The sequence below is a fragment of the Kribbella sp. NPDC051952 genome, from assembly GCF_040680855.1.
In the GTDB taxonomy this organism is placed as follows: Bacteria; Actinomycetota; Actinomycetes; order Propionibacteriales; family Kribbellaceae; genus Kribbella.
This window is the reverse complement of record NZ_JBFAXQ010000008.1, coordinates 113817-171487: the sequence shown is the minus strand read 5'-3', so window position 1 is coordinate 171487 and position 57671 is coordinate 113817. Positions and strand designations below refer to the sequence as shown.

The window sequence follows — 57671 nt, the reverse complement described above, 5'->3', positions numbered from 1 at the left end:
GCGCAACGTCGTACGGCGCCTGCAACTCGGTCCACAACCGGAGCGCCGTCCGGGCCTGCGGCAGCGCCCGCTCGGGATCGCCACGCTCCAGCGACACCGAAGCCAGACAGTACGCCGCCGCCGCGCGCAACCCCGCACACCCGAACCCGGCCGCGATCCCGGCCAACTCGTCAGCGACCGTCTCGGCGTCGTCGACAGCCCCACCGGCCAGCAGGATCTCGACCGCTGCCGCCAGCAGACGTGATCGGTACACCGGCCCGATCGTCTCGGCCAGCAAGCGCCGTACCGCCCCCACCGCAGCGGACGTGCGGCCGCGCGCGAACAACAGCAGCGCACGGCCTGGCTGCGGCTCGTACCCGAACCCCGCGGACTCGTCGTACGTACGCTCGGCCGCCGCATAGTCGCCCCGGATCCGCAGGATGTCGCCACGTTCGCTCAACGCCAGCCCTGCCGCCGCTTGTGCACCCGACGACGCGTAGCGCCGGCACGCGTCGTCGTACTCCTGCAGCGCCCCTTCATAGGCTCCGTGCAACCGCAGGATCTGACCTCGATGTACGGCGCACTGGCCGGTGAACGGGACGAGGTCTGGTTGGGTGTCGCACCATCGGGTCAGCGCCGCCGTCCACGCCGACGCACGGGAGAAGTCCTGGACCTCTTGGCAGCCCTCGATCATCGCGCAGTACACGTTGCCCGCGAAGATCGGCGAGAGTTCGCCGGCGGCGACGCCGACCATCGCCTCGTCGAGGAGGGCGAGGCCTTCCGGCACGCGACCGGCGTACATCAGCATCCGGCCCTGGCAGACCAGGCCCTGGGCGAGCAGGTCGGCGTCGCCGAACTTGCGGCCCACCTCGGTGATCTCGGCGCCGAGGCGTAGGGCGCCGGCGACGTCGCCCTGGTCGAGGCGGCGGTAGAAGTCGTGGACGAGCAGGTACCCGCGCTCGACCACGTCGCCCTGGTCGGCGAGCAACCGTTCGGCCCGGGCGGCCCAGCCGAGGCCGATGGCGACCTCGCCGCGGGTGTTCAGCACCAGCGCCAGCCAGAACGCGAGCCGGACCGCACCGAGCACGTTGCTATCGGCAACTTCTTTCCGGTAGGCGCGTTGCAGCGCCCGGATGCAAGCGTCGTCGTCGCCGACCAGGTACGCCGCGGTCGCCAGCGTGAGCAGATCGGTAGGCCCGAGATCGGTGGCCGAGGACAGCCGGTCGTACGCCGTCGCCCAGTCCCGCCGGTCGAAGGCCGCCCGAGCCCGTTCCAGATCCTCGACTATGCCCATCGCCTGTCCTCTCTCGCGAGGATGCGCCCCGGGATCAGGCGGCGGCAAGCCTCCGGTCCGTCCGGGCCCGGGCCGCGATGCGTCTGGCCAGGTACGCGGCATCACGGCCGACGCCGGTCAGGATCATCGAACTGAAGGCGTACTGGAAGCACAGACCGCAGAAGAACAGGCCCGGTGCGTCCGGCACGACGCCCCGCAGCTCCCGAGGCCAGCCGTCCACGCCGATGACCGGCGCCTTGATCCAGTCGAACTCCTGCCGGAATCCGGTGCACCACAAGACGTTCGTCACCTCCAGCACCCGGCCGTCACCCAGCACCGGCTTGCCGCCCCGGACTCCGGTGACCCGGTCGTGGACCCGCTCGACCCCTCGCGCGAGCAGGTCCGCACGCTTGACGCGGATCATCGGACCACCGTGGAACCGTCCGTGCTTCATCACGACGTCGGCCTTCGGCATCCGGCGGGTGAGCAGATGCCGGCCGGCGAACAGGAACAGCGGCCAGAAGAGCCGTTCACCTGGCCGGCCCGGCCGGACCGGGAGCTGGCCGGGGTCGGAGCCGGACAGGACGGTCGGATGGGTGCTCGCGACTTCGTACGCGATGTCTGTGCCGGAGTGCGATCCGCCGACGACCAGTACCGGCCCCGGCTTCAGCTGTCCCGGTCGGCGGTACTCGCTGGAGTGCAGTTGCCGGATCGCGGGGTCGAGGTCGACGGCGAAGTCCGGCAGGTTCGGGGTCCGCCCGAACGTGCCGGTCGCCACAACCACGTTGTCGGCTTCGAGGCGCTCGTCGCCGATCACCACGACCCAGTGGTCGTCCTGGCGCTCCAACCGGTCCACCCGGGTGTTGCGCCGGATCGGCAGGTCGAAGTGGGCGGCATACGACTCGAGGTAGTCGGCGACCTCGTCCTTGCCCGGGTACGACCAGCGGTCGCCGGGGAACGGCAGTCCGGGCAGGCCGTCGTACTTGGCCGGCGTGTAGAGCCGCAGGGTGTCCCACTGCGCGCGCCACTGGTCGCCGACCCGCGCGTTGCCGTCCAGGATGACGAAGGACTGGCCGAGTTTGCGCAGGTGGTATCCGGTGGACAGGCCGGCCTGGCCGGCACCGATGACGATGGTGTTCATGCCACCGACGCTAGGGATCCCGGGCGGCCGGGCGCGTCGGACGGAATGCGCAACCTGCCCGGGGACCGGCTACGAGGTTTGTCGTACGTCGGTCGCGTAGACGCCGTCGAGGGTGAGGTCTTCGGCGAAGTGGCAGCGGGGGAGCGTGGCCGGTTCCTCGCGCGCGCAGATGTCCTCGGCGTACCGGCAGCGAGGCTGGAAGCGGCAACCGGCGAACGCCTCGTCCGGCGCGGGCACCTCACCGGCTGGGAGTACGTCGTCACGCCGCCGCAACCGTGGATCCGGGCGCGGGACCGAGCGCAGTAGGGCCTCGGTGTACGGGTGGCGTGGCTGCTCGAAGAGGTCCTCGGTCTCGGCCTCCTCGACGATCCGGCCGAGGTACATCACGGCGACCCGGTCGCACAGGTGCTGGATCACCGACAGGTCGTGCGAGATGAAGACGTAGGTGAGATCGAGCTCCTCCTGCAGGTCCTCGAGCAGGTTGAGGATCTGGCTGCGTACCGACACGTCCAGCGCGCTGACCGCCTCGTCCGCGACCACCAGCCGCGGTTGCGTGACCAGTGCCCGGGCGATCCCGATCCGCTGCCGTTCACCGCCCGAGAACGCGTGCGGGTACCGGCGCATGAGCTCGGGCCGCAGCCCGCAGCGGCGCAGGGTGTCGGCGACGCGGTCGGCCACCTCGCTGCCGCGGGCGAGACCGTTGACGACCAGCGGTTCGCCGACGATCTGCTGCACCGTCATCCGGGGATTCAGCGACGAGTTCGGATCCTGGAAGACCGTGCGGATCTCGGTCCGGAGTGGCCGGAGTTGTGCGCGGGACAGAGCGGCGAGGTCGACCTCGGTGCCGTCGTCGCGGCGGTAGAGGATCCGCCCGTGGCTGGGCTTGTGGGCGCGCAGGATGCAGCGACCGAGTGTGGTCTTCCCACACCCGGACTCGCCGACCAGGCCGAGCGTCTCGCCCTTCCGGACGGACAGGTTTACCTCGTCCACCGCGCGTACGGTCGTCCGGTTCCGCCGGCCGAACAGGCCCGCTCCACCGGTGAACTGCATCGAGACGCCCTCGATCCGCAGAATGTCCTCAGCCGGCATCGGCCTGCACCTCCTTCTGAACCATCGTCAGCAGCTCATGCCCGTCCCGGATGCTCTCTGCCGTCGGGTAGTGCACGCAGCGGACCTCACGGGAGGACCCGGAAACCAGCGGTGGATTCGCGGCGTCGCACTCGCCGGGTACGACGTGATCGCAGCGGGTCCGGTACGGACAGCCGCTCGGCCGTTGCTGCGGATGAGGTACCTGACCGCGGATTGTCGGCAATCGACGCCGGGCCCGTCGCTCGATCCGTGGGACAGACCGGAGCAGCGCTCGCGTGTAGGGATGCCGTGGATCGTGGAACAGCGAATCGACATCGCATTCTTCGACCACGTTGCCGAGGTACATCACCGCGACCCGGTCGGCCAGTTCGGCGACGACGCCGAGGTCGTGGGTGATGAACAGGATCGCCATCCCGCGCTCCTCCTGCAGCCCACGCAGCAGCCGCAGGATCTGGGCCTGCGTGGTCACGTCGAGGGCCGTGGTCGGCTCGTCGGCGATCAGCAGCTGCGGCCGGCAGGCCAGCGCCATCGCGATCATCGCGCGCTGCCGCATCCCGCCGGAAAGCTGGAACGAGTACGCGTCGATGCGTCGTTCCGGCTGCGGGATACCAACGCTGCGCAGTTCACCGATCGCCCGCTCCCGCGCCTCCCGTTTGTCCAGCCCTTCGTGCAGCATCAGCGTCTCGGTCAGCTGCCGGCCGATGGTGTGCACCGGGCTCAGGGCAACCATCGGCTCCTGGAAGACCATGCCGATCTCCTTGCCGCGGATCTGCCGCAGCTCGGGACCGGTGGGGTCCAGCGCGGCGAGATCGACGACGCCGGCGGCCGAGCGGAACTGGATGCTACCGGCAACGATCCGGCCGGGCCGGTCGACCAGGCGCAGGATCGAGCGGGCGGTGACGCTCTTGCCGCAGCCGGACTCGCCGACCACGCAGACGGTCTGCCCCGGCTCGATCCGCAGGCTGACGTCGTCGACGGCCTTGACCACGCCGTCGGCGGTCTCGAAATGCGTGCTGAGGTCCCTGATCTCCAGCAGCGGTTCTGCCTCGTTCATAGGCCTCCTCAGGATTCGTACGGGTCCGCGGCGTCCCGCAGCCCATCGCCGACGAAGTTGAGCGCCAGTACGGCGATGACCACCGCGGCGGCCGACGACAACAGCCAGGGCGCCGCGGACAGGACCCGGATGCTCTGCGCGTCACCGAGCAGCACGCCCCAGCTGACGGCCGGTGCCTGCAGCCCGAGCCCGAGGAACGAGAGTGCGGTCTCGCCAAGGATCATCCCCGGTACGGCGAGAGTCAGCGAGGCAATGATGTGGCTGGTGAAGGCCGGCAGCATGTGCCGTCCGACCACCCGGTACCAGCGCGCTCCGTCCAACTCGGCCGCGAGTACGAAGTCCTCGTCCCGGATCTGCAGGAACCGGCTGCGGATCACCCGGGCCAGGCCGGTCCAGCCGATCAGCGAGAGGATCAGCGTGATCGCGAAGTACGTCTTCACCGCACTCCAGCCCGGTGGTACGGCGGCGGCCAGGCCGAGCCACAGCGGCAAGGTGGGGATCGACATGAAGAACTCGATCACCCGCTGGACGATCCCGTCGGTCAGACCGCCGAAGTACCCGGAGATGCCGCCGAGCAACAGTCCGAGTACGAGCGCCGCCGTGACGCCGATCAGGCCGACCGACATCGAGATCCGGGTGCCGTAGATCAGCCGGGAGAACTGGTCCCGGCCCTGCTCGTCGGTGCCGAGCAGATGGAACGGAGCGCCGTGCTTGCTTGCTCCGACCAGGTGCCGGTCCCACGAGATCAGGCCCCACAGCTTGTACTCATCGCCTTTCGGGAACAGCCGAACGCCGTACCGCTGGGACTTGTCGACGGTGTAGTCGCGCAACAGGGTCTCGGGGTTGGGCGTACCCGTGTAGCCGTTGACGAAGACGTGGGGGCTCGAGGTCAGCGAGATCTTCACCAGCTGCGGTGGAGCGAACGCGCGATCGGCTGCGTAGGTGTCCTGGCCCTGTGGTGCGACGAACTCGCAGAACGCCGCGGTGAGGTAGATGAACCCGACGATCCACAGGGAGATCACGGCCAGCCGGTTCCGCTTGAACCGGCGCCAGATCAGGGTCCGCTGCGATGCGAGGGCCAGGGCCGGCTCGGCCTCTGCGTTGACCGGGGTGGCCGGTCGCTCGACGAGCTCGGCGGTCAGGTCGGTGCCGCTCATGTCCGGCCTCCGACGTAACCGACCCGGACCCGTGGATCGACGGCGGCCAGCAGCAGGTCGGAGATCAGCGTGCCGATCACCGTCAGGATGCAGGCGATCAGGATGATCCCGCCGGCCAGGTACATGTCCTGGCTCTTCAGGGCGTTCAGCAGCAGCGGCCCGGTGGTCTCCAGGCCGAGCACGGTCGCGACCAGCACCTCGCCGTCGAAGAGGGCGGGGATGGTCCAGCCGATCGTCGCGATGAACGGGTTGAGTGCGACCCGGGTCGGGTAGCGCAGCAGCAGGCGGCGCTCGGTGAGACCACGCGCCCGGGCCGCGGTGACGTACGGCTTGTGCAGCTCGTCGAGCAGGTTCGCCCGGAGCACTCGGACCGTGCCGGCGATGCCGCCGGAGGCGAGCACGAGGACCGGCAGCCAGAGGTGGCCGAGCAGGTCGAGCAGCTTGCCGAGGTTCCAGACCGCGCCGTCGAACTCGGGCGAGAAGATGCCCGACACGGTCCGCCCGAGCAGCGCGAACTGCAGGTAGACCGCGACCAGGGCGAGCATGAACCCGGGGATCGCCAGGCCGAGGAAGCTGAGCGTGGTGATGACGTAGTCGAGCTTTGAGTACCGCCTGGCGGCCGAGTACACGCCGGCCGCCAGGGCGATGCTCCAGCCGAAGATCCAGGTCACCAGGCCGAGCCCCAACGTCAGCGGGAGCCGCTCGGCCAGCAAGGTGGAGACCGGTTTGTTGTACATGAACGACGTACCGAAGTCGCCGTGCAGGACGATGTTGGTGATCCAGTGCCAGTACTGCGCCAGCGGCGAGGCGTCGAGGGCGTACTGCTGCCGCAACGCTGCCAGCTGGTCGGCCCCGAGTGTCTGCCCCTGCTGCTGCAGCTTGGCGACGACCGTGGTGAGGTAGTCGCCCGGCGGCAGCTGGATGATCAGGAACGACACGAACGAGATCAGTACGACGGTGGGCAGCATCGCCAGCAGGCGACGCAACAGGTAGCCGGCCATAAGATCCCTTCGGTGGTCAGGAGTGCTTCTCCGGGGTGTCGAAGTACATCTGCTCCGGCGCGGAGGCGTTCTCGTAGTGGGTGCGGAAGCTGGCGATCGCGTCCGGCCGGACGTTGCGCAGGTCGCCGGCCGCGACCAGCGGCTGGAACGGGGTCGCCACGGTACCGATGATCCAGACGTTCTTGTCGTGCAGCCGCAGGATCTGCCGGCCGAGGTCGAGCCGCTTCGCGTCGTCGGCGGTGATCAGCAACTCGTCGTACGTCGTCTGCAGCTTGCGGATGTCCCCGGTCGGCTCGAGGGCGAACTTGTCCTTCGGGTTGCCGTACCAGTTGCCGTACTTCGGGGCCCAGTACGTCAGCCCGTTGGTCGGGATGTACCAGAGCGAGTCGATGTCCCACAGGATCGTGGCCGGCGGGTAGGCGACCAGGTCGTAGTCGCCGTGCGGGATCTCCTCGTACCAGAGATCCAGCGACATCGGCTTGGCGACCAGGTCGATGCCGACGGCCTTGAAGTAGCGGCGCGCGTACTCGAGCACGGTGATCGACGCGATGCCGACGCCGACCTCGAAGCAGCGGCCGACGAGTTGCATCTTCTTGCCGTCGGGACGCAGCCGCATGCCGTCCGGGCCGCGCTTGGTCAGCCCGGCCGCGTCGAGGCGTTTGTTGGCCTCGGCAACGTCGTACTCGATGAAGGTCTGGCCCATCCCGTCTTCCCAGTACTCGTCCTCGGGTTGGGCGCAGGGATGGCGGACGAAACCCTGCCCGGCGAGCAGCGCGTCGTTCATCTCCTTGCGGTTGATCGCGTGGGACAGGCCGGCCCGGAAGTCGAGCTTCTGGAACAGGGCGCGCAGGACCGGATCGGGGTGGCTCTGGTTGAGGTTGATCGAGGTGTTCGGCTCGGCGACCCACCGGTTGACCTTGTAGCCCTTGGACTCCTGGTTCTGGATCAGCAGCGGCAGTTGCTCGGCCTGGATGTCGGTCACCTGGAGGTCGATCTGGCCGTTCGCGGCGCGCAGGCCGAGGGTCTCGGCCGGCATCACGGTGAACTGCTGGCTGTCGATGTACGGGAGCTGCCGGCCCTGCTCGTCGACCTTCCAGTAGTACGGGTTCCGCTCGAGCTTCGCCGTCACACCCGAACCCTGCAGCGGTGCGACCAGCTTCCACGGCCCTAGGACCGGGACGTCGGCGTTCTTCCAGATGTTGCGGCGGGCCTTGAAGAAGTCGGCCCAGCTCGGCGCCGGGTTCTTCTTCATCGCGGCCTGGAGCTGGGCCGGCGTGGCGAAGTCCTTGTGGAACTGTTTGAGGTAGTGCGCCGGCAGCAGGAGGGCCGAGCTCGAGTCGAAGCCGGTCAGACCCATGAAGCACAGGTAGCGCAGCAGGATGCCGTGCGGTACCTGGAACTCCATCCGGAGCGTGTGGTCGTCCACCTTGACGAACTTGCCGGGTTTGCCACCCGGGCTCAGCCAGCCCGGGAAGACCGGGTTGAGTTCCTTGTTCAGGAACGACTTCTCGTAGGCGAACATCAGGTCGTCGGCGCTGAACGGCTGCCCGTCGGACCACTTCAGGCCCTCGCGCAGGTGGAAGACGTAGACCTTGCCGTCCTCGAGCACCTCCCACTTCTCGGCCAGGCCGGGCCCGACCTTGGCGGGGGTGGTGGGGGTCCACTCGACCAGGCCGGCGAACTCGACGTACTGGTTCTGGCTCGCGTTGCGGTCGATCAGGCCGCGTTGCAGGACACCGCCGTACTTGCCGGGACCCTGGATGGGTTTGAGCACCATCGGGTTCTTCGGCAACCGCTGCTCCAGCGGTGGCAGCTTGCCGTCCTTGATCAGTTTCGCCAGCGCCGGTGACTCCTTGGCCCCGGCGTCGGCCCCGGCGCCGGTGCTGCTCGCCGACTTCTTCGCGTCGGTGGAGAACACCGAGCAACCCGCCACCGCGGCGGCCGACAGGGACAGCCCGGTGACCCGGAGGAACGCCCGTCGGCTCAGAGGATCAGACATCGCTCCTACCTCCCTCCCCGGTGTCCGGGGACCCATTCGCCGGTCGCGACCACCACGCCGGGCGATACCCCGGAGATTGGCACGAATCGCATGACACTTCAAGATCTGAGGTATACCTTCGTGATACCGTATATACAGGTAGCCGAAGACGGCTTCGGACGGATCCAAGCGCTACACTCCAGGCACTCCGGGCATTCCAGCCATCAGGAGCAGCAGCCAGGCCGAGGTCGGAGGTCACAGATGGTCAGCAGCGAGACAGCCGGGGACCGGTCGCCGTCGCCCGCGGTCGCCCGGGCGCTGACCGTGCTGGAGACGCTGGTCGAGTCCGACGAGGAGCTCACCCTCACCGCGCTGGCGAAGAAGGCGAAGATCCCGCTGGCGACCTGTGCGTCGATCGTCTACACCCTCGAGCAGCGTGACTACGCCTCCCGCCGGGTCGTCGGCCGCAGTCACTTCTGGCGACCGACCCTGCGGTTGTACGGGCTGGCCACGCAGCTGATCCGCAAGGTCGACCTGTCGTCGGTCGCGGCCCGCGAGATGCGCGAGCTGGCCGACCGGCTCGGCATGCCGGTGCACATCGGAGTCCTGACCGGTTCCTCGGTGGTGTACGTCGCCAAGGCCGCGATGCCGGGGTTCGTCCAGTTCGACACCTACCCGGGCAAGGTCGCGCACTACAACCTGACCGCGTTGGGCCGGGCAATCGCGGCGTACCTGCCGGACGACGAGCTGAAGCCGCTGCTGGACCGGCTGGAGCAGGGCGTCGGCCCGAAGGCGAAGCCGGCCGACGAGGAGACCTTCCGCGCCGAGCTCGCGAAGGTGCACAAGCAGGGCTACGCGGTCGAGGACCAGGAAGAGCAGGCCGATATCGCCTGCGTCGCGGCGCCGTTCTTCGCCGCGGGTGGCCACGTCGCCGGCGCGGTCGGCGTGACGTCGTTCGCCCGCGATCTGACCCGCGACAAGCGCAAGCAGGCCCAGAGCGGCCTGATCCAGCTCGGCGGCATCATCTCCGAGCGCCTGGGCGCGACGCACCTTCCGTAACGCCGTACGGTTCCTGTTTCGTCGGTCGGTGGGGTTGCCTGCCCTCGTCCGACGGGCCTAGGCTTTTGCGATATCGGAGAACTGTTTTCGGTATTCTGAAAATCACCCAGGCAAGGAGTGGTTCCGATGGGCTCGCACCGTCCGTACCCCGTCCCCGCCGGAGGCATCAAGGCGACCCTCACCGGTGGCAACACGGTCGGCGCCTACCTTCGCGAGCGCGAGCCGCGCGCGGACGGCTACCGCCACCTCGACACCCCGGCCCTGATCCGCAGGCTCACCGAGCTGGGGGCCAACACCTACCTGTACTGCATCTGGGACTCGGCGACCGATTTCGACGACCTGCGCGACGAGTTCCTGCCCGCCGCCGCGGCCGCCGGTATCGACGTGATGCCGTACATCGTGCCGCCGAGCGAGACCTCCGACCACGGCCGGGCTTCGCGGCCGTACCGGCTGGACTACGTCGGCTGGGCGAAGGCGTTCGCCGAACTCGCGGTGAAGTACCCGAACTTCCGCGCCTGGGCGATCGACGACTTCGAGGTCGGCGAGAACGCCAAGCTGTTCACCCCGGAGTACATGCGGGAGTTCGTCGACGCTGCCGCCGCGATCAGCCCGGAGCTGCGGTTCTACACCTGCGCGTACTTCGGCAAGGCCACCGACGCGGAGTTCCTGGACAAGTACGCGCCGTTCGTGGACGGGATCATCTATCCGTTCCTGGACGGCAGCCACGAGAACACCACGGTCGCGGACTCGCTCGGCGCCTGCCTGGACGAGATCCTCACCTACACCGAGCCGCGCGGGCTGGACCTGATCCCGCTGATCTACACCGGCCGCTTCCTCGACGCGCCGCTGCCACCGACGGCGGACTACTGTACGGCGACCCTCACCACCTCGGCGGAGTACGTCGCGGCCGGCAAGATCCCCGGCGTGATCTCGTACGGCACCCAGCTGGACGACGCACCGACGCCGACCGCGGACAACAAGGCGATGTACGGCAACGGCAGGCTCGCCCTGCTCGCGCCCCGGTCGAAGGTCGCGGAGGGGTCGACCGCCTCGGCCTCACAACGTCTCCCCGTCGACCCGCGATCGGCCCGGTACGTCGTGTCCTTCTGGTACCACCGGTGGTTCCTGGCGCCGGGTATCGAGTCCGGGACCTACCAGCTGGAGATGCTGATCGACGACACCGTCGTGTGGACGATGGATTTGCACGAGCAGCGCTGGCCCGTGTGGACCAATGGCGACGGGATGGAAGGTCCCGTCGACGTCACCGAACACGTTGCCGGACGCAACGAGGTGGACCTGACCTTCCGGCTCCGGGTGCTGCGTGACGTTGCGGGGCGCTACATCGACGTCGGCGTGGACCACGTCGAGACGATCGGTCTCGCCGTACGCAATGGTGGGTTCGAGGAGAACGGGGACTGGACGCTGGAGACCACTGGTCCACTCCTGTCTGTCCTGGACCATTACGTGCCCGACCAGCCGGCACGTATCTTCTCGGCCATCTCGCGCTGTTACGCACGCACGTAGTCCCTGTGAGGAGAGAGGCGATGTCATGGCCGAGCACCTGAAGACAGGCTGGCCGCAGCGGGTCGAGCGGCAGCAGGAGGTGATGGACACCGTCAGCCGGATCCTGTCCGAGGTCGAGCACGAGAGGCTGCCGGCGATCCGGCGATGGTCGCAGCAGCTGGACGGCTGGGACCCCGAGGCGTTCGTCGTCCCGGCGGACCGGATCAAGGCCGCGGCGGAGACTGTGAACGACGAGCTCGCGGCGCACCTGGAGTTCGCCCGATCCCAGGTCGAGGGGTTCGCCAGGTTGCAGCGCGAGACGATGACCGACCTCGAGGTCGAGACGATGCCCGGCGTCGTACTCGGGCACCGGCACGTCCCGGTCGCCAAGGTCGGCTCGTATTCGCCCGGCGGCCGTTACCCGCTGATCGCGTCGTCGATCATGACCGTCACCGTGCCGAAGGTGGCCGGCGTCGACACCGTCGTGGCCGTCGCGCCGCCGCGGGACGGGCAGGGCATCTACGGCCCGCAGCTTTACACGATGAACCTGGCCGGCGCGGACGTGATCGTCTGTCTCGGCGGCGTCCAGGCCTTCGCGGCGATGGCCTTCGGGATCGAGGACGTGGCACCCGTCGACCTGGTGGTCGGTGCCGGGAACGCGTACGTCGCCGAGGCGAAGCGGCAGCTGTTCGGCACGGTCGGGATCGACCTGCTGGCCGGTCCGACCGAGGTCGCGGTGATCGCGGACGAGTCGGCCGACCCGCGGCTGGTGGCGGCCGACCTGCTCGGTCAGGCCGAGCACGGCTTCAACAGCCCGGCCCTGCTCGTCACCACCTCCCGCGATTTCGGTACGGCGGTCATCGCCGAGGTAGACCGCTGGCTAGCAGGGGACTGGCCGACGGTTGAGGTCGCCGGAGGCGCCTGGCGGGAGCACGGGACTGTCGTGGTCTGCGAGTCGCGCGAGGAGGCCGTCCAGGTCTCGGATGCGTACTCGCCGGAGCACCTCGAGGTGCAGACGGCCGACGACGACTGGTACGCCGCCAACCTGCGCAACTACGGCTCGTTGTTCATCGGGCCTGAGGCAACGGTCGCGTTCTCGGACAAGTCGATCGGGACCAACCACGTACTGCCGACCGGACGGGCCGGCCGGTACACCGGCGGCCTGTGGGTCGGGAAGTTCCTGAAGACGGTCACGTACCAGCGCCTGACCGCTGCGGGCGCGAGTTCGATCGCACCCTCCACGGCCGCGATCGCCGACGCCGAGCTGATGTTCGGTCACGCGCTGACCGCGCGGCTCCGGATGGACTGAGCCACCGACGACAGAGCCCCCACCGGATCCGTCCGGCGGGGGCTCTGTCGCGTGTCAGCCCAGGTGTGGCAGCAGGTCGGCGAACTCGACCAGCAGCCGGTCCACCATCCTGATCTCCTCGCTGTCCAGCCGGTGCGCGGGCTCGCGGCAGTACGCGCTGTCGAACAGGCCACGGCGTACCGAGATCAGCTTCTCGGCCGCGATGATCCGCTCGGTGTCGAGCATCCAGTAGGAGATGTACGGCAACAACCGGCGGTGCAGGTCGACCCCGGCCTCCTCGTCGTCACCGGTGAGGTTGCGCCAGATCTCGACGTACACCTCGGTCATCGAGCAACCGGGCTGGGTGCCGACCGCACCGCGCCGGACCGCGTCCGGGAGCTGGACCCCGGCGTACCCCTCGACTGAGGCGAGTGACGGCGTACCGGCGGCCAGCTCGGCGATCAGCGGGCCGGGCGGGCTGGACTCAACCTTCACCAGGCGGAGGTTGGGGTGGTCGGTGACGATGTCGCGCAGCAGGCCAGCGTCGAGGCTCGTGCCGGTCTCGGAAGGCGCGTACTGGAGCACCAGCGGGACCGGCTCGATCGCGGTCAGTACGGCGCGGACGTGCTGCACCAGGGAGCCCCGCGACGGTGAGAGGAAGTGTGGTGGGAGCAGGTTGATCAGGTCCGCCCCGGCATCGACCCACTCGCGCGCCCGGCGGGCCGCCAATTGGGTCGCATGATCCTGTACGGCGACGACCGCGGCGACATCATCGCGATCCCGGGTGTGGCTGAGCAGGATCTCGGTGAGCCTGCGCCGCTCGTCCTCGGACAGCTTGTGGAACTCGGAGGCGAAGCCCGGGAACATCATGCTGGTGACGCCGGTCGACAGTACGAACCGGACGACCCGCTCGAAGCCGGCGTAGTCGACCTCGCCGTCGGCGGTGAACGGCACCTCCAACACGGGCGAGACCCCCCGCACCAACGCCGACGCATCTGTGGGCCGATCGGCCTCGATCTCGGTGGTGGCCATCATCATCCTCCCTGTAGGTCACCGGCCGCCGGTGCGAGCAGCCGGGCGAGATTGCCGCCGAACACGGCCGACTTCTGCTCGGGGTCGACCGGCCAGTCCCGGATCCGGTCCACCTCGGCCACCGGCACCGTGTACGGCGAGTCGGTCGAGAACACGAGCCGTTCCGCCCCGATCCCCGGCTCGGCCAGGAATCCACTCAGAACCGTGTCCCACGGTGCGTACGACGTGTCGCCGTACAGGTTCGGCGCGTGCAGCAAGGCCGGTATCGCGTCGATCCAGAAATCGGTGGCGCCGCTCTTGCCCATCAGCACAGGCAGTTCGGGCCGGCGCCGGGCCAGGCTGGCCAAGGGCAGTGGCAGCGCGTTGGCCGGCGTACCGGTCCGGACGTAGACGAACCAGCCCGCGTTCGCGGCGAAGTCGAGCAGTGGATCGAGGAGTCCGTCGAGCAGGTCGAATCCCTGCAGGACCGAGTCGACCGCGAGCGCGACCGCACCGGCATCGCGAGCCCGGTCGAGTTCGTCGATCGCGGCTCGGCCGCGCCACGGGTTCGCGACGGCGTACGCGAGCAGGCGTCTGTCCGATGCCGCGGCCGCTTCGGTGGTGGCCGTGTTGCCTTCGCGGTTGTCGTAGGCGATGCAGCGTTCGGACGGTGCGACCAGGGACCGATCGATGCCCAGGGCATCCATCGTGGCGAGCAGGTCGGCCGGCTTCAGGCTGACCTCGCGGCCGTCGCCGATCCGGCAGTGGGCGTCGATGATCATGCGGGCACCTCCAGGCCCAGGGCGCCGAGTGCGTCGGCGTGGACGATGCCGTCGATGACGTCGTCGGGGACACGCGGGAACTTCGTCCCCTCGACCATGTCGTTGACGGTGTGGAGCCCGGCGATCGCCTCGCCGGTGTTGGCGATCGGGAAGTCGGACCCGAGCAGCAGCTTGCCCTCCGCGCCCCACTCGACCGCGTTGATCAGCGACTGGTACAGCACCCACGGACGCAGGTAGATCGACGACACATCGGCGTACACATGGGGGTGTTTGCGGATCGTCACGACGGTCTCGCGGCTCCACGGATGGCCCATGTGCGCCATCACGATCCGGAGTTCGGGGTAGCGCAGGGCGATCTCGTCGGTGACCAGGGGATAGGTGTAGCGCAGCGGCGCGTGCCGCATCGGGGAGGCGCCGGAGTGGAACAGGATCGGCAACCCGTGCCGCTGGCAGTAGTCGTAGAAGGCGAACGCGGGCTCGCCGAGCGGATCGAAGTTCTGGTAGTTCGGGCCGAGTTTGACGCCGACCAGCCCGAGTTCGCGGCTACGGTCGGCCTCCTCGAGTGCGCCGGGCAGCGTCGGGTTCACCGACATGAAGCCGATCCGCTTCGCCGGGTTGTCCCGCACGAACTCCGCGGTCGCGTCGTTGCAGCGCTCCGGCGGGTACGGCAGGCCGGTGAGTTCGAGCGGATTGTCGACAGCGATATTGAAGACAATCGAGACGTCCGCGGCGGCCATCGCCTGGTCGTAGTCGGCCCACGAGTTCGTGGTCACCACCGGCCGGTCGTTGCGCCAGTTGTCGTACACCTGCCGCTCCGCCGCGGGCACCTCGTCGCGGTGCGTGGGCGTGTGCGCGTGGACATCGACGATCATCGGAACTCCCGCAACAGGTCGTCTCGCAAGGTCACTCCCAGCCCTGGTTCGCCGCTCAGCCGGACCCGCCGTCCGTCGCTGTCCAGCGGCTTCGCCAGCACGTCCTCGGTGTAGTAGTGGGCGCCGATGATGTCGCTCGGGTACGCCGACAACCGGGGCAGCGCGGCGGCGACGTGCAACTGGGCGGCGGCGCCGATGCCCAGCTCACCGTTCGACCCGATCAGTACGTCGAGGCCGTGCGCGGCGGCCACGTGGGCCATCCGGACGGCGCGCCCCGGGCCGGCGGACTTGCCGACGTACAGGCTGACCACGTCGGCGGCCTGCTGGTGAACCACGTCGACGAGATCGTGCAGGTCGAACACGGACTCGTCGGCGATCACCGGCAGGCCGAGACGTCTGAGCTCTCGGGCGCCTCGGAGGTCACGGGGATCCAGGGGCTGCTCGACGAAGTCCACGCGCTGGTCGGACAGCTCGGGGATCGCGCGTGTTGCGTCGGCGCGGGACCAGCCGCCGTTCGCATCGGTGCCGAGGAACGCGTCGCCGACAAGCTCGCGTGCTCTCCGCACTCGGTGGAGGTCGCCTTCGAGTCCGAGGCCGACCTTCACCTTGAAGGCGCCGAAGCCCGCGGACGTCGCTGCCGTATACGCGCGTTCGAGCTCCGCGTCGTCGCCGGACAAGGAGAGCTTGATCGGGACCTCGGTCCGGTAAGCACCGCCGAGTGCGACCGCCAGCGGTACGTCGAGTGTGCGCGCGAACGCATCCCACAAGGCGATCGAGACGCCTGCCTTGGTGAACGGATTGCCCTGCAACGCCTTGTCCATCAGGTCTTCCGCGGCACCGACCGGAGTCAACGGCAGGCCGATCAGCGCCGGTGTGATCACGGTCCGGATGAAGTGGTCGGCCGACGTACCGTCCTCGCCGGACCAGATCGGCGTCGCGCTGACTTCGCCGTACCCCTCGATGCCGTCGCTGGTGATCACCCGGACCAGCAGGAAGTCGGACCGGTCGTGCGGACCGCGGGCGCCACGGACGAGCAGCTCGGGATCGGCTGCCAGGCTGACCGCGGCCGTCTGGATCGCCGCGATGGTGGCTGTCACGCGGGCTCCAGGAGCCGGCGCGGATTGTCGACAAGCATGGCCTGGCGCTGTGCGTCGGTGATGCCCCAGCCGTCGATCTCCTTGACCCGGGCAACGGCGTAGTCCTGGCTGGCCTTGTCGGACAGGCCCGCGTCGGTACCGAAGATCACCTTGTGTGGCGGCGCTTCGGCGAGGATCCGGCGGGCCGCGTACGGCGGGGTGCCGCAGATGCACAGGTAGAGGTTCTCGGTCTCCTGCGTCATCACGAGCGCCTCGCGCCACAGGTCGTGCAGACCGCCGTGACCGAGGATCACCCGCAGCTTCGGGTGCCGGCGGGCGAGGGCGGCGATCTGGCCGGCGGTCGAGTACGGCGGGGTGCCGTCATGACTGAGCAGCACACCGCCGACCGAGCTGATCACGTCGCAGATCGGGTCGAGAGAGCGCTCGTGCATGCTGAAGCCCTGCAGCCACGGGTGCAGCTTCAGGCCCCGCAGACCGAGCTCGCCGACCATCCGTTCCGCCTCGGCGACCGCGATCTTGCGTCGTACGGCGACGGTGCCGAAGCCGGTCATCCGATCCGGGTACTTGTGCACGAACTCCGCGAGCCGATCGTTCGACTCCGGCGTCGGGTCGAACAGGCCGTCGTGACTCAGTACGACGGCATGCTCGATCCCGGTCGAGTCCATGAAGGCGACGAACTCGTCCGCGCCGAACGCGGCCCCACCGAGCCATGTCGCGGTCTCCCACGCCGGGGTGTGGGTATGGAAGTCGATCACAGCACCTCCGCCAGCTCGAGAAGACGGTCGCCTAGTGCGGCCGCCACCTGGTCGAACCACTTCCTGCCTGTCGCCGGATCGGCCAGCTCGGGCCGATCCGTGTAGCCGTCGATCCGCTGCCAGCTCTCCGTCGTGTGCAGACTCACGTCATCAACCTCCGGGCCACTCGGCGGATCCGGCCGCGCGTTGCGCTCGGCAACGAATTCCTCGTCCTGCGCGAGCATGAGCCCGGTCTCGAACGCCCCGGCATGACCCGGCACCGGTACGTCGCCACAGTCGCGCGCGAGCCGCCAGTAGTCCACATGGGCGACGCGCACGTCGTACCTCGTCGAGGCGGCTGCGGCGGCCGCGTGGCAGACGCCGATGTTGCCACCGTGGCCGTTGACGAACACGAGCCGGCGACCACCGGAGGCCTGCAGTGAGCGGGCCAGCTCGAGCAATACGGCGAGCAGGGTCTCCGGCGTGAGCGACAGGGTGCCGCCGAAGGGCAGGTGGTGGTCGGAGGCGCCGTACGGGACCGGTGGGGTGATGACGAGCGGCCTTGCCGAGCGCTCGTGCACCAGGGCCGCGGCTTGTTCGGAGACTGCCTGGGCCAGGATCCAGTCGGTGCCGGTGGCCAGGTGTGGGCCGTGCTGCTCGGTTGCGCCGACCGGGACGATGACGATTGCCTCGGGCAACAGTTCGGCTAGGTCGGTGCGATCGGTGTGCTGCCAGCGGACGAACGTCATGAGGCCCTCCCGGCGACGAGTTGGGCGGTCCGGAGCGCGGCGATGCCGTCGTCGAGAGACGGTTCGCCGGCCTTGCGGGTGCCGTCGTACAGGTCGACGAAGCGTTGCACCTGGCGATCGAAGCAGCGGGTCATCCGGTCGCCCGGGAAGCGCACCTCGCGTCGGCCCTCGGCGGTGGTCAGCGTGAGATCGAAGGTGAAACCGTCGAGGACGGCCAGGCCGCGGTCGCCGAGGACGGTGAGCTCGCAGCGTGGGAGCGCCGCGGTGAGCCAGCCGAACTCGACCAGCGCGCGATGGCCGCCGGGGTAGCTGAGACGGGCGCCGACGAGGTTGGCAGCGGGCAGCTCGGGACGCGTCTGCTGGGACCAGGCGTCGTCGAGGCTCTCCGGCTGTCCGCCGAGGAGGTGGGAGAGCCAGTCGAAGACATGGGCGCCTTCGTGGACGACCGGCGTACCGTGCGCGAGGGTCGCGGTGATGCGCTCGATGTGCTCGGGGTCGTCCGGACGGAACGGCTCGTCGTAGATGTGGGCACGCACCAGCACAGCGTCGCCCAGAGTGCCGTCGGCGATCCAGGTCGCGAGCTGACCGATCGCGGGGTCGTGGCGGTAGGTGAGGCCGATCTGGACCCGGCGGCGCTGGTCGTCGTCGAGCTGGTCGTAAGCGGCTGCGGCCTCGACGGAGGTCGCGACCGGCTTCTCGGCCAGGACGTAGCGGCCGGCCTTGGCGTAGCGGACGACGAGCTCGGGCGTCACCCACGGGGGAGTGGCGAGTACGACGCCGTCGACCTCGGCGAGGTCGAGGTCGAGGTCCGGACCGGTCGGGACGCTGTACGACGCGGCGAGCGCGCGGCGCTGCGGCGACGGGTCGACCAGGCGGACGAGGTCGACGGAGTCGTTGCGCAGCAGAGCGGGCAGGTGGGCGGTGAGACCGATGTCCCCCAGCCCCGCGAGAGCCACACGCATGCGCGCTCCTTCAGGATATCGGAATTAGTTTCTGTTTCTCGAAGCTTAGGAGGTGCTCGGACTCGCCGCAACAGTTCGCCGACGAGTCGCCGCTATAGCCGAAATACCGAAGATATCTCTAGCATTGTGCGCATGACCTCACATCACACCGCCGGATCCGTCACTACCAGCGCTGCGCCGGCTCCGCGCGGCCACTATGCGCAGGCCCGGATCGCCGGAGATTTCGTCTTCACCGCCGGGCTCGGACCGCTCGACCCGGAGACCCGGGAGATCGTCGGCCCGGGCGACGCCGCCGAGCAGACCCGGCAGGTGTTCCGCAACCTGGCCGCGATCCTGGCCGAGGCCGGTTGCGGGCTCGAGGACGTGGTGAAGGTGACCGCGTTCCTGCAGAACGCCGATCGCGACTGGGACGGATACGACTCGGTCTTCCCCGAGTTCTTCACCCCGCCGTACCCGGCCCGGCTCACCGCCGGGGCCGAGCTGGGCCGGATCCTCGTCGAGATCGAGGTCGTCGCCTACCGGCCTAGAGGGTGATCCAGTAGCGGCGGGCCGGGCCCAGCCAGGTGTCGCGGATGTCCTCCAGGACGCCGCCGTTGTGCTCGATGATCTTCGCGGAGGCCGTGTTGTCCTCGTCGCAGGTGAGCAGGACGCGGTCCAAACCGCGCCGGCGAGCCACGTCGAGGACCTGGCCGAGCGCCCACGTGGCCAGGCCCCGACCACGGGCCGATGGACGTACGCCGTACCCGATGTGGCCGCCGCCCTCGAGCAGCTTGGCGGTCAGCGTGTGCCGGAGCGTGATCGCGCCGAGGTAGTTGCCGTCCTCAACGATCCAGAAGTACGTCGCGTGCACCTTGTCGGCCGGGAGCTCGCGACTGTCGTCAGCCTGTTCCCGCAACCGCTCGATCCAGGTGGCGAAACCCTCGACCGTGCTGAGGTCCTCGGCCTCCCACAAGCCGGCGCCATCCTGCGACACCTCGCCCCACTCGCGCGACGACTCGAGCCAGGAGTCACGCAACTCGACAGTCGGTTCGATCAACTCAGGCATACCCCGAGCCTAGGGCCCGACAACCCGGCCTCCCACCGAGTTTTCCGGGCAACGCAGAGGGCCGCTCACCCCGGATGGGATGAGCGGCCCTCGCGGCAGATCAGGCGCCGGCGCCCTCTTGCTTCACGCCGGCTACCGCGGTCGGGTCGTCGATGCGGTACTTGCGGGCCGCCTCGGCGGCGACCTCCGGCTTGACGTCGCCGCGCTTGGCCAGGATCTCCAGGGTGGCGACGACGATCGACTCGGCGTCCACCTGGAAGTGGCGGCGGGCGGCGGCCCGGGTGTCGGCCAGGCCCCAGCCGTCGGTCCCGAGCGAGGTGTAGTCGTTCGGCACCCAGCGGGAGATCTGGTCCTGCACCGCGCGCATGAAGTCGCTGACGGCAACGACCGGGCCGACCGTGTTCTTCAGCTGCTCGGTGATGAACGGGACCTGCTCCGGCTCCTCAGGGTGCAGCAGGTTGTGCTGCTCGGCCGCGACCGCGTCCCGGCGCAGCTCGTTCCACGAGGTCACCGACCAGATGTCGGCGGCGACCGAGTACTCCTCGGCGAGGATCTGCTGGGCCTTCAGCACCCACGGCAGCGCGACACCGGACCCGAGCAGCTGCACCCGCGGTACGTCGTCACCCTCGGCGGTCTCGTACTCGTTGAAGCGGTACATGCCCTTCAGCAGTGCCGCGACGTCGAGGTTCTCCGGCTCGGCCGGCTGGTGCACCGGCTCGTTGTACACGGTCAGGTAGAAGAAGACGTCCTCACCGAACGGCTTCTTCTCGTCCAGCCCGTAGCCGTACATCCGGCGCAGACCGTCCTTGACGATGTGCGCGACCTCGTACGCGAAACCGGGGTCGTAGTGCACTGCGGCCGGGTTGGTCGAGGCGAGCAGCGGCGAGTGTCCGTCCGCGTGCTGCAGTCCCTCACCGGTCAGCGTCGTACGCCCGGCGGTCGCACCGATCAGGAAGCCCCGGCCGAGCTGGTCGCCCAGCGCCCAGAGCGAGTCACCGGTCCGCTGGAACCCGAACATCGAATAGAAGATGTAGAACGGGATCATCGGCTCGCCGTGGGTCGCGTACGCCGTACCCGCCGCGATCATCGAGCCCATCGCACCGGCCTCGCTGATGCCCTCGTGCAGCAGTTGGCCCTGCTCGGACTCCTTGTACGACAGCAGCAGGTTGCGGTCGACCGCCTCGTACTGCTGCCCGTGCGGCGAGTAGATCTTCGCCGTCGGGAACATCGAGTCCATCCCGAACGTGCGGTACTCGTCCGGGGCGATCGGGACGATCCGGTGGCCGATCTCCGGGTCCTTCATCAGGTCGCGGAACAGCCGCACCAGCGCCATCGTGGTGGCGACCGGCTGGTTGTTGCCCTTGGACAACGGCTTGTAGACGTCGTCGCCCGGGAGCGTCAGCGTGGTCTTCGGCGCGACCCGCCGCTGCGGCAGCGAACCGCCGAGCTGCTTGCGCCGCTCCATCATGTACTGGTACTCCGGCGAGTCGGTGCCGGGGTGGAAGTACGGCGGGTTGTACGCGTCCTCGAGCGCGGAGTCCTCGATCGGCAGGTAGAGCCGGTCGCGGAACGCCTTCAGGTCGTCCGAGGTCAGCTTCTTCATCTGGTGGGTCGCGTTGCGGCCCTCCAGCGCCTCGATCGTCCAGCCCTTGATGGTCTGGGCCAGGATCACGGTCGGCTGGCCGACGTGCTCGGTCGCGCTCTTGAAGGCGGCGTACACCTTGCGGTAGTCGTGACCGCCGCGGGGCAGCTTGCGCAGATCCTCGTCGGACACGTTGCTGACCATCTGCTGGAGCCGCCGGTCGCCGCCGAAGAAGTTGTTCCGGATGTACTCGCCGGACTCGACGGAGTACGTCTGGAACTGACCGTCCGGCGTGGTGTTCATCTTGTTCACCAGTGCGCCGTCGTGGTCCTGGGCGAGCAGGCTGTCCCACTCCCGGCCCCAGATCACCTTGATCACGTTCCAGCCGGCCCCGCGGAAGAACGCCTCCAGCTCCTGGATCACCTTGCCGTTGCCACGGACCGGGCCGTCCAGCTGCTGCAGGTTGCAGTTGATCACGAAGGTGAGGTTGTCGAGCTCCTCGCGGGCGGCCAGGCCGATCGCGCCGAGCGACTCCGGCTCACCCATCTCGCCGTCACCGAGGAACGCCCAGGTGTGCTGCTGGCTGGTGTCCTTGATGCCGCGGTGGTGCAGGTACCGGTTGAAGCGCGCCTGGTAGATCGAGTTCAGCGCGGCCAGTCCCATCGAGACGGTCGGGAACTCCCAGAAGTCCGGCATCAGGCGCGGGTGCGGGTACGACGACAGTCCGTTGTGCGGACCGCGCGACACCTCTTGGCGGAAGCCGTCCAGCTGGTCGGCGGAGAGCCGGCCCTCGAGGAAGGCCCGCGCGTACATACCGGGGGAGGCGTGACCCTGGATGAAGATCTGGTCGCCGCCGCCGGGGTGGTCCTTGCCACGGAAGAAGTGGTTGAAACCGACCTCGTACAGGCTGGCCGCGGACTGATAGGTGGCGATGTGACCGCCGACCTCGAGGCCCTTGCGGTTGGCCTTGCTCACCATCACCGCGGCGTTCCAGCGGATGAAGGCGCGGATCCGTCGCTCGATGTGCTCGTCGCCGGGGAACCACGGCTCCCGCTCGGGCGGAATCGAGTTGATGTAGTCGGTGCTCCGCAGTGCGGGCACCCCGACCTGTCGCTCCCGGGCCCGCTCGATCAGCTTGAGCATCAGGTAGCGCGCTCGCGCCTTGCCCCGTTCGTCCAGGACGGCGTCGAGCGATTCGACCCATTCACGCGTCTCGTCAGGGTCGATGTCGGGGAGCTGGGTGGGCATCCCCTCGGTGATGATGGCTGGTGGTTCGTGTCCGGAAGCCACGGTGTCCTGCCGTTCTCTCTGGTTGTCTTCACCGCAATCCTGTCACCTGTTCGGAATGCGTTCTACTTTGCCTTCCGACCTGGCCCGAATCCGGTCGCCCGCGCGTGATGTGAGCGGACACGGACAGTACCCGCCACGCGGATACCGGACACGTCACGGAACCCTGGTGCATACTTGCGCGACGCGGTACGTCACGATGGACTATCGCTACTGAAACCTACCCCCGGGCAAGCGGGGACCACGGAGGAGGACACGTGAGCGCGACCGCGGACCACGCGGACGGCAAGGGCGGGACGCCGAACATGGCATCCCGGCTCGGCCTGGAGGCCGGTTGGGTCGTTCAGGAGATCGGGTACGACGACGACTGCGACGACGACTTCCGTGACGCGATCCGGGAAATCACCGGGGAAGCGTTCGTCGACGACGACACCGACGAGGTGGTCGACGTCGTACTGCTCTGGTTCCGCGAGGACGACGGAGACCTGGTCGACGCCTTCTTCGACATCCTCACCGACCTGAAGGCCGGCGGGGTCGTCTGGCTGTTGACGCCCAAGGTCGGCCGCGACGGCTACGTGGAGACCAGTGACATCGCCGAGGCCGCCCCGGTGGCGGGCCTGGCCACGACCAGCACGCTGAGCGTCACCGAGGACTGGTCGGCGACCAAGTTGGTGGTTCCGAAGTCGGGCCGCCGGGGATGACGTCGCGGTGACCGCTGCCGTCGGCAGCCGGGCACCCGACCTCAGTGCGCGCAACCAGTACGGCGAGACGGTCCGGCTGAGCGACTACGCAGGTCTGCGGGACGTCGTACTGGTGTTCTATCCGTATGCCTTCAGTCAGGTGTGCACGAGCGAGCTGGCCGAGCTGCGGGACCGTCCGGAGCTGCTGGCCGCGGCCGAGTTCCTGGCGATCTCGTGCGATCCGATGTTCACGCTGCGGGCGTACGCCGAGGCGCAGCGACTGGAGTTCGGCCTGCTCAGCGACTTCTGGCCGCACGGTGCGATCGCGTCCGCGTACGGCGTCTTCGACGCGGACCGCGGTTGCGCCGTCCGCGGCACCTTCGTCGTGGACCGCACCGGCGTCATCCGCTGGTCCGTCGTCAACGCCATCCCGGAGGCCCGCAACCCCGACGACTACGCGAAGGCATTGGCCACCCTCAATCTCAGGTAGACTCCACCGGTCGTTTGATCCGGGCGGATAGCTCAGCGGTAGAGCGCTTCCCTTACAAGGAAGATGTCGGGGGTTCGATCCCCTCTTCGCCCACCTTGGACTGACACTCAGATCCCTCTCGGCCATCAGGTCGGGAGGGATCTTGCGCAGGGTGGAGTACTGCTACTCCTTGTCGAGGGTGCCGGTGACGTAGAGCAGGTCGCCCATGCGGATGTCGTCGTCGGTCAGGGGCGGAAGGTCGTTGGCGGCGAGCAGGTCTCGGACGGTGATTTCGGTCAGCGCCCAGCCGAGGCCGGTCAGGTAGGGCGCCGCCTCGTTGCGTTCACCGTAATAGCGCAGCCTTGCCATGTCGGGATCGAAGTTCTGGGCCCGCCAGCGTTCGGAGATGCGATTCAGGCGCGCCTTCGTCTTGTCCTCGTCGCCCGGTCTCGGGTTGGGCCTGCTTTCGGTGGCGAGCCGGCTTCCCGGCGAGCTGAGCTCGGTGATGACGTCCAGCAGGCGGTCCTGCGCGTCGGGCGGTAGATAGCCCAGCAGGCCTTCGGCGCTCCACGCGGTCGGCCGGGCTGGGTCGAATCCGGCGGTGCGCAACGCGGTGGGCCAGTCGTCGCGCAGGTCGACAGCGGCCACTCTCCGGTCGGCGGTGGGGGCAGCGCCCAACTCGGCCAGTGTGCGGGTCTTGAATTCGACGACCCGCGGCTGGTCGAGCTCGTAGACCACGGTCCCGGTCGGCCAGGGCAGTCGGTACGCGCGCGAATCCAGCCCCGAGGCCAGGATCACCGCCTGCCTGATGCCCGCGTTCGTCGCATCGACGAAGAACTCGTCGTAGAACTTGGTACGGATCTTGGCCACGTCGATGAAGATCTGCTCGACCAGGTCGTCGGGGGGAACCTCGCCTGCCGCCACCTGGGTGAGGAGGTCGACGCCGACCGCGCGGACGAGCGGTTCGGCGAACGGGTCGTCGATGAGTCGACGATCCGCGCGGGTCGCTATCGCCCGGGCCGCCGCGGCCATCGTGGCGGTCGCGCCGACGCTGGATGCCACGTCCCAGGTGTCGCCGTCGTACCTGGTGGATGTCATGTTCTGTCCTGTTTCTCTGGACTCAGATTCGGGTTCGAGAACCTTCGCACCCGTCGTCGACAGTTTGGTCGTCTCACCGGAGCGGCAGCGGTCCGAAGGTGTGGCTGGACCAGAGGCGTCGCGAGGTCTCCTCGGGGTAGGGCGCGACGCCGAGTGAGGGGCCGATGAGTGCGACCTGGCGTTGGGTGGCGTCGCACGGCGGCCAGCCGGGGGTGCCGGTGTGGGCGAAGGCGGTCCAGGCTGCGCGGAAGTGGTGGGAGACGGGCTCGGCGGCGTCCAGGAGGTCGGGGTCGAGGAGTAGGCCGAGTAGGTCGGGGTTGCCGAAGATCAGGGGGAGGTCGAGGCCGTGGCAAGCGCCCAGGCCGGTGTCGGGCCAGGTCAGTTCATAGGCGTATGCGCGGCCTCCGCCGGCGACCTGGGATTCGGCCAAGCGGTGGCTCGGCATGCGGAACATCCAGTCGGAGTGGACGAGCTCGTACAGCTGCTCGCCGGTCGCGTCCGGGTATGCCAGGCGGTAGCCGTCCGGCCCGAGGATGCGCAGCGCCGTCTCGGCGTCGTCGTCGGTCAGAGTGCCGAGGCGCCCGTCGGTCGCGAGCATGAAGCGGTACTCGTCCCGCGTGTGGCCGGCGAGCAGTTCCACGTCACGGCCGGCGCCGTCTGAGAGTGCGTCGTACGGCGTCCTCGGCAGGACCTCACCGTCGACGACCGGCGAGAACGCGATCCCGGTGTAGGCGATCGGGCCCCAGCGGTCGACGTACGGGAGCATCGCGGTGCTGAGTGCGTCGCTGGCGCCGACGAGCTCGTCGATCGGGACCTCGCGCAGGTCCTCCACCGTCGGCCTGCGGTCGAGGCGGGCCGCGATCGTGGTCATGATGTCGTCGGCCAGCGGCGGCGAGAAGAACGTCCCCGGCATGCTCTGCACGATCGCCCGGCGGAACAGCCCGGCCGCCCACGGCATCGCGAGCAGCGCAGCGATCGATCCGGCGCCGGCCGACTGCCCGAACACCGTGACCTGAGCGGGGTCACCGCCGAACGCGGCGATATTCGTGCGCACCCACTCCAGGGCGGCGACCTGATCGAGCAGCCCTCGGTTCGCCGGAGCACCCGCCAGCATCCCGAAGCCGTCCACGCCGAGCCGGTAGTTGAGCGTCACCACGACGACTCGACCCTCGCGCGCCAACCGGGCACCGTCGTACGACGGATCTCCGGACTGCCCGAACTGGTACGCGCCGCCGCAGATCCACACCATCACCGGGAGCGCGGCACCCGGCCCGAACTGCGGCGACCAGACATTCACCGTCAGCCAGTCGTCGCCAGTCGCCCGGTTCGAGGACGGTCCGAAGAACAGCGACTGCGGTGGCGGCGGTCCGAACGCCGCCGCCTCACGCACGCCGTCCCACGCATCGACGGACTGTGGAGCGGCGAATCGCAGCTCGCCCACCGGCGGAGCGGCGTACGGAATCCCGCGGAAAACGGCGACGCCGTTCTCGCTGCTGCCGCGCACCATCCCCGCGCTCGTGCGGGTCTCCGGGGCCTCGTCGGTCACGGGCCCATCCTCGCCGGATTGCGCGGTTGTGTCGCTCCTGTTTACGCAGCGGGCCGTATCGGAACCGGCCGTCGCTCGTTGTGTTCGGTGTCGGTGGAGCGATGGAATTCTTAACCATCGGCTGGTGAGAACGGACTCCACCAGGGCCGGTTGCGGCTGGTAGGGTTCACGGCTGTCGGTCGGCGCGATGACGCACCGGGTGCGCAGGTAGGTGCCTGGTCACAGCTTCGTTTTCGGCAGGCGAAAACGGGGCGTTGTCGTCGGTGAGAGCGAGACGGGTGTGCCCTGAGCCCGGCTCCGTCCAGTTGGGGAGGCGCGTGTCCGTGGGTCGCCAACTGGCTGGCGCCACTGCTGTCCCGCAGGTCTCCTCGCCTGCCCGCTGTGAGCACGCCCTGGTTGGTCCCGCGATGGTGGTGGGACCGGAGTGGTGAGAAGCGGTGTGGACCGGCCGGCGATCTCCACCGGACCGGCCCTGATGATTCCGGCCGGGTACCCACGGGACCTCCCGAGCGCACTTCTGCGGGCTGCCCGCGACTTCGGTACGGCGGGTGTGGTCGAGATCGGCCCGGACGGTCGCGAGACGAAGCTGGACTTCCCGACGCTGCTCGAGCTGGCCGCCCGGATACTGGCCGGCCTGCGGGCGAACGGCGTACGCGCCGGCGACCCTGCTGTCGTGCACTGCACTGAGCCGGTCGGGTTCTTCGCGTCGTTCTGGGCGTGCACGCTGGGCGGCATCCGGCCGTTGCTGATGGCGCCGAGTCCCGAGGGCGACCGGACCGAGGCGGGCCGGGAGCGGCTGCGCAAGGTCACGGACCTGCTCGGGTGGACCGTCCTGATCGGCCGCCCGTCCGACCTGCCGAACGACCTCGGCCTACCGGTGCTCGACCCGGACGCGATGGCCGGCCACGAGCCGACCTCCGATTTCCACCGCCCGGCCGCCGACGATGTCGCCGTACTGATGATGTCGTCCGGCTCCACCGGTGCGCCGAAGATCGTGCAGCTCACGCATCGCGGGCTGGTCGAGTTCGCCGCGGGTACGCCGGCGATGTTGCCGGTGCGGCCCGGACAGACCACGTTGAACTGGCTGCCGCTGGATCAGAGCGGTGCGTTCCTGCTGTACCACCTGCTGCCCGTGTTCACCGGATGCACGAACATCCACGTGAACACCGGCTGGGTGCGCTCGAACCCGCTGCGCTGGCTCGATCTGATGGACCAGCACCGGGTGAACCACTCGTGGTCGCCGAACTTCGGGTACCGCCTCGCGACCCAGGCGATCGCAGGGGAGCCGGACCGGCACTGGGATCTGTCGGCGCTCCGCAGTCTGGTCAGTGGTGGCGAGCAGATCACCGTGCCGGTGATGTCGGAGTTCTTGCGGCTGACCAATCGGTTCGGGGTTGTGCCGGAGACGTTTGTCGCCGCGTGGGGGATGACGGAGACGGTCACCGGGATCACGTTCGCGCGGCCTGGGCTGACGCCGAACGTGCATCGCGTCCGGATCCCGCCGACCGGCGCGGTCGAATGGGTGGACCAGCGGCCGGCGTCGGGGAAGGTCGCCGTTGCCCGACCGGGTAAGGCCCGGGCCGAGGCACCTGGTGTGTTGAGTCTGGTGTCGGTCGGTGCGCCGGCGCCGGGGACGACCGTACGGATCGTTGCCCCCAACGGTGCGGTGTTGCCGGAGGGGCGGATCGGGCAGCTGCAGGTCGCGTCGGCTCGGGTGACGCCTGGGTATCTGGGCAACCTGGACGCGGACCGGACCGCGTTCCCGATCGGGAACTGGCCGGCGCGGAAGTGGCTCGCGACGGGTGACCAGGGGTTCATCACCGGCGGGCAGGTCGTCATCACCGGCCGGGACAGTGAACGCATCATCATGTCCGGGAAGCTGTACTACGCCCACGACATCGAGACCGTGGCTGCGACGGCTGTCGGGGCTGAGCATGGATTGGTTGCTGCTTGCGGGATTGCGGACGCGGAGAGCGGGACCGACCGGTTGGTCGTGTTCTATGCGCTGACGCCGGAGTCGATCCCCGGGATGGACCAGGCGATCCGGAGTCTGATCCAGGGACGGCTGGGGCTGGTTGCTGAGGTTGTCGGCGTACAGCGTCGCGATTTCCCGACGACGCCTGGCGGAAAGATCCTCCGGCCGCTGCTCAAGCAGCGCTGGATCGACGGCACCCTGGAGTCCCCGCCTGGCCCCCACGTAGAGCCCGCCGGCGCCAGCTCCTACTCGGGCCCGACCGGCGAAGGCCCTTCCGCCGCGATGCCCGTCGTCACCGACGAGGACCCAGCCGAACGCACCACCGAACTCCCGGTAGTACGCCTGGCCTGGAAACGAACCCTCCAACAATCCATCCCCACCCCACCCCAACGCCCCACCCTCGGCGCCCGCCCCGACCCCACCACGCCCGACCCCCACCCCGCCAACCCCACGACAGAAGCCAAGCCCGCAAACCCCGCAGGCAACCCTCACCCCGCGGACCTCGCAGCCGATCCTCAGCCCGTCGACCGTACGACGGAAGCCAAGCCTGCAGACCCCGAGGCCAAGCCTCACCCCGTCGATCTTGCGGCCGATCCTCAGCCCGTCGATCTTGCGGCCGAGCCTCAGCGCGTGGATCTTGCGGCCGAGGGGCAGCTGGTCGATCGTGCGGTTGAGAGTGAGCCGATCGACCCGGTGGTTGATGAGCCAGCGGTCGAGGACCCGGCGGGTGGTGAGGTCTCGCAGTCGGTGGAGGAGCCGGAGTCTGGCGAGCAAGCAGACAACGAGCACGACGGCTACTTCGACAGCGCCGCCTTCGCCCGCAAACCCACCAACCCCGAACCACCCACCGAATCCACGAACACGAACCAGCAACCGTCCGCGGCAGACGCATCAACCGAAGCAGACGCCGAGCCCGCAGAGCCCGTCGCCCAGGAGCCCGCGCACCCGGCCGCAGAGACCGAGGCAAACGCAGAGCCCGCCGAGCCTGTCGCCGGGGAGCCCAAGCACCCGGTCGCCGAGACCAACGGCGAGGTCGCGCCCACCGAGACAACGGCCGCCGAGCCCGAGCCCGGGCAGATGCACGAGGCTGCTGCTGATGCCGAGTCCTCTGACCGGACCATTGAGGCTGACCCCGCACCGGAGGAGGAGACCCAGCTCCTCACCCGCATCAAGCTAGACGACGACCCCGAAGCCCAGCCCGCCCAGCAGGACACACAAGCCGCACTCGAGCACCAACCGCTCCCCGCCGAGGATGAGACCCCCGAGCATGTCCAGCCCGCGGCAGACCACAAGTCAGCCGACGCAAACGAGCAGCCCCAACTAGACGCCTCAGCCGACGAGAACAAGCAGTCCGAACAAGACGCGTCAGCCGACGAGGGCAACTCACCCAACGAAGGTAAGTCCGCCGCTGATGGCGGCCCATCCGCCGAGGACAACTCATCTACCGAAGGCGAGTCATCCACCAAGGGCAAGCCGGTCGGCGCGATCGAGCTGTCCGACGCAGGTGAGTCGTCCGACGAACAACAGGTCGTCGAGGAGCCGGCATCCGTCGAGGAATCCACTGCCGTCGATCGTCAGCCGGTGGCGACTGAGGTCACCCCGGGTGAGTCCGCCCCCCTCACCTCCTCGAAGGCCGACCCGGAGCCCGAGCCTGCAGACGGTGAGGCATCCGAGCACGCCCCCGAGCTCGTGGACGCCGACTCGGAGCCTGAATCGGTCGACGCAGAGGTGTCCGAGGAACCTTCCGAGTCCACGAATGAAGACCCGGAGCCTGAGGCAGCAGACGGCAAGCTGTCCGAGGAAGCCGCCGAGCTACTGGTCGCTGAGCAGGAACCTGAGCTCGCGGATGCCGACCAGGCGCTCGAGCTCGAGGTCACCGAGCTCGACCTCGAGGTCACCGAGCAGGAGCCTGAGCTCGGAGACGCTTCGTCTGAGCAGACTCAGTCGTCCGATGATGCTGTCAAGGCGGCGTCGCAGGACGAGCCGGAAGCTGATGCGGCTGCACAGCGGGTGGCGGGTGGAGAGAGCGGCCCACGAGCTGATGCGGACGGTGAGACCAGTACGGCGGAGGTCGTTGGTCTGGAGTCGTCTGTCGAGGGCGAAGCGGTAGTTGCTGCGGACGAGGAGTCGACGCCGACCGCACAGGATGAGGCGGAGGCGCAGAGCCCAACCGCTGACGGCGAACCTGTAGACGAGGTTGAGGCGGCCGCGGCTGAACAGGCCGCGGCGGCTGTGGAACCGGCCGCAGAAGTTGAGGGCGAGGGTGTCGGAGAGCCTGAGCCGGCGGGAGCAGAAGCCGAGTCGCAGGTAGCTGCGGAGAGTACGCCGACGCCGGATGCGCAGCTCCCTGCGGAGGATGAGCCGACTTCGTCTGCTGAGACGGAACCTGTTGCTGCAGGCGAGACCTCCCAAGAGCTGTCCGCGCAGTCGGAGGTCGAGGCGGAAGAGCCAGCCGACGACGAGCTAGACCCGGCGGCAGACGTCCAGTCGACGACCGCAGAGGCCGAGCCGGAGCCGGAGTCGGTTGGCGACGAACTAGCTGCCGCGGTCGGACCTGAGGCCGGGCTTGCTGCCAAGGACGAGGTGAAGCCGGCGGCGGAGGTTGAGTCGACGACCACTGAGGTCGGGGCGGAGCCGGAGTCGGCTGACGTCGGACCTGCTGCCGAAGTCGGACGTGAGGCCGGGCCTGCTGCCGAAGTCGGACGTGAGGCCGGGCCTGCTGCCGAAGACGAGGTGGAGTCGGCGGCGGAGGTTGAGTCGACGACTGCTGAGGTCGGGGCGGAGCCGGAGTCGGCTGACCTCGAACCTGCTGCCGAAGTCGGACGTGAGGCCGGGCCTGGTGCCGAGGACGAGGTGGAGCCGGCGGCGGAGGTCGAGTCGACGACCGCGGAGGTCGGGGCGGAGCCGGAGTCGGCTGGCGTCGAATCTGGTGCCGGGGTCGGGGCGGAGGAGACCTCTGCTGAGGTCGAGCCTGCGGCCGAGGTTGGTGCGGTGTCCGGGTCTGCAGCCGAGGCTGAAGTGGAGCCCGGGGCTTCTTCTGAGGTTGAGGGAGATGCGCGGTCGGAGAAGGCTGCGGCGGCTGGGGTGGGGACGGCTGTTGTTGCTGCGGCTGGGGCTGGGTTTGGGCCGGAGAGAGTTGCTCGGGCCGGCGTAGCGCGTGTGGTTGTGGCGGATGACGACGTACCTGTTGAGGACGGGGCGCCGGCTGGCGGTGGAGCCGACGCCGAAGTCAGCTCGGTTGCCCCGACTGAGCCGAAGCAGGTTGCCGAACCGGAACACGTCAGTGAGGACGAGGTACCCGCCGCGTCGGCCGAGGTAGTTGCTGCGCAGGACGAGGAAGCACCCGCCGCGCAGGCTGAGGAAGTACCCGCTGCGCAGGCCGAGGAAGCACCCGCCGCGCAGGCTGAGGGAGTACCCGCTACGCGGGGCGAGGGAGCACCCGCCGCGCAGGACGGGCAAGCACCCGCCGCGCAGGCTGAGGGAGTACCCGCCGCGCAGGGCGAGGAGGCCCCCGCCGCGCTGGACGAGGGAGCACCCGCTGCGCCGGACGGGGAAGTACCCGCTGCGCAGGACGGGGAAGCACCTGCCGCGCAGGTTGAGGTGGGACCTGTTGCGCACGACGAGCGAGGATCTGCTGCGCAGGACAGGGAAGCACCTGCTGCGCAGGCTGAGGTGGGATCTGCTGAGCACGACGAGGGAGCATCTGCTGCGCAGGTAGAGACTGCGCCTGCGGGTCAAGTGACTGCACCGGCTGCGATGAGCGCGCCCACGGCTCCTGGGACCGCGCCAGCGGCTCCCGTGAGCTCGTCTACGGGCCCCGTGTCCGCGCCGGCTGCCGCGACTGCGCCTGCGACTCCCGTATCTGCGCCGGTTGCTGTGGGTGCGCCAGGCTCTCCCGTCACCGCGCCTGCGACTCCCGTGGGTAGGCCGGCTGCTGTGAGTGCGCCAGCTTCTCCCGGCACCGTGCCGGCTGCGCCGGCTCCCGTGGCTGCGCCGGGTTCTGTTGCTGCGGCGGTGGCTGTGGTGGGGGTGGCTGGGCGGTTTCCGGGGGCTGAGACTTTGGAGCAGTTCTGGGACAACCTGGTGGGTGGGGTCGAGAGTGTTCGGCGGGTGGAGTTGGAGGACGGTGGGGAGGGGGCCGTCAGTGGGGTGCTGGATCATGTGGAGTCGTTCGACGCGAAGTTCTTCGGGTTGAGTGATCGTGAGGCCGAGTTGATGGACCCGGCGCAGCGGTTGTTCCTCGAGGTGTGTCATCAGGCGCTCGAGCACGGCGGGTACGCCGGAACCTCCAGCCGCGTCGGCGTCTTCGCCGGTTCGGGCATGAACCTCTACAACCGCCAGCACCAGTCCCGCGACTCGATCGCCACCCGCGTCGCCTACCGCCTCGGCCTCACCGGCCCCGCGATCGGCGTGCAGTCGGCGTGGTCTTCGTCGCTGGTCGCCGTACACCTGGCCTGCCAGGCCCTGCGTTCCGGTGACGCGGACCTCGCGCTCGCCGGTGCCGCCGCCGTACAGGTGCCGCAGGCAACGAGTCACCACCCGGACCCGGACTCGATCCTCTCGCCGAGCGGGCATGTTCGCGCGTTCGCCGCGGACGCCGACGGAACGGTCGGCGGCAACGGTGTCGCCGCCGTACTCCTCAAGCGCCTCGACCAGGCCGTCGCCGACGGAGACACCGTGTACGCCGTGATCCGCGGCACCGCGGTCAGCAACGAGGACGCGCCCGCGGGCAACGAGGTCGAGCGTGCCCTGGAACGGGCCGGATTCGAGGCCGACTCCCTCAGCTACATCGAGGCGAATGCGATCGGCAGTACGACGGGTGACGCGGCCGAGATCGCCTCCCTCACCACGGCCCTGCGCCGCCACACCGACAAGGTTGGCTTCTGCACGATCGGCTCGGTGAAGCCGAACATCGGCCACCTCGACAGCGCCGCGGGCATGGCCGGCCTGATCAAAACGATCCTCATGCTCCAGCACCGCACGCTGGTCCCAACGATCAACTACACAACGCCGAACCCGGACCTCGCCCTCGAGGGCAGCCCGTTCGTGATCGGCACCGACGTACGCGACTGGGAAGCCGGTACGACGCTGCGCGCGGGCGTCAGCGCCCTCGACGCCGGCGGCACCAACGCGCACGTGATCCTCGAAGAGGCGCCGCGCCAGATCCGTCGCGGCGACGATGGCCCAGTCGCACTCGCACTCTCCGCGCCCGACCCGGACGCGTTGGCCGACCTCGTCGAGCTGTACCGCACGGACCTCGACCACGGCACCGGCCACCGCCTCATCGACCTCGCCGGTACGGCGGCACTCGGCCGCCCGGCCCACCGACACCGGGTCGCGGTCGCCGGTGCCTCCGAAGCCGAACTGGTCGACTCCCTCGGCTCAGCCCAAGCCGCCGAGGTCCCGCGCGGCGGACCCGGCCCACTCGGCTACGCATTCACCGGCCAAGGCGCCGCCCGACGTGGCATGGCCGCTGGTCTCGCTGCCCGCTTCCCGGCGTTCCGATCGGTGCTCGACGAGTGCGACCGCGTCTACCACGAGGAAACTGGCGGCAGCCTGCTCGAACTGCTCCTGACCCCAGCAGGTACGTCGGAAGGCGTCTGGCCGACCGAGACCGCGCAACCCGCACTGTTCGCGTTCGAGCTCGCCCTCGCGCGACTCTGGCAGTCCTTCGGCGTACAGCCCGCCCTCGTGGTCGGCCACAGCGTGGGGGAGTACGCCGCTCTCTGTGTCGCGGGCGCGTTGTCGACGGCAGACGGCGTACGACTGACCGCGAAGCGCGGCGAGCTGATGCAACGGGGCACTGTGCCGGGCGCTATGGTCGCAGTCCGCGCGGACGCCGACCGGGTTCGCGAAATCGCGCAGACCACCGGTGTAGAAGTTGCTGCGGGCAACGGGCCGCAGTCGTTCGTGCTGACCGGCTCCGAAGTGATCGTGGGGCAGTTGGCGGAGCAGCTGGATCGGCTCGAGGTCTCCTGGCAACGGCTGGAGGTGGATCGGGCCTTCCACAGTTCGTTGGTCGACCCAATCCTGGCGGACTTCGCGGAGATCGTCCGCGGCATCACCCTCAAGCCCTTGCGTACGCCGATGGTCTCGAGCTGGTCGGGTGATCTGCTCGAATCCGGGACCGTGCTGGACGGTGACTACCTGGTCGGCCAACTGCGGCAGCCGGTGCTCTTCGGCGACGCCGTCGAGGCCGTGACCGCGGCGGGTTGCCGACGGTTCCTGGAGCTCGGCCCGGATGCCGTACTGAGTCCGGCCGGTCGCCGGATCGCGCCGAACAGCACGTGGATCCCCGCACAGCGGCTGGGCCAGGACCCGGTGCTCGCGACGATGAACGGTCTTGTCGAGCTGTACGAGCAGGGCACGGAGATCGCCTGGTCGAAGGTGTATCCGGACGGCGGTCGTGTGCCGTTGCCGACGTACCCGTTCCGGCGTGTGCATCACCCGGTCGACCCGTCCGTGACCGTCGGTGCGGTGGCCGCTGGTGAGACTGCTCAGCGGGTGCCGACGCCGTTCGAGCGGGCAGCCCGGGCTCAGACGGTCGTGTTCGAACCGTCAAGCGCGGCCGTGAAGCGGATCCCGCTGGATCCGCCGGACGAGTCGACCGCGGAAGACACCGTGGAAGAAACCGCGGACGAGTCGCCGTTCGCATTGCCGGCCGAGACACATGCGATCGACGCGGACTACCTGGCCCAGGCCGGTGCACTGTCCGGCGACGAGGTGTCGGCCGAGCGCTACCGCGAGTCGCTCGACGCGGTCCTCGACCTGACGTGTGCGGAGCTCAACCTCGACCCGTACGACCTCACCGTCGACCACACGTTCGCCGAACTCGGCGCGACGCCCGCGTCGATGGCGCCGGTGATCGACGAGATCAACACCCGCTTCGCGGTCGAGCTCAGCCCCGACGAGCTCTTCGGTCTGTACACAACACCTCACAAGCTCGCCACCGCCGTCGCGATCGTTGCCGAAGACAACGAGCCCGCCCTACAGGAGTCCGTCGAGCAACCAGAAGCGATCGAACTAGGAGTAGTCGAGGTCGACGAAGTTCCGGAGCCCGAACCCGAACCAGAGCCGGTCCGGGATCCGCGCGCAGCCCTTGCAGTACTGGGATCAGGCCTCGCCGAACTGGCCGCGAAGGTAGACGAAGCAGCGGCCGCCACCAGCGAAGCGGAACTACCAGGCAGCGGAATGGCCGCGCTGATGTCGCAGCAGCTCCGCGTCGCCGGACAGCTCGTCGACGGTGTCACCCAGCTGATGCGCGAGCAACTGTCGCTGCTGAACGAGAACACGCCGGAAGCCGCACCTGCAGCAGAGCCCGACCCGGACCCGGCCGAGAAAGTGGCCGAGACAGGGGCCGAGACAGTGGCTGAGGCAGCACCGGAGACCGCAGCCCAAGCTGAGGCCGCCCGCCGCCGCGACCTCGCCTACTGGGATCTCGCCCTCTCCGGCGCCGAGCCGCTGGTGCTCCCGGCCGACCGGGTGCGACCGGCGGCGGAGCCCGGCGTGGCGTCGGTGAAGCAGGAGCTGGACGAGGATCTCGGCGACGCGGTGTTCGTGTTCAGCCGGGAGCGGAAGGTCAGCCCGCCGATGACGATGCTCGCGGCGGTCGGCACCGTGCTCGGGCGGTTCGCGGCACAGGACGACGTGACCATCGGTTCCGCGTTGATCCGCCCGCAGGCCGACACCTCCACCACGACCCGTCGCGCACTGCCGCTCCGGATCGACCTGTCCGGCGAGCCCGACCTCGGTGAGCTCGCGCAGCGGGTCCGCGACGTCACGTCCGGCGCGTTCGACCACGCCGGCACGGATCTCGGCATCCTCGAACGCGAGCCGCTCTTCCAGATCCTCGTCGAGTTCGAGGACGGCGACGACGAACTCCCACCAGCCATTGACCTCCGGCTGCGGCTGACTCACCACGGCGCCGGCATCACCTGTACGGCGGACTACCGGCCGGCGCTGTTCGAGCAGAGCACGATCGACCGGCTGCTCGCCTACCTGGAAGCGGTGTTGCGTCGGGCAACGACCCAGCCGCGGCTCCGGCTCCCCGACCTCATGCACCCGATCGAGGCCGACCTGGAGAAGCTCCGCGAACTGGAAGGCGAGGTCGAGCCGACCGGCCTGCTCGGTCGCGTCCGCCGGGACGCCGTCGTCGCCGGTGAACTCAGCGGACTGCACACCCTCTTCGAGCAGCAGGTCTCCCGTACGCCGGACGCGATCGCCCTGATCCAAGGTGATCGTGAACTCACGTACGCCGAACTCGACCGCCGGTCCAACGCGGTTGCCTGGCAGCTGACGGATCTCGGCGTACGACCTGGCCAGCTCGTTGCGGTGAGAGTTGCCCGCGGCACCGAGTTGGTCGTCGCAGTGCTCGCCGTACTCAAGTCCGGTGCGGCCTACCTGCCGCTGGATCCCGGCGTACCGGAGTCGCGCTGGGCGTTCATGGTCCAGGATGCGTCGGCGGTGGCGCTGGTCGGTGACGACGCGGGGCTGGCGGATCGGCTCGGGTTGAGGCTGGTCCAGGTGGCTCCGACGGGCGGGGACCCGCGGTCGCGGCAAGCGCCGCCGGTTCGGGCCGCGGCCGATGATGTTGCCTACTGCATCTACACGTCCGGCTCCACCGGGAACCCGAAGGGTGTCGTGGTCCCGCATCGCGGTCCGGTCAACCTGGTTCGGCACTATCTGCGGACCCGGCGGTCGCTGCGGACGTTGCAGTGGACGTCGTTCGGGTTCGACGTACATGTGCAGGAAATGTTCACCACGCTGGCGTCGGGCTCTGCGCTCGTACTGATCGGCGAGGACGACCGGTACGACCCGGACGCGGTGATCGCGGCGCTGCGGGATCACGGTGTCGAGCGGCTGTTCATGGCGTTCAGTCCGTTGACGGCGTTGCTGGCGACGATGCGCCGGCTGCCCGAACTGCCGGCGCTACGCGAGATCGTCGCGGGCGGTGAGGCGATGGTGCTGACGCACAAGGTGCGGGACTTCCTCGACGCGCATCCGGAGTGCGCGCTCTTCAACGAGTACGGGCCTGCGGAGGCGTCGATCGTCACCACGATCCACGCGGTCGACCCGGCCGAGGACCGGCCGTCGATCGGGCGTCCGGTCGAGGGTGTCGTCGTACGTCTGCTGGACGAGGCGTTGCGGCCGGTGCCGGTTGGCGCGGTCGGCGAGATCCACCTCGGTGGGGCGGCGATCGCGCAGGGGTACATCGGCCGGCCGGAGGAGACCGAGCGCGCGTTCGTACCGGACCCGGGGCATCTGGGCGGGCGGTTGTACCGCAGCCGGGATCTCGGCCGCTGGCGTGTGGACGGGACGCTGGAGTACCTCGGCCGCGCGGACGACCAGGTGAAGATCCGCGGACACCGGGTCGAGCCGGGCGAGACCGAGCATGTGCTGGCCGACCAGGCCGGCGTGGTCGACGCGGTGGTGGTCGCGTGCGCGGACCAGGGCGGCGAGACCTGCCTGATCGGGTACGTCGTCCTGGACGACAGCGATCCCGCGGTCCTGGCCCGGCTGATGCTTGACCTGGGCAAGGAACTCCCGATCTACCTGGTCCCGGCGGACCTGATCCCGATCGAGGAGCTCCCGCTGGACGACAACGGCCGGCTGGATCGCAGCCGCCTCCCCGAACCGGAATGGCTCCGGCCCTGATTCCGGCCGGAAGGCCGACCCAGGCCCGCGGCGAGTAGCGGGCCCAGGTCGGGGAGAGCTCCCGGCCTGTCTAGGCCGGGACTTCGGTTCTGCAACGTGGACGGGGGGTCAGGTTCGGTGGTAGCCCTCCCGCAACCACCGTCCTCCGTCCACGATGCAGAACCCGCGTTCGATCCTCACCCTCCTGAGGATCGATCGCACTCCACGCCGGCCGGAGGACCAGTGATGAGGCACTGGCGCCGGCAGGCACGGAGCAGATCATGAGCGCAACCGGTGCGACGTGCTCCGGGCGATCCCCGTTCCTACGGGGTGGCAGGAGCGCCGCAACGTCCATCAGGACCGTGTCTCTCTGGTCGAGCGTTGCCCCGGACAACGCTGGTGGACTCTCAGGTGCTGCACTGCTGGTACTGCGGTCTTTCTAGCGAGGGCGGCGGGTGAGTCTCCTCGCCCGCCGCTCACGCTTCCGGATGATCCAAGGCCCCCCTCGATCATCCGCTTCCGGCCGAACCAAGCCCCCCTTGCCCGACCGTGGATGACGTGCCCCCACCCCATCCATCCGTTGCATCGGAGTGGACGGGGTCGTCGTTACAGAGTTTTCGGGATTTCGTAAGAATTGCGCAAAGGTGCGCGAGAGAACCTTTTCCGAGCGGATCGAAATGTGCAGAACCGCGACAAACGCCGCCTACCGCTCAGACGAGGCGCCCCGACAGTCAGGCGCCGAACACTCAGGCGAGTGCGGACCAGGCCTGGTGGGCGGCGCCGAGCAGGCCCGCGTTGTCCAGCTGGGCGGGCTCGACGGTCAGTTCGGTGACGAACGGGAGCTGAGCCAGCCGCTTCACCCACGCCTGGACAGGATCGAACAGAACCGGACCCGCCTTCGCCACCCCGCCCCCGATCACGACAGTGGTCAGGTCGACCGTCACCGCCGTCGCGACGATGCCTGCGGCCAGCGCCTGTGCCCCGTCGTCGAAGACCTCCAGCGCCAGCTCGTCCCCGGCCGCCGCGTCGGCAGCCAGTACGGCGGTATCCACGTCCTCGTCGATCCGCCAGCCGAGCCGCTTGGCCCGGGCGACCATCCGTGGCCCGCTCGCGTACGCCTCGACGCAGCCGTACGACCCGCACGCGCACGCCTCGCCGTCCTGGTCGATGATCACGTGGCCGATGTGCGCGGCGTTCCCGGACTGCCCGATCAGCGGCTTGCCGTCGACGACCAGTCCGCCGCCGACCCCGGTCGAGACCACGATGCCGAGGAGGGTGTCGACGTCCCGGCCGGCGCCGGTCCAGAACTCGCCCAGCGCGAAGCAGTGCCCGTCGACTCCCAGCGTCACCGGTACGTCGCCCGCGAGCGCCCGGACCCGGTCGACCAGGGGGAAATTGCGCCAGGCGGTGATGTTGACGGGGGAGACCAGGCCGTGCCGCTGGTCCAGCGGTCCGGCCGAACCGATACCGACGGCCAGCGGGGTGGCGTCGCCACGGACCCGATCGATCAGCTCGGCGAGTGCGGCGAACACGTCGTCCGCGTCGCCGGCCGGAGTCAGGATCCGGTCGCCGGTGCGGATCGTGCCGTCCGAAGACACCAGCGCGGCGGCCATCTTCGTGCCGCCGATGTCGATCCCCAGTACGGTTCCCTGCGCCATCGCTGCTTCGTCGCTCATCGTCCCCCCGTCTGGGCGGTCCAGGTCGAGAGACAACGTTATCCGTAGTCGGCCCAGACAGACAGGGGGTAATCATATGAACCCAGGAAATCCCGCAGGAAGTGGCCTGTTTCGCGCTCAGTTAAGTCCTGACAACGATCGCCCTGACGCCGGGAATCGGGTGCTAATCATTAGCTCCGGGCGAGGGGGGTGGCGCCCGGACCGGGACGCACGAGAGGGTGTGAGGATGAGTGAGCTGACCGATACTTTCCCTGCCCCGCCGCCCCAGTCGCTAGCTCGTGATGCCGCCGGAGCCCTGGTGGTGGGCTTCACCGGGACGACCGCCCCGGACAACCTGCGCCGCGCCGTCGCCGACGGACTGGGCGCCGTCATCCTGTTCACCCGCAACGTCGCCGACGCCGATCAGGTCACCGCCCTGACCGCGTCGCTGCGGGCCGAGCGCCCCGATGTGATCATCGCGATCGACCACGAGGGTGGCGAGTTCAGCCACCTCGCCCCGGCCAACCGGTGGCCGCTGGCGTCACCGCGCGTACTCGGCGACCTCGACGACGTGGACCTGACCCGCGCCTCGGCCCGCGATGCCGCCGCGACCCTGGCCGGCCTCGGTATCGACCTGATGCTCGCGCCGTCCGTCGACGTGAACAGCAACCCGGCGAACCCGGTCATCTCGACCCGCTCGTTCGGCACGACCGCGGACGTCGTCACGCGGCACGGCGTCGCCTTCGTCGAGGGTGTGCACGAGGCCGGCATCGCCGCCTGCCCGAAGCACTTCCCCGGCCACGGAGACGTCGCCGTCGACTCGCACGTCGGCCTGCCCCGGGTCGACCGCTCGATCGAGGAGATCACCGCGGTCGAGCTCGCACCGTTCAAGGCCACCATCGCGGCCGGTGCCGAGGTGGTCATGAGCGCCCACATCATCTTCTCCGCGTACGACGACCAGCCCGCCACGCTCTCGCACCGGCTGCTGACCGGTCTGCTGCGCGAGGAGCTCGGCTTCGACGGCGTGATCACGACGGACGCGCTCGAGATGCAGGCGATCACCAAGAACCGCTCGATCGAGGACGCCGCGGTCGCATCGATCGGGGCTGGTGCGGACCTGGCCATGATCGCGGTCGGAACCGCGGACCCGCAGGCACTCATCACCCGCGTGGTCGATGCCGTTGGCAACGGAACGCTCACCGCCGAACGGGTCGCCGACGCCGCCTCCCGGGTCCGCGCCCTGGCCGCCTCGCTCGGTCAGCGCACCCGGCAGCCCGGTCTCGACGGCGCACCGATCCGTGAGGTCGCCGCCCGGGTCGTGGCCCGGCAGTCGATCCCCGCTCTCGGAGCAACGCCGTACGTGGTGGATCTGACGCAGGGGCTGCACCCGGCCTGGAACCCGTACTTCAGCGGGCTCCCGGAGGTCTTCGCGCGCGTTGCCCCGGGCTCGGACGGCGTGGTGCTGCGCGGTTCGCACCGCCTCGAAGGTGAGGGGAAGGAGCCGGAGAACGGGCTCGCGGAGGCGGTCGCGGCCGCTGCCGGCCGGCCGTTGGTGGTCGCCGTACAAGACGCCGTGCGTACGCCGTGGATGCGCGACGCGCTCGCCCACCTCACCGAGGGCCGGGCCGACGACGTGTTCGTGTTGTGCACCGGGATTCCGGAGGATCGGGCGATCGTTCCGGCCGGGATCCGGTCGGCGACCACGTCCGGCCGGAACATGATCGTGCTGGAGGCGGTCGCGAAGGCCCTCACTCGGGACGGCAGGTGAGGTGCAGATCCAGCGCGTGCTGCTCGACGTAGTTGAGGGCATGCCGGACGGCGCCGACGGAGACGATCGCGTCACCGAGGGACGAGACGGCGACGCGTGGCGGCGTACTGGTGAAGCCCGCCAGGTGCTTGTCGATATCGGGTAGCAGGGCGCCGGCCGCCGCGGCGACCGCGCCGCCGAGGATGACCAGTTCGGGGTTGAACAGGATGCCCAGCATCGCGATCACGCGGGCGGTCCGGGCGGCGATGTGCTGAAGGATGCCGAGGGCAACTTCATCGCCCGCGGCCGCGGCGGCGAAGACCAGCTCCGCGGTGACCGGATCGTCGCCGGCCGTCCGGAGCGAGGTCTCGACGGTCGGGTCGGCGACCGCCGCGGTGCCCTGCTCGCGAGCCATCCGGGCGATGCCATGGGTGTCGCCGACGCCCTCGACCAGCTTCAGGAAGACCATCTCGCCGGCTCCGCCGCGGCTGCCGTGCAGTAGCCGCCCGGAGTCCATCAGCCCGGAGCCGAACCGCTCACCGGCCAGCAGTACGGCGAGATCGCCGACACCGCGGCCCGCACCACGCCACTGCTCACCGAGGACGGCGAGGTTGGCGTCGTTCTCCAGCAGTACCGGCCAGCCGTGCAGCTTGGTCAACCGCTCGGGCAGCCCGGCGTCGAACCGCCGCCAGAACTCGTCGTCGACCAGGATGTGACCCTCCCGATCGACCGGGGCCGCGACGCCGGCGCCGGCCGCGAGCACCTGGGTGTCGGACACCTTCGCCTCCGCCAGCGCCTCGACGATCGCCTGGTGCACGATCTCGGTGCGCTCGCCCGGCTCCTTCACGTCGGACACCGACCGGACCGACTTCGCGATCGTCTCGCCGCGCAGATCGGTCAGCAGCACGGTCGTCTTCGCCGCGCCGATGTCGAGGCCGAGCACGTACCCGGCCCGGCTGTTGAACACGAACCGCCGCGACGGCCGGCCTACCGAGGTGTCGTGCCGGCCGGCGTTGAGCTCGACCACCCAGCCCATCGAGATCAGGTCGTTGCAGACCGCGTGCACGGTTGCCCGGGTCATCCCGGTCGCCTCGATCAGTCCTGTTCCGGTCATCACCCCCGCGTTCGAGAGCACGCTGAGTAGCTTGCCCGCGTTGACCCGCCGCAACATCGGCGGCGTCGCCGTCGGTGGTGTCGCTGGTGGTTTCGCCATCTGGAACGCCCCTGAGGAGTGGTGCCGGAGTAGGAAGGCCCTGTGTCCGACCTGGTGTGACCAGGGCCACTTGACCTGTTCGTGAATCCGAGCGCAGAATACTGCAGATTCTAAATTTAGAGCCTATATAAACATCCGGGCAAGAACCTGACATCCAAGTGAGGCGATTGTGACCAGTCCGCAGACGACCGACCCCGACTGGTGGCGGCAGGCTGTCGTCTACCAGATCTACCCGCGCAGCTTCGCCGACTCCAACGGCGACGGCGTCGGTGACCTGCCGGGCATCATCAGCCGAGTCCCGTACCTGGTGGCGCTGGGCATCGACGCAGTCTGGCTGAGCCCGTTCTACCCGTCCGCGCTGGCCGACGGCGGGTACGACGTGGACGACTACCGCAACGTGGACCCGCGCCTGGGCACGCTGGAGGACTTCGACCAGCTCGTCGAGGCGCTGCACGCCGAGAACATCAAGCTCATCGTCGACATCGTCCCGAACCACACCTCCAACCGGCACGAGTGGTTCACCGCGGCGCTCGCGGCCGCGCAGGGCGCGCCGGCCCGGGACCGGTACATCTTCCGCGACGGCGAGGGCGACCAGCCGCCGTCCGACTGGGACTCCGTCTTCGGCGGCTCGGCCTGGGCCCGGACCGACGACGGCCAGTGGTACCTGCACATGTTCGCGGCCGAGCAGCCGGACCTGAACTGGGAGCACCCCGAGGTCCGCGCGGACTTCGTCCAGACCCTGCGATTCTGGTCGGACCGTGGCGTCGACGGCTTCCGGGTCGACGTCGCGCACGCGCTCGTGAAGAACCTGTCCGAGCCGTTCCCGTCGAAGACCACGCTGCCGCGCCAGTCCGAGTCCAACGGCAAGCACCCGCTCTGGGACCAGGACGGCGTACACGAGATCTATCGCGACTGGCGCAAGGTGCTGAACGAGTACGACCCGCCCAGGTCCGCGGTGGCCGAGGCGTTCGTGCCGGCCGAGCGGCGGGCCCGGTACGCGAGTGCGGACGGGCTCGGGCAGGCGTTCAACTTCGACCTGCTGCAGGCCGACTGGGAGTACGACAAGTTCCGCCGGGTGATCGAGGACAACCTCGCGCTGGCCGAGCAGAACGGGTCCTCGTCGACCTGGGTGTTCTCGAACCACGACGTGGTCCGGCACGCGACCCGGTACGGGCTGCCGAAGAACCCGAAGGGCGGCTGGCAGGACGGCAAGGACTGGCTGCTGAGCAACGGCACCGAGCCGACCAACGACGTCGCCCTGGGGTTGCGCCGGGCCCGGGCCGCGGTGCTGTTGATGCTGGCGCTGCCGGGATCGGCGTACCTGTACCAGGGTGAGGAGCTCGGTCTGCAGGAGGTCGGCGAGCTGCCGGCGGCGAACCTGCAGGACCCGGCGTACTTCCGCTCCAAGGGTGCGGACAAGGGCCGTGACGGCTGCCGGGTGCCGATCCCGTGGACGATGAACGGACTGTCGTTCGGCTTCGGCTCGGGTGGTTCGCACCTGGTCCAGCCGAAGTGGTTCGGGGCGTACTCGGTCGAGGCGCAGGACGGTGACACCGGCTCGACGCTGAGCCTGTACCGCAAGGCGCTCGCGGTCCGTCGTGGACTCCAGACCGGCAACTCGCTGAGCTGGGTCGACAACACCGACTGGGTCCTGCACTTCACCCGGCCCGGCGGCTGGCAGTCCATCACGAACTTCGGTGCGGCTCCGGTCGAGCTGCCCGACGCGGCGGTGGTGCTGTCGAGCGGTCCGCTCGAGGGCGACAAGTTGCCGGGTGACACGACTGCCTGGCTGATCTAGCCGGCAGTCCCCAGACGCGTTCCGGTCTCCGTCGGCCCCCTGCCGACGGCCCTCCCCCTGTGACCGGGACGCACCGCCGGGGTGGGCGCTGGTAGTAGCGCCCACCGGCGGAGAGGTTGTGGCGGGGGCACCGGGCGGCTGCCCCCGTCACAGTCCAGTCAGTGCCAGGATAGGCCCGTGAATCCGACGCTGGCTGACGTGATCGCCGTACTCGACCGGCTCTACAACCCTGCCTGGGCAGAGTCCTGGGACGCGGTCGGCCTGGTCACCGGCGATCCGGAGCAGCCGGTACGACGGGTTCTGTTCGCCGTGGATCCGATGCGAGCCGTGATCGACGAGGCGATCAACGGCGACTTCGATCTGCTTGTCACGCACCACCCGCTGTTGCTGCGCGGAGTGAACAGCGTGGCCGCGACGACGCCGAAGGGCCGGGTCATCCACGACCTGATCCGTAGCAACACCGCACTCCACGTCTGCCACACCAACGCCGACAACGCGAACCCGGGAGTGAGCGACGCCCTGGCGGCCGCAATCGGCCTGCACGACACCCGCCCCCTCAAGGCGATGCCGGCCGACCCGATGGACAAGCTGGTCGTGTTCGTGCCAGTCGACGAGACGCAGGCGATGCTCGACGCACTGGCGAAGGCCGGTGCCGGACAGCTCGGGGACTACGAGCGGGCCGCCTGGAGTGGGGTGGGCGAAGGGACCTTCCGGCCGCTGGAGGGTGCGAACCCGACCATCGGGAAGGTCGGCGAGATCGAGGTCGTGCCGGAGCACCGCCTCGAGATGATCCTGCCGCGGCGCAAGCGCCGGGCCGTGGTCGAGGCCCTGATCGCCACGCATTCGTACGAGGAACCGGCCTTCGATCTCTACGAGTTGGTCCAGCTGCCGGGTGAGCGCGGCGGTGGGCGGGTCGGCGTACTCGCGGACCCGATGCGGCTGGAGGACTTCGGCCGGTTGGTGGCGGAGCGGCTGCCGCGGACAGAGCACGGCGTACGGGTGTCTGGGGATCCGGACCGGATGATCGAGACGGTTGCGGTGGTCGGGGGAGCGGGGGACTCGGAGTTCGAGCGGGTGCGTGCGGCCGGGGTCGATGCGTATCTGACCGCCGACCTGCGGCATCACCCGGCGACCGAGGCCAGGGCGTACGACGAAGGCCCGGCGCTCGTCGATGTTGCCCACTGGGCCAGCGAGTGGCCGTGGCTGCCGGATGCCGAACGACTCCTGCTGGCAGGGTTGGCAGCACAAGGCAGTACCGTGGACACTCACATCTCGACGCTCCGCACAGACGCATGGACCCTGCGATTCTGAGCGTGCTGACAACTGAACGAGTTTAAGGAGCCGACTCTGAACGCCGAGCCCGCCGTCCAACGCCGGCTGCTGGATCTGCAGGATCTCGACCTGCAGCTGGACCAGGTCGCGCACAAGCGCAAAGCCCTCCCCGAGCACAAGGCTCTGTCCGATCTGGCCGCGGAGAAGTCCGTCGTCGATCGCGAGCTGGTCACCGCCGACACCGAGGTCAGCGACCTGCAGCGGGAGCAGAAGAAGGCCGACACCGATGTCGAGCAGGTCCGCCAGCGCAAGACGCGGAACCAGCAGCGGATCGACTCCGGTCAGATCTCCTCGCCGAAGGACCTCGAGAACCTCCAGCACGAGATCGGCTCGCTCGATCGGCGGATCTCCGACCTCGAGGACGCCGAGCTCGAGGTGATGGAGAAGCTGGAGGCCGCCGAGGCGGTGCAGGCCGACCTGCGCACCCGCGCCGAGGCGTTCGCCGGGCAGCAGGCCGAGCTCGAGTCGACCCGCGACGCCGCGCTGAAGGAGCTGGACGAGCAGCGCGCCGAGCTGGGCGACAAGCGGGCGACCGTCGCCGCCGAGCTCCCGGACGCGTTGATCACGCAGTACCAGCGGCTGCGGGAGCACAACGGTGGGATCGGTGCCGCACCGCTCGTCGGCAAGCGCTGCATGGGCTGCCGGATGGAGCTCGCGCCGTCCGACCTGAATGCGATCAAGGCTGCCGCACCTGACGCCGTACTGCGCTGTGAAGAGTGCGGACGGATCTTGGTGCGGACGTCGGAGAGCGCGGCATGACTGGTCCGAACCATGTGATCGTCGAGGCGGATGGTGGTTCACGCGGGAATCCCGGACCGGCGGCGTACGGCGCTCTGGTCCGCGATCCCGCGACCGGTGAGGTGATCGCGCAGGACGGGAAGACGCTCGGGATCGCGACCAACAACGTCGCCGAGTACTCCGGTCTGGTCGCGGGGCTGCAGCTGGCCGCGGAGTACGCGCCGGACGCCTCGATCGAGGTGCGGATGGACTCCAAGCTGGTGATCGAGCAGATGGCCGGCCGGTGGAAGATCAAGCACCCGGACCTGCAGCCGCTGGCGATCAAGGCGCAAGGGCTCGCGCCGTTCGGCACTGAGTGGACCTGGGTCCCGCGGGCGCAGAACTCAGCTGCGGACGCACTCGCGAACAACGCGTTGGACGGCATACCGATCCCGTTGAAGCCGGAGGCGCCTGGGCAGGGGCCGGCGGTGGCCAAGGACCCGTCGGATCTGCAGAAAGCCTTGCAGGGCTGGGGTCCTCAGGCCGAGCCACCGACGCAGCTGATCTTCCTGCGGCACGGCGAGACGCCGCACACCGCGGAGAAGAAGTTCTCCGGTTCGGGTGGTGACAACCCCGGGCTGACCGAGACCGGTCAGGCGCAGGCCGCGGCCGCGGCTGAGTACCTGGCCAAGCTTGGTGGGATCGACGCGATCGTGGCGTCACCGATGCGGCGGACCAGGGAGACGGCGGCGGTGGTCTCCGCGAAGCTCGGCGTCGACGCGATCGTCGACGACGGCTGGGCGGAGGTCTCGTTCGGGGACTGGGACGGGCACACGTTCGCCGAGATCCAGCAGAAGTGGCCGGACGCGATGAACGCGTGGCTCGAGTCGACGTCGGTGGCACCGCCCGGTGGCGAGTCGTTCGACACCTGTGCGCGGCGGGCCCGGTCTGCCCGGGACGCGATCCTGGCGAAGTACCCCGGCAAGACGGTGCTCGTGGTCACCCACGTCACGCCGATCAAGCTGATGATCCGGTCGGTGCTACAGGCCCCCATGAGCGCGCTCTTCCGGATGGAGCTCCGCCCCGCAACCCTGACCGAGATCCACTGGTACGCCGACGGCCTCGCGTCTTTACGCTCCTTCAACGTGCAACCCTCGCTAGTCTGACCTCACCACATCAGAGGACGGAGAGCTCAGTGCCGCTGCAGAGGGTTCATTTCGCCGATGACGTACCTGAGGTGTTCCGGGCGTCCTTGCAGGACATCCGGCGTGAGCTCGAGGTCCCGGCGGAGTTCCCACCTGAGGTGATTGCCGCTGCGCTGGCGGCGGCGAAGAACCCACGGCTGCCTGAGCTGGACCGGACCGACATCGAGTTCGTCACGATCGATCCGCCCGACTCGATGGACCTCGATCAGGCTCTGCACATCGAGCGCACCGCTGACGGTTACACGGTGTACTACGCGATCGCCGACGTGGCCGGGTTCGTCCAGCCCGGCGACGCGATCGATCTCGAAGCGCGGCGCCGTGGCGAGACGCTGTACGCGCCGGACAAGCGGACCCCGCTGCACCCGCCGGAGCTGTCCGAGGATCAAGCCTCTCTCCTGCCCGACCAGGTCCGTCCCGCGTTGCTGTGGACGATCACTGTCGATGCGACCGGCGACGGCACTGGCGTCGTCTGTGAGCGCGCGCTGGTGAAGTCGCGGGCCAAGCTGAACTACGCGGGCGTGCAGAAGGACCTCGATGCGGGCAACGCGTCGGAGTCCCTGCAACTGCTGCGCGAGGTCGGCAAACTGCGTGAGCAGCGCGAGCTCGACCGTGGCGGAGTCAACCTGCCGATTCCGGATCAGGAGGTCGTCACCTCCAACCACGGCTGGGGTCTGGAGTTCCGCGCGCCGCTGCCGGTCGAGGGTTGGAACGCGCAGATCTCGCTGCTCACCGGGATGGCCGCGGCCGGACTGATGATGAAGGGCAAGATCGGCATCCTACGTACGCTGCCCGAGTCGCACGACGACCTGCGGCGCAAGCTGGAGAACACGGCCAAGGCGCTCGGCATCACCTGGCCGAAGGAGCTGTCGTACGCCGCCTTCATCCACGGACTCGATCCGAAGGTGCCCGCGCACGCAGCGATGCTGGCGTCCTGCACGGTCCTGTTCCGCGGCGCCGGCTACACCGCCTTCGCTGGCAGTGTTCCGGAGCGGCCGGAGCACGCCGCAATGAAGGCCGAGTACGCGCATGTCACTGCGCCACTGCGGCGCTTGGTCGACCGCTGGGCCGGCGAGATCTGCGTCGCGCTCTCCGCGGGCACCGAGGTGCCGGCCTGGGTCCGCGAGTCGATGGACGAGATCCCGAAGGTGATGGACGAGGCCGATCGGCGGGCGCACGCGTACGAGCGCTCGATCGTCAGCATGGTCGAGGCCGGCCTGGTCGCGGACCGGATCGGCGACGAGTTCGACGGCGTCATCACCGACGTCGACGATCGGGAGAACACCCGTGGCATCGTCGCGCTGACCACGCTCGCGATCGAGGGCCGCATCACCAGCACGACGCCGTTGCCGCTGGGTCAGGCCGTTCGGGTCAAGCTCGTCGAGGCCGACATCGCCAAGCGCACCGTGGCCTTCGAGCTAGTCCCGTAGGTAGTCCTCGACCGCTTTGGTTGTCCGCTTCACGTCACCGGTTGCCAGCAGGTCCATCAGTGCGCCGCGAAGCATAGCGAGGACGCCGGTACGACGTGCTTCGGCCGCAGCCGACCCTGGATCCGGCTGGCTGGCCTTGAGCAGCTCCAGCCAGTCGTCCACGGTCGAGCGACCGTAGTCGGCCCACGGACCGTCGGGTGCGACGAGTGAACGCCCGTACGCCTCGACCCAGAACTTCATCAGCGGTCGCCGCTCCGGTGCCGCCAGCCAGGTCCACAGCTCGCGCGCGACCACGGTCAGTCCGGGTGGTTCGTCGTACTGCTCGTCGATCTTGCGGAGCAACTCGAGTTCGTCGACGCGGGCGCGGGCGAGGAGGGCGCGGATCAGCCCGTCCTTGCTGTCGAAGAGGAACAGCAGGACGCGCGGGCTCGAGCCGATCGCGGTGGCGAGCGGACGCAGTGACAGGTCGGCCAGCCCATGCGTGAGCGAGTACTCGTACGCGCGCTCGAGCAGTTCCTGCTGGCGGGCGGAAGGGGCTGGCTTCGTGGACGGCACCAGGCTAGTATCGCTCACTGAAACAGTCGTGTCAGTAGGACGGGTAGGGTTGATGACGAAACTGATCAGGAAACTGGGGGAGCCGGGCGACCTCGGGTGGGTGGTGCAGGCGCACGCGGAGATCTACGCGGCCGAGTACGGCTGGGGTCTGCCGTACGAGGTGCTGATCGCGCAGATCGTCGCGGCGTACGCGACCGAACCCGACGCCGAGCGCGAGGCTGCCTGGATCGCTGAGGTCGACGGCGTGCGGGCCGGCAGCATCTTCTGTGTGCGTGGACCGGACGAGACGACCGCGCAGCTCCGGCTCTTGTTGGTGACACCGGCGGCGCGCGGGCTCGGGCTCGGTGCCGAGCTGGTCGACACCTGCCTCGCCTTCGCCCGCGCGGCCGGCTACAAGCGGATGGTCCTGTGGACGAACGAGCCGCTGGTCGCGGCCCGGCACATCTACCTGGCCCGTGGCTTCCGCCTGACCGTGACCGAACCCCACGAGCTGTGGGGCGACAGCCTGCACGGCCAGACGTACGAACTGGACCTCTGAGCTACTCGCCGTTCAGGGCCGGTGTGTCGGCCCAGAGCGCGCGGGCGTCGACAGGGTCGGTGAACGTGCTCGGGACCTTGCCGAGGGCCTTGATGACTGTGGTGGCGCCGGTTGCGTGGCCGACGGCGTACAGGTAGCCGGCGCCGTTGTCCTTGTCGATCCCGAGCAGCAACGTGCCGTACTGACCACAGCGTGCGGTCAGGAGCCGCTCGAACCCCTGCCAGGTCGACGTACGGACCTTGGTGACGACCGGCTTCATCGTCTTGGCGACCGGGATCCGCACGGTGTAGAGCGCACCGCCGCGGGTGTTGGCGAGGAGCGTGTCGTACGTCGCGGTCTCGCTGATCAGCGTCATCGTCTTCACCGACCCGAAGCCCGGCGCGGAACCGAGGGCGGTCCAGGTCTGCAGGTTGTGGATGTCGTTCTTGACCGACCAACGCATCAGCGTGCCGTCGTCGCGGAGCGCGTACTGGTACCGCCGCCGGGTCGACTGCTCGAACGCCACGAACCGGTCCCAGCCGGACCCGATCCGCTGCGACTGCACCTGGACAGCCTTGTCGTCCTCGCGGTTGACGAGGAACTGCACGTTGTACATCGAGGATCCGATCACGACGTTCGCGACCTGCGTGAGCGGCACGTCGGAGTCGCCGCCGTCGAAGTCGAGCGGGCCGGCCAGCCGCACCTGACCTGGCTGGAACAGTCCCAGCGCCGTGGTCCTCTGGGTGTAGGTGATCGGCGGGGTGGTGGCTTGCAGGCCCTGCCACTTGAGATTGCCGGCAGAGGTGACCGAGCCGGCCTGGATCGCGCACGCCGCCGTTGCGGTGGCGGGCTTTGCCTGGGCCGGCGTCGGCAGCATGGCCGCCAGGGCGAGGGCCAGTACGGCGCCGGACAGCTTCTTCAGCATCGATGCTCCAGTTGGTAGGGGGTCTACCTCACTTGATGCGGCTCGCGGGCGGAAGGTTAGGACGCGCAGACGGGCGCGCCGGGAGCCGGGGTCTTGTAGAGCGCGTTCGCGAGGAAGGTGCTGATGTAGCCGTTCTGGATGGTGATCGCGTGGCGTGGACCGACGCTGCCGAGCGGCAGGTACTGCCGGAGCGGGGCGGCCAGGTAGTAGACGCCGTAGTCGGTGAAGTTGAAGTGCCGGCTACCGGGGATCGTGGCGCACCACGCCGTACTGGTGCTTGCCTTGAGCAAGGAGAGCGCGCGGTCGCGGTCCGCGTCGTTCTTCGCGTCCGGGCCGCAGACGCTGGTGATGCAGGAGTTGTCGGCGCCGAGCAGCAGGAGTGGCGCGCGTACGCCCTTGGTCACCACCTCGCCGAACTGGCTGCCGTCGAGATCGACCGCGGCCGCACACCGTTCATCGAGCCGGCAGGCCTCGAGTGATGCGGCGCCGCCGAACGAATGACCGACGTACGACGTGCCGATGCCTGTCTCGGTGCTGTTCGGAAGTTCCTTGGCCACCATGCCGGCCGCGAACCTGGCGTCGGCGGCCCAGATGCCGACCAGGTGGTCGCCGACCTTCTGCGAGCCTTCGCTGCTGTCGCCGAGGTTCGACGGGTTGGCTTCGGGCTTGCTCTGGATCGCCTGACCGCCGAGCACGGTGAGGTTGGCGCTGTACGTCGGTGTCACACCGGCGACCAGATAGCCGTGACTGGCGAGGTCCTCGGCGATGCTCGCGTACATCGGTGCGGACAGGCCCATCCCGGGCATGAGCACGACGACAGGGAAGCGGCCGGGGGCGATGGCGACTCGGTCGAGCGCGCGATCCTGCAGGGTGTTGAACGGGCCTTGGAACAGGGAGAGCGGTGACTTCAGGTGGAGTCCGTTCCACAGGCCCGGGGCGTACTCGACATGCCGGCCCTCGGTCTCCTTGGCGACCGGATACCAGAGCCACACCGAGAGCTTGCGCGGACCATCGGCGTACGGGTCCCGGCGGGGTGTGTCGGTCCACTCGAACGTACGGCGGCCGACCTGGAAGTTCCCGGTCGGCTCAGGCAGCGCCACCGGCTCGGACCGTTTCACCATGATCCAGCCGACGTACCCGGCCCCGCCGAGCAACGCGAACAGAACCAGGATCACGATCCCGGTACGCACCCGTCTCCGCATACCCCCAGCCTCTCACCACCAGGGGCCGAAACGGGGAGGTCCGTGAGGTGGGTCAAACGTGGTCAAGGGCCAGGGCGGGTGGCCGCCCTGGCCCTCGACTGGTGGAACGTCAGCTCACGGATTGGATGATGACGTCTCCTTGACCGATCAGGACGTTCGCGTCCGTCCGGGCCTCTACTGCCCCGAGGAGGACCCGCCCGGCAGCGGGTACCCCTGTCGGCGTCACCGTCGCCGGCACGGTCCACTGTGCGCCCGTCGGTCGCAGCGCGTTGACATCCGCCACGGCGATCGTGCCGTACACGCCGTTGGTCAGCACGTCGCGATAGTTGTACGTCGTGTTCCCCGAAGGCACGGCGAACCCGTCGACGAGTACAACCCAGACGCCGACCGCGGGATTGTTCACTGCGGCCGACTCCACGGCCGTACTGCCCGCGCTCTGTGCCGCCAGCACACAGGTTCCGGACGTGCAGTTGTACAGGAACAGGTCGAGGTCCGCGTTGATGTCACTCGCGCCCCCGATCGTCGCCCGCAGCGTGGTCGTACCCGGTGTGACGGCGACCTGGAACTGCTGCTGCGCGCCATCCGCGATCGTCGGCGTTGCCAGCTTCGCGCTGCCGAGTGCGGTCCCCACAGCCTTACCGGTGAACGGCCCCTGCTGGTTGGTCAGGGTGTACGACCGGGACAACGGCGTCCCGAGCGTGGCCGAGGGGATGATGTCCGGGTTCGGCGACACCGATACACCGAGCAGTGATGCGGACAGCGTGTACGGCGTGTTGAGGATGTCCGACGTACGCCGGGCCTCGACGGTGACCTCCCAGACCCCCGGTTGTGGGTTGCTGACCGTGCGGCTGAGCGGATCGCCTCCACAGGTGCCGCCGGCGACCGGTGGGCTGTAGCAGTACAGGCTGTTGGTCTCGCCGGCCTCACTGGGCAGGCCGTACGGGCTGAACCGGAGGAACCGCGCCTGACCGGTCCCGGCCGTTGCGTTCGGGCCGGACAGATCCACCTTGAACGCGGCGACCCCGGCCGGAACCCGGAAGAAGTAGCTCGTCGTCTGGTTCCGGCCGATCTTCCCGCTGACCGTCTTCGACGGTGTGGCGGTCTCGAGGTTGTACGGCACGACGACCGTGTTCAGGGTCTGGAACTCGATCCCCGGTGAACTGGTGTCGTCGAACAGCAGCAGCGCCGAGTGTGCGCCGACGGACTTGGCCTTGACCGTGACCGGCAGCGATACGTCCGTGTTCAGCGGCAGCGTGATGTCGCCCTTCGTGACGAACGTGCCGTCACCGCTGAGCCACGACAGCTTGTACTTGACGTTGCCGGCCGCACCGGAGGTACGCCGCAACGTGTAGGTGCGGGTGTACGTCGTCCCCTGGACAACGCCCTCGCGGTCATTGATACCGACACCGATACCAGGTGTCGCGAGGAAGGCGGAGAGCGCGGTGCTGACCGGAACCTTGGCGCTGATGGTGTCGGTCCGCGGGCTCTTCTTCAGCAGGTTCCAGGCAGCTCCCACGTTGGCGAGACCGGAGCCCTGCTCGTACGCGCTGTAGTCCGTCAAGAACCGCGCGGTCGACAGCAGCGACTTGCGCAGTTGCGCGGCGGTGACCGTCTGCCCGTTGGCCTTCGCGGCACTGAGCAGCAACGCACCCGCCCCGGTCATCTGTGGAGAGGCCATCGACGTGCCGTTGAACATGCCGTAACCCGGCGGCAGGGTGTACGTCCCGGCGACCGGCTGCCCTGCCTGCCAGGTCGGGACGGACGAGATCGCGGAACCGGGCGCGACGATCTGCGGCTTGAACCCGCCGTCCTCGGCCGGACCACGCGACGAGAACGGGTGCAGGTTCTCGGCGGGGCCTGTCTTCGATCCGTAGTTCGACAGCCAGGTCGAATTGGTGATGTACGAACCGACGCTGACGACCTGGGTCGCCACCGACGGGTCGCCGACGGTGTTCATGCCCGCGCCGCTGTTGCCGGCCGAGAAGAACATCTGCACGCCGTAGGTGTCGATCAGGTTGTTGTACAGCTCGGCCCGCGCGTTGTTGCCGTCGTTCAGTGCAGGCAGGCCGCCGATCGACATGTTGATCACGTCGACGTGCGCGACGGTCACGGCGTAGATCATGCCCTCGAGCAGGGCGTGGTTGGTGCAGCCGGCGATGAACAGGCAGACCCGGACCGAGACCAGCTTGGCGCCGGGAGCGGCACCGCTCATCTTTCCGCCGAGGAGCTTGTTACCCGCCACGATGCCCGCGACGTGCGAACCGTGTGCGCCGGAGACGATGCCGATGTTCACGGCCTGGTCGGCCGGGTCGGTCTGGACGACGAACGGCATCGACTCGCTGATCGGAGTTGCCGGGTTGTCCGTACCGAAGTGGTTCTGGTCGTACTTGACCTTGTAGTCGGTCATCGGCAGGTCGTCGGCGAACGTGCCGTTCTGGTTGGTGTCCACCCAGACGGTGTTGGTGGCCGTGTCCCACAGGACACCGAACAGCCCGGACGATCCCGCCGGGTTGCCGTCGCGGTTGACGTCGTTGCCGACCTCGCCGCCGAGGCGTGGATCGCGTTCGTTGAACGTGCCCTGCCGGAAGGTCGCGGGGTACCCCGGAGCCGGATCGGTCATGTGCAGCCAGGTCGGGTCGTCGTCGGCGTTCGTGGCGCCGACGAACGTCGGATCGGTGTACGTGACCCAGTCGGTGATCTTCCGCTCGCCGGTCGAGGTCGTGTTCAGCGAGGGGTGCCCGAGGTCGACACCGCTGTCGAGGATGCCGACCGTGACGCCGCGGCCGTCCCAGGTCGGGTTGGAGTTGACGAACTGCGCGGAACCGATGTCACCCGTCGGCATGTACGGGTTGACCCGGGGAGTCGTTGCCTTCGGCGCCGGCTGTGGAGCCGGGTCCGTGCCGCCCTGAGGCCGCGGGTCCTCGAGCGGGACCAGGTCGTCGACGTCGGCGGCCCGTACGCCGGCTACGTTCGCGACGTCCTCAGCCTTGTCGATGTTGATCTTGACCCGCAGGTAACCGATCGAGTCGGTCCGCTTCTCGATGCTGGCGCCGAGCTTCGTGAGCCGCTCCGCCACGTCGTTGCTCTGGCCCTTGTCGGCGGCCACGAGCAGCGTGACCGACTTGTGGCCCTTCGACCGCGCTTTCTGCAACAGCGCCTTGTCGCTGTAGCCGAGATCCTTCTTGGGCTTCGGCGGTGCGGCGGCGGACGGCACCACCCCGACCATCGCGACGGCAACCACCCCCGCGAGCCCGACGACAGCCAGCTTCCTGATCCGAGACAGCATGGTTCGATCCCCTCCCGTGACACACAAGCTCCAGCCGTGACCTGCCTGTGACCCCCAGAGAGCACATTCGCACCAAAACCCCGGTTACCGCCAGACCTCAACCCCACTTAACCCGGCGGGGGAGGAGTGAACACGGTGGGAACGGGCCGGTCTGTAAGCCGGATTCTGTGCTGGCGATCATCCATCTACGGTGACCGTTGCCGGGCACCTCCAGCGGCCTACCCGCGAGCTCGGGCGGGCAGCCCTCGGACGCTCACGCGGACGGTGGTTGCCCATCGCCCTTCTTGGCCTTGCTCCACGTGGGGTTTACCTAGCCTCCGCAGTCACCTGTGGAGCTGGTGGTCTCTTACACCACCGTTTCACCCTCACCCGCACTCCCACGAACCACGGGGTTCGTCGGAGCCGCTGGCGGTCTGTTCTCTGTGGCACTGTCCCGCGGGTTACCCCGGGTGGGCGTTACCCACCACGCTGCCCTGTGGAGTCCGGACTTTCCTCGGCGCCCGCTCGCGCGGACGACGCGATCGCCCGACCGACCCGTTCCGTCCCTCAGGATACGGCTTGTGCCGACACATCACGAACGGAGTGAGTGATCATTCAGCCCGGAGGGCCATCGGCCGTCGGCGCCGCGTTCGTACGGGCGTACGTCGACCACCGCGTCGAGGTTGAGCGGTCCGTAGATGTGCGGGAACAACTGCTCGCCCACCGGCTCCTCACACAGCGCGGACACCAGGCGCTCGGTGTCGATCACGAGCAAGCACAGCGGCTCGTCGACGTCGTCGTACGCGAAGTTCGCCACCGGCGCGACCTGTTCCGGACGGGACGCGTGGATGAAGGTCGCACCGTCGTCGAGGCTCTTGCCACGCGTCGACCACCGGTAGCAACCCGCCTCCCGCGCAGCCTCCCACTGCCCCACGAACGCGATATGCAGAATCGTCGCCATAAATCCAACGCTAGCCGTTGAAGGCGTGGATTAGGGTGCTCGACATGGCCAAGGACGAGAGCACTGGGGACGCGGCGACCGAGGAGAAGAAGCCGGCGGCTCCGGTGGATGACTTCAGGACGACGCAGCATGCGATCACGGTTGATGGGCAGGAGTTGGCGTACACGGCAACGACCGGTCGCGTTGTCTTGCGGCAGGAGGTGTTCACGGACGGGAAGTTCGACGGGCACCAGCCGAAGGCCGAGGTGTTCCTGACCGCGTACACGCTGGACGGCGCGGACGCGGGCGAGCGGCCGGTGACGTTCGCGTTCAACGGTGGACCGGGGTCGTCGAGCATCTGGTTGCATCTCGGTCTGCTCGGACCGCGGCGGGTCGTGTCCGGTGATGCGGGTGAGCTGGCGCCCCCGCCGTACACCTTGGTCGACAACACCGAGACGCTGCTGCGGCACAGCGACATCGTGTTCATCGACCCGGTCTCGACCGGGTACTCACGGGCGGTCGAGGGCGAGAAGCCGGGGGAGTACCACGGGTTCACGCGCGACCTGGAGTCGGTCGGCGAGGTGATCCGGCTGTGGACGTCGCGCAGCGGGCGCTGGATGTCGCCGAAGTTCCTGGCCGGCGAGTCGTACGGTACGACGCGCGCCGCCGGACTGGCCTCGCATCTGCAGGAGCGGTACGGCATGTACCTGAACGGGGTCATGCTGATCTCGTCCGTGCTGGAATTTGGCACGCTCGATTTCTCGCCGGGCAACGATCTCCCGTACACGCTGTACCTGCCGACGTACGCCGCGATCGCGCACTACCACGGTCTCATCCCGGACCGCTCCTTGGACGAGCTGCTCGCGGACGCGGAGCGATTCGCGGCCGGGCGGTACCCGAATGCACTTGCCCAGGGCAATCGGATCCCGGCGGACTACCGGGCCGAGGTCGTCACCCGGCTGGCCGAGCTGACCGGGCTGAGCGAGGACTACATCGACCGGGTCAACCTGCGGATCGAGCACGGCCGGTTCTTCGCCGAGCTGCTGCGGTCGCGCCGTCAGGTGGTCGGCCGGCTGGACGGGCGGTTCGTCGGCTGGGAGGCGGATTCCGGCGGTGAGCGGCAGGGGAC

General features: G+C 69.0%; 40 protein-coding genes, 1 tRNA gene and 1 other RNA gene (2 of these 42 cut by a window edge). 16 read left to right on the top strand and 26 right to left on the bottom strand.

Going from position 1 to position 57671, the window contains the following annotated elements:
• The 7 genes from AB0L70_RS17490 to AB0L70_RS17460 form a co-directional block, all read right to left on the bottom strand.
• Window positions 1–1273, bottom strand: the 5' portion of a protein-coding gene (locus AB0L70_RS17490; protein WP_363685074.1) for a LuxR C-terminal-related transcriptional regulator. The gene continues 344 nt to the left of window position 1, outside the view; 1273 of the gene's 1617 nt are visible here — the first part of the coding sequence; it begins with the start codon at window positions 1271–1273; the stop codon falls past the left edge of the window.
• A 34-nt stretch (window positions 1274–1307) separates the two neighbouring features.
• Window positions 1308–2393, bottom strand: coding sequence for an NAD(P)-binding domain-containing protein (locus tag AB0L70_RS17485; RefSeq protein WP_363685072.1), 1086 nt, complete (start codon window positions 2391–2393; stop codon window positions 1308–1310).
• Window positions 2394–2462: 69 nt separating this feature from the next.
• Window positions 2463–3482, bottom strand: a complete 1020-nt coding sequence (locus AB0L70_RS17480) for an ABC transporter ATP-binding protein (RefSeq protein ID WP_363685070.1) — start codon at window positions 3480–3482, stop codon at window positions 2463–2465.
• Entirely contained in the window at window positions 3472–4536 is a 1065-nt protein-coding gene (locus AB0L70_RS17475; RefSeq protein WP_363685068.1) for an ABC transporter ATP-binding protein, read from the bottom strand. The genes AB0L70_RS17480 and AB0L70_RS17475 overlap by 11 nt, the downstream gene beginning before the upstream one ends.
• Window positions 4537–4544: 8 nt before the next feature.
• Window positions 4545–5693 carry an ABC transporter permease gene (locus AB0L70_RS17470; RefSeq protein ID WP_363685066.1) on the bottom strand — a complete coding sequence of 383 codons (1149 nt, stop codon included), beginning with the start codon at window positions 5691–5693 and terminating at the stop codon, window positions 4545–4547.
• Entirely contained in the window at window positions 5690–6694 is a 1005-nt protein-coding gene (locus AB0L70_RS17465) for an ABC transporter permease (RefSeq protein WP_363685064.1), read from the bottom strand. The genes AB0L70_RS17470 and AB0L70_RS17465 overlap by 4 nt, the downstream gene beginning before the upstream one ends.
• 16 nt (window positions 6695–6710) lie before the next feature.
• Complete coding sequence (locus tag AB0L70_RS17460; protein ID WP_363685062.1) at window positions 6711–8693, bottom strand: ABC transporter substrate-binding protein; 1983 nt, start codon at window positions 8691–8693, stop codon at window positions 6711–6713.
• A 240-nt stretch (window positions 8694–8933) separates the two neighbouring features.
• On the opposite strand from AB0L70_RS17460, the gene AB0L70_RS17455 reads away from it, so the two are divergent.
• From AB0L70_RS17455 to hisD, 3 genes are all read left to right on the top strand, one after another.
• On the top strand, window positions 8934–9731 hold the full coding sequence (locus AB0L70_RS17455) for an IclR family transcriptional regulator (protein WP_363685060.1): 798 nt from the start codon (window positions 8934–8936) through the stop codon (window positions 9729–9731).
• A gap of 126 nt (window positions 9732–9857) precedes the next feature.
• Window positions 9858–11255, top strand: coding sequence for a hypothetical protein (locus AB0L70_RS17450; RefSeq protein ID WP_363685057.1), 1398 nt, complete (start codon window positions 9858–9860; stop codon window positions 11253–11255).
• A 25-nt stretch (window positions 11256–11280) separates the two neighbouring features.
• A complete protein-coding gene (hisD, locus tag AB0L70_RS17445; protein WP_363685055.1) occupies window positions 11281–12543 on the top strand; it encodes a histidinol dehydrogenase in 1263 nt (420 codons plus the stop codon).
• Between the two features lie 54 nt (window positions 12544–12597).
• Here hisD and AB0L70_RS17440 read toward each other — a convergent pair whose 3' ends face one another.
• Genes AB0L70_RS17440 through AB0L70_RS17410 form a run of 7 tightly spaced genes read right to left on the bottom strand, consistent with a single transcriptional unit; the run spans window position 12598 to window position 18729 of the window.
• Window positions 12598–13554: a dihydrodipicolinate synthase family protein gene (locus tag AB0L70_RS17440; protein ID WP_363685053.1), complete on the bottom strand. Its 957-nt coding sequence runs from the start codon at window positions 13552–13554 to the stop codon at window positions 12598–12600.
• A 2-nt stretch (window positions 13555–13556) separates the two neighbouring features.
• On the bottom strand, window positions 13557–14315 hold the full coding sequence (locus tag AB0L70_RS17435; RefSeq protein WP_363685051.1) for an amidohydrolase family protein: 759 nt from the start codon (window positions 14313–14315) through the stop codon (window positions 13557–13559).
• A complete protein-coding gene (locus AB0L70_RS17430) occupies window positions 14312–15187 on the bottom strand; it encodes an amidohydrolase family protein (RefSeq protein WP_363685049.1) in 876 nt (291 codons plus the stop codon). The genes AB0L70_RS17435 and AB0L70_RS17430 overlap by 4 nt, the downstream gene beginning before the upstream one ends.
• Entirely contained in the window at window positions 15184–16284 is a 1101-nt protein-coding gene (locus AB0L70_RS17425; protein ID WP_363685047.1) for an enolase C-terminal domain-like protein, read from the bottom strand. Before AB0L70_RS17425 ends, AB0L70_RS17430 begins: the two co-directional genes overlap by 4 nt.
• Window positions 16281–17039, bottom strand: coding sequence for an amidohydrolase family protein (locus tag AB0L70_RS17420; protein ID WP_363685045.1), 759 nt, complete (start codon window positions 17037–17039; stop codon window positions 16281–16283). Before AB0L70_RS17420 ends, AB0L70_RS17425 begins: the two co-directional genes overlap by 4 nt.
• Window positions 17036–17767 carry a creatininase family protein gene (locus tag AB0L70_RS17415; RefSeq protein ID WP_363685043.1) on the bottom strand — a complete coding sequence of 244 codons (732 nt, stop codon included), beginning with the start codon at window positions 17765–17767 and terminating at the stop codon, window positions 17036–17038. Before AB0L70_RS17415 ends, AB0L70_RS17420 begins: the two co-directional genes overlap by 4 nt.
• Entirely contained in the window at window positions 17764–18729 is a 966-nt protein-coding gene (locus AB0L70_RS17410; RefSeq protein WP_363685041.1) for a Gfo/Idh/MocA family oxidoreductase, read from the bottom strand. The genes AB0L70_RS17415 and AB0L70_RS17410 overlap by 4 nt, the downstream gene beginning before the upstream one ends.
• Window positions 18730–18861: 132 nt before the next feature.
• Between AB0L70_RS17410 and AB0L70_RS17405 the strand changes: the two genes are divergently transcribed.
• On the top strand, window positions 18862–19263 hold the full coding sequence (locus AB0L70_RS17405) for a Rid family hydrolase (protein WP_363685039.1): 402 nt from the start codon (window positions 18862–18864) through the stop codon (window positions 19261–19263).
• Here the strand turns inward: AB0L70_RS17405 and AB0L70_RS17400 are convergent.
• Together AB0L70_RS17400 and aceE are read right to left on the bottom strand one after the other, a co-directional pair.
• Window positions 19253–19774, bottom strand: a complete 522-nt coding sequence (locus tag AB0L70_RS17400) for a GNAT family N-acetyltransferase (RefSeq protein ID WP_363685037.1) — start codon at window positions 19772–19774, stop codon at window positions 19253–19255. The two genes, AB0L70_RS17405 and AB0L70_RS17400, sit on opposite strands and share 11 nt — an antisense overlap.
• Window positions 19775–19874: 100 nt before the next feature.
• Window positions 19875–22604, bottom strand: a complete 2730-nt coding sequence (aceE, locus tag AB0L70_RS17395; protein ID WP_363685382.1) for a pyruvate dehydrogenase (acetyl-transferring), homodimeric type — start codon at window positions 22602–22604, stop codon at window positions 19875–19877.
• Between the two features lie 296 nt (window positions 22605–22900).
• On the opposite strand from aceE, the gene AB0L70_RS17390 reads away from it, so the two are divergent.
• The 3 genes from AB0L70_RS17390 (at window position 22901) to AB0L70_RS17380 (ending at window position 23906) form a co-directional block, all read left to right on the top strand.
• Window positions 22901–23344, top strand: a complete 444-nt coding sequence (locus AB0L70_RS17390) for a DUF3052 domain-containing protein (RefSeq protein ID WP_363685035.1) — start codon at window positions 22901–22903, stop codon at window positions 23342–23344.
• Between the two features lie 7 nt (window positions 23345–23351).
• Window positions 23352–23813: a peroxiredoxin gene (locus AB0L70_RS17385; RefSeq protein WP_363685033.1), complete on the top strand. Its 462-nt coding sequence runs from the start codon at window positions 23352–23354 to the stop codon at window positions 23811–23813.
• A gap of 21 nt (window positions 23814–23834) precedes the next feature.
• Window positions 23835–23906: transfer RNA gene (locus tag AB0L70_RS17380), tRNA-Val, on the top strand.
• Window positions 23907–23975: 69 nt separating this feature from the next.
• Here the strand turns inward: AB0L70_RS17380 and AB0L70_RS17375 are convergent.
• Window positions 23976–24890, bottom strand: a complete 915-nt coding sequence (locus AB0L70_RS17375; RefSeq protein WP_363685031.1) for a class I SAM-dependent methyltransferase — start codon at window positions 24888–24890, stop codon at window positions 23976–23978.
• Between the two features lie 73 nt (window positions 24891–24963).
• Window positions 24964–26436 (bottom strand): carboxylesterase family protein, encoded by a 1473-nt coding sequence (locus AB0L70_RS17370; RefSeq protein ID WP_363685029.1) that lies wholly within the window; start codon window positions 26434–26436, stop codon window positions 24964–24966.
• A 427-nt stretch (window positions 26437–26863) separates the two neighbouring features.
• On the opposite strand from AB0L70_RS17370, the gene AB0L70_RS17365 reads away from it, so the two are divergent.
• On the top strand, window positions 26864–38065 hold the full coding sequence (locus AB0L70_RS17365) for an amino acid adenylation domain-containing protein (RefSeq protein ID WP_363685027.1): 11202 nt from the start codon (window positions 26864–26866) through the stop codon (window positions 38063–38065).
• Window positions 38066–38790: 725 nt separating this feature from the next.
• Here AB0L70_RS17365 and AB0L70_RS17360 read toward each other — a convergent pair.
• Window positions 38791–39720, bottom strand: a complete 930-nt coding sequence (locus AB0L70_RS17360; protein ID WP_363685025.1) for an ROK family protein — start codon at window positions 39718–39720, stop codon at window positions 38791–38793.
• A 226-nt stretch (window positions 39721–39946) separates the two neighbouring features.
• On the opposite strand from AB0L70_RS17360, the gene nagZ reads away from it, so the two are divergent.
• Window positions 39947–41467 (top strand): beta-N-acetylhexosaminidase, encoded by a 1521-nt coding sequence (nagZ, locus tag AB0L70_RS17355; RefSeq protein ID WP_363685022.1) that lies wholly within the window; start codon window positions 39947–39949, stop codon window positions 41465–41467.
• Here nagZ and AB0L70_RS17350 read toward each other — a convergent pair.
• Entirely contained in the window at window positions 41448–42659 is a 1212-nt protein-coding gene (locus AB0L70_RS17350) for an ROK family transcriptional regulator (RefSeq protein WP_363685020.1), read from the bottom strand. The genes nagZ and AB0L70_RS17350 overlap by 20 nt on opposite strands.
• 169 nt (window positions 42660–42828) lie before the next feature.
• Between AB0L70_RS17350 and AB0L70_RS17345 the strand changes: the two genes are divergently transcribed.
• The 5 genes from AB0L70_RS17345 to AB0L70_RS17325 all read left to right on the top strand — a co-directional run bounded on the left by AB0L70_RS17345 (window position 42829) and on the right by AB0L70_RS17325 (window position 49138).
• The gene (locus AB0L70_RS17345; RefSeq protein ID WP_363685018.1) at window positions 42829–44457 is read left to right on the top strand and encodes a glycoside hydrolase family 13 protein; all 1629 of its coding nucleotides are present in this window, start codon (window positions 42829–42831) and stop codon (window positions 44455–44457) included.
• Between the two features lie 177 nt (window positions 44458–44634).
• Complete coding sequence (locus AB0L70_RS17340; RefSeq protein ID WP_363685016.1) at window positions 44635–45768, top strand: Nif3-like dinuclear metal center hexameric protein; 1134 nt, start codon at window positions 44635–44637, stop codon at window positions 45766–45768.
• A 399-nt stretch (window positions 45769–46167) separates the two neighbouring features.
• Entirely contained in the window at window positions 46168–46548 is a 381-nt protein-coding gene (locus tag AB0L70_RS17335) for a C4-type zinc ribbon domain-containing protein (RefSeq protein WP_363685014.1), read from the top strand.
• Window positions 46545–47672, top strand: coding sequence for a bifunctional RNase H/acid phosphatase (locus AB0L70_RS17330; RefSeq protein WP_363685012.1), 1128 nt, complete (start codon window positions 46545–46547; stop codon window positions 47670–47672). Before AB0L70_RS17335 ends, AB0L70_RS17330 begins: the two co-directional genes overlap by 4 nt.
• Before the next feature lie 29 nt (window positions 47673–47701).
• Window positions 47702–49138, top strand: a complete 1437-nt coding sequence (locus AB0L70_RS17325) for an RNB domain-containing ribonuclease (RefSeq protein WP_363685010.1) — start codon at window positions 47702–47704, stop codon at window positions 49136–49138.
• Here AB0L70_RS17325 and AB0L70_RS17320 read toward each other — a convergent pair.
• A complete protein-coding gene (locus tag AB0L70_RS17320) occupies window positions 49127–49693 on the bottom strand; it encodes a TetR/AcrR family transcriptional regulator (RefSeq protein WP_363685008.1) in 567 nt (188 codons plus the stop codon). The two genes, AB0L70_RS17325 and AB0L70_RS17320, sit on opposite strands and share 12 nt — an antisense overlap.
• Window positions 49694–49745: 52 nt before the next feature.
• On the opposite strand from AB0L70_RS17320, the gene AB0L70_RS17315 reads away from it, so the two are divergent.
• Window positions 49746–50231 (top strand): GNAT family N-acetyltransferase, encoded by a 486-nt coding sequence (locus AB0L70_RS17315; protein WP_363685006.1) that lies wholly within the window; start codon window positions 49746–49748, stop codon window positions 50229–50231.
• A 1-nt stretch (window position 50232) separates the two neighbouring features.
• Here AB0L70_RS17315 and AB0L70_RS17310 read toward each other — a convergent pair whose 3' ends face one another.
• The 5 genes from AB0L70_RS17310 to AB0L70_RS17290 form a co-directional block, all read right to left on the bottom strand.
• Entirely contained in the window at window positions 50233–51135 is a 903-nt protein-coding gene (locus AB0L70_RS17310; protein WP_363685004.1) for a hypothetical protein, read from the bottom strand.
• Window positions 51136–51191: 56 nt separating this feature from the next.
• The gene (locus tag AB0L70_RS17305) at window positions 51192–52337 is read right to left on the bottom strand and encodes a hypothetical protein (RefSeq protein ID WP_363685002.1); all 1146 of its coding nucleotides are present in this window, start codon (window positions 52335–52337) and stop codon (window positions 51192–51194) included.
• A 109-nt stretch (window positions 52338–52446) separates the two neighbouring features.
• A complete protein-coding gene (locus tag AB0L70_RS17300; protein WP_363685000.1) occupies window positions 52447–55623 on the bottom strand; it encodes a S8 family serine peptidase in 3177 nt (1058 codons plus the stop codon).
• A gap of 138 nt (window positions 55624–55761) precedes the next feature.
• An RNA gene (gene rnpB, locus AB0L70_RS17295) (RNase P RNA component class A) lies at window positions 55762–56160 on the bottom strand.
• Between the two features lie 34 nt (window positions 56161–56194).
• Window positions 56195–56563, bottom strand: a complete 369-nt coding sequence (locus AB0L70_RS17290; RefSeq protein ID WP_363684998.1) for a DUF952 domain-containing protein — start codon at window positions 56561–56563, stop codon at window positions 56195–56197.
• A gap of 44 nt (window positions 56564–56607) precedes the next feature.
• On the opposite strand from AB0L70_RS17290, the gene AB0L70_RS17285 reads away from it, so the two are divergent.
• Window positions 56608–57671: the 5' portion of a peptidase S10 gene (locus AB0L70_RS17285; RefSeq protein ID WP_363684996.1), read on the top strand. It continues 418 nt past the right edge of the window; the window shows 1064 of its 1482 coding nt (coding positions 1–1064); its start codon is at window positions 56608–56610; its stop codon lies off the right edge, out of view.

What these genes read in the sequence shown, in the direction of transcription:
- AB0L70_RS17405 (WP_363685039.1), top strand. Translation starts at nt 18,862, where the DNA reads ATGACCTCACATCACACCGCCGGATCCGTCACTACCAGCGCTGCGCCG.
- hisD (WP_363685055.1), top strand. Translation starts at nt 11,281, where the DNA reads ATGGCCGAGCACCTGAAGACAGGCTGGCCGCAGCGGGTCGAGCGGCAG.
- AB0L70_RS17375 (WP_363685031.1), bottom strand. Translation starts at nt 24,890, where the DNA reads ATGACATCCACCAGGTACGACGGCGACACCTGGGACGTGGCATCCAGC.
- AB0L70_RS17450 (WP_363685057.1), top strand. Translation starts at nt 9,858, where the DNA reads ATGGGCTCGCACCGTCCGTACCCCGTCCCCGCCGGAGGCATCAAGGCG.
- AB0L70_RS17435 (WP_363685051.1), bottom strand. Translation starts at nt 14,315, where the DNA reads ATGATCATCGACGCCCACTGCCGGATCGGCGACGGCCGCGAGGTCAGC.
- AB0L70_RS17310 (WP_363685004.1), bottom strand. Translation starts at nt 51,135, where the DNA reads ATGCTGAAGAAGCTGTCCGGCGCCGTACTGGCCCTCGCCCTGGCGGCC.
- AB0L70_RS17290 (WP_363684998.1), bottom strand. Translation starts at nt 56,563, where the DNA reads ATGGCGACGATTCTGCATATCGCGTTCGTGGGGCAGTGGGAGGCTGCG.
- AB0L70_RS17330 (WP_363685012.1), top strand. Translation starts at nt 46,545, where the DNA reads ATGACTGGTCCGAACCATGTGATCGTCGAGGCGGATGGTGGTTCACGC.
- AB0L70_RS17415 (WP_363685043.1), bottom strand. Translation starts at nt 17,767, where the DNA reads ATGACGTTCGTCCGCTGGCAGCACACCGATCGCACCGACCTAGCCGAA.
- AB0L70_RS17480 (WP_363685070.1), bottom strand. Translation starts at nt 3,482, where the DNA reads ATGCCGGCTGAGGACATTCTGCGGATCGAGGGCGTCTCGATGCAGTTC.
- AB0L70_RS17460 (WP_363685062.1), bottom strand. Translation starts at nt 8,693, where the DNA reads ATGTCTGATCCTCTGAGCCGACGGGCGTTCCTCCGGGTCACCGGGCTG.
- AB0L70_RS17410 (WP_363685041.1), bottom strand. Translation starts at nt 18,729, where the DNA reads ATGCGTGTGGCTCTCGCGGGGCTGGGGGACATCGGTCTCACCGCCCAC.
- AB0L70_RS17305 (WP_363685002.1), bottom strand. Translation starts at nt 52,337, where the DNA reads ATGCGGAGACGGGTGCGTACCGGGATCGTGATCCTGGTTCTGTTCGCG.
- AB0L70_RS17465 (WP_363685064.1), bottom strand. Translation starts at nt 6,694, where the DNA reads ATGGCCGGCTACCTGTTGCGTCGCCTGCTGGCGATGCTGCCCACCGTC.
- AB0L70_RS17470 (WP_363685066.1), bottom strand. Translation starts at nt 5,693, where the DNA reads ATGAGCGGCACCGACCTGACCGCCGAGCTCGTCGAGCGACCGGCCACC.
- AB0L70_RS17360 (WP_363685025.1), bottom strand. Translation starts at nt 39,720, where the DNA reads ATGAGCGACGAAGCAGCGATGGCGCAGGGAACCGTACTGGGGATCGAC.
- AB0L70_RS17350 (WP_363685020.1), bottom strand. Translation starts at nt 42,659, where the DNA reads ATGGCGAAACCACCAGCGACACCACCGACGGCGACGCCGCCGATGTTG.
- AB0L70_RS17335 (WP_363685014.1), top strand. Translation starts at nt 46,168, where the DNA reads ATGGAGAAGCTGGAGGCCGCCGAGGCGGTGCAGGCCGACCTGCGCACC.
- AB0L70_RS17315 (WP_363685006.1), top strand. Translation starts at nt 49,746, where the DNA reads ATGACGAAACTGATCAGGAAACTGGGGGAGCCGGGCGACCTCGGGTGG.
- AB0L70_RS17475 (WP_363685068.1), bottom strand. Translation starts at nt 4,536, where the DNA reads ATGAACGAGGCAGAACCGCTGCTGGAGATCAGGGACCTCAGCACGCAT.
- nagZ (WP_363685022.1), top strand. Translation starts at nt 39,947, where the DNA reads ATGAGTGAGCTGACCGATACTTTCCCTGCCCCGCCGCCCCAGTCGCTA.
- AB0L70_RS17400 (WP_363685037.1), bottom strand. Translation starts at nt 19,774, where the DNA reads ATGCCTGAGTTGATCGAACCGACTGTCGAGTTGCGTGACTCCTGGCTC.
- AB0L70_RS17440 (WP_363685053.1), bottom strand. Translation starts at nt 13,554, where the DNA reads ATGGCCACCACCGAGATCGAGGCCGATCGGCCCACAGATGCGTCGGCG.
- AB0L70_RS17485 (WP_363685072.1), bottom strand. Translation starts at nt 2,393, where the DNA reads ATGAACACCATCGTCATCGGTGCCGGCCAGGCCGGCCTGTCCACCGGA.
- aceE (WP_363685382.1), bottom strand. Translation starts at nt 22,604, where the DNA reads ATGCCCACCCAGCTCCCCGACATCGACCCTGACGAGACGCGTGAATGG.
- AB0L70_RS17430 (WP_363685049.1), bottom strand. Translation starts at nt 15,187, where the DNA reads ATGATCGTCGATGTCCACGCGCACACGCCCACGCACCGCGACGAGGTG.
- AB0L70_RS17300 (WP_363685000.1), bottom strand. Translation starts at nt 55,623, where the DNA reads ATGCTGTCTCGGATCAGGAAGCTGGCTGTCGTCGGGCTCGCGGGGGTG.
- AB0L70_RS17455 (WP_363685060.1), top strand. Translation starts at nt 8,934, where the DNA reads ATGGTCAGCAGCGAGACAGCCGGGGACCGGTCGCCGTCGCCCGCGGTC.